The organism is bacterium (genome assembly GCA_028821235.1).
GTDB lineage: Bacteria > Actinomycetota > Acidimicrobiia > Spongiisociales > Spongiisociaceae > Spongiisocius.
In genome coordinates this window covers 1-57,671 of record JAPPGV010000079.1, presented here as the reverse complement: position 1 = coordinate 57,671, position 57,671 = coordinate 1, and the positions used below count along the sequence as shown (strand labels likewise).

General features: G+C 67.2%; 53 protein-coding genes and 1 tRNA gene (1 of these 54 running past the window's edge). 27 read left to right on the top strand and 27 right to left on the bottom strand.

All coding sequences use genetic code 11. From position 1 onward, the window contains the following. Window positions 1–364 carry the 3' portion of a hypothetical protein gene (locus tag OXK16_08860; GenBank protein MDE0376056.1) on the top strand. It extends 302 nt beyond the left edge of the window, so the window shows 364 of its 666 coding nt (coding positions 303–666); its start codon lies off the left edge, out of view; the stop codon is at window positions 362–364. A 188-nt stretch (window positions 365–552) separates the two neighbouring features. On the opposite strand, the gene OXK16_08855 is transcribed toward OXK16_08860, so the two are convergent. Next, entirely contained in the window at window positions 553–2,157 is a 1,605-nt protein-coding gene (locus tag OXK16_08855) for a hydroxyacid dehydrogenase (protein ID MDE0376055.1), read from the bottom strand. A gap of 27 nt (window positions 2,158–2,184) precedes the next feature. Between OXK16_08855 and OXK16_08850 the strand changes: the two genes are divergently transcribed. Both OXK16_08850 and OXK16_08845 read left to right on the top strand, forming a co-directional pair. Continuing rightward, window positions 2,185–2,388, top strand: coding sequence for a ribbon-helix-helix protein, CopG family (locus OXK16_08850; GenBank protein MDE0376054.1), 204 nt, complete (start codon window positions 2,185–2,187; stop codon window positions 2,386–2,388). Next, complete coding sequence (locus tag OXK16_08845; GenBank protein ID MDE0376053.1) at window positions 2,385–2,774, top strand: Fic family protein; 390 nt, start codon at window positions 2,385–2,387, stop codon at window positions 2,772–2,774. Before OXK16_08850 ends, OXK16_08845 begins: the two co-directional genes overlap by 4 nt. Window positions 2,775–2,969: 195 nt before the next feature. Here OXK16_08845 and OXK16_08840 read toward each other — a convergent pair whose 3' ends face one another. The 3 genes from OXK16_08840 to OXK16_08830 form a co-directional block, all read right to left on the bottom strand. Further along, entirely contained in the window at window positions 2,970–4,334 is a 1,365-nt protein-coding gene (locus OXK16_08840; protein ID MDE0376052.1) for a TRAP transporter large permease subunit, read from the bottom strand. After that, the gene (locus tag OXK16_08835) at window positions 4,334–4,924 is read right to left on the bottom strand and encodes a TRAP transporter small permease subunit (protein ID MDE0376051.1); all 591 of its coding nucleotides are present in this window, start codon (window positions 4,922–4,924) and stop codon (window positions 4,334–4,336) included. Before OXK16_08835 ends, OXK16_08840 begins: the two co-directional genes overlap by 1 nt. A gap of 95 nt (window positions 4,925–5,019) precedes the next feature. Beyond that, window positions 5,020–5,994, bottom strand: coding sequence for a sodium:calcium antiporter (locus OXK16_08830; protein MDE0376050.1), 975 nt, complete (start codon window positions 5,992–5,994; stop codon window positions 5,020–5,022). A 92-nt stretch (window positions 5,995–6,086) separates the two neighbouring features. Between OXK16_08830 and OXK16_08825 the strand changes: the two genes are divergently transcribed. After that, on the top strand, window positions 6,087–7,295 hold the full coding sequence (locus tag OXK16_08825; GenBank protein MDE0376049.1) for a thiolase family protein: 1,209 nt from the start codon (window positions 6,087–6,089) through the stop codon (window positions 7,293–7,295). A 241-nt stretch (window positions 7,296–7,536) separates the two neighbouring features. Here OXK16_08825 and OXK16_08820 read toward each other — a convergent pair whose 3' ends face one another. From OXK16_08820 to OXK16_08810, 3 genes are all read right to left on the bottom strand, one after another. Beyond that, entirely contained in the window at window positions 7,537–8,331 is a 795-nt protein-coding gene (locus OXK16_08820) for an LLM class F420-dependent oxidoreductase (GenBank protein MDE0376048.1), read from the bottom strand. Between the two features lie 17 nt (window positions 8,332–8,348). Then, entirely contained in the window at window positions 8,349–8,939 is a 591-nt protein-coding gene (locus OXK16_08815) for a disulfide bond formation protein DsbA (GenBank protein ID MDE0376047.1), read from the bottom strand. A gap of 78 nt (window positions 8,940–9,017) precedes the next feature. Beyond that, a complete protein-coding gene (locus OXK16_08810) occupies window positions 9,018–11,567 on the bottom strand; it encodes a M1 family metallopeptidase (protein MDE0376046.1) in 2,550 nt (849 codons plus the stop codon). A gap of 146 nt (window positions 11,568–11,713) precedes the next feature. Here OXK16_08810 and OXK16_08805 point away from each other — a divergent pair, with 146 nt between their 5' ends. Next, the gene (locus OXK16_08805) at window positions 11,714–12,733 is read left to right on the top strand and encodes a class I mannose-6-phosphate isomerase (GenBank protein ID MDE0376045.1); all 1,020 of its coding nucleotides are present in this window, start codon (window positions 11,714–11,716) and stop codon (window positions 12,731–12,733) included. Between the two features lie 67 nt (window positions 12,734–12,800). On the opposite strand, the gene gnd is transcribed toward OXK16_08805, so the two are convergent. Further along, the gene (gene gnd / locus OXK16_08800; GenBank protein ID MDE0376044.1) at window positions 12,801–14,228 is read right to left on the bottom strand and encodes a decarboxylating NADP(+)-dependent phosphogluconate dehydrogenase; all 1,428 of its coding nucleotides are present in this window, start codon (window positions 14,226–14,228) and stop codon (window positions 12,801–12,803) included. 163 nt (window positions 14,229–14,391) lie between these two features. Between gnd and OXK16_08795 the strand changes: the two genes are divergently transcribed. After that, window positions 14,392–15,129, top strand: a complete 738-nt coding sequence (locus OXK16_08795; GenBank protein MDE0376043.1) for an ROK family protein — start codon at window positions 14,392–14,394, stop codon at window positions 15,127–15,129. An 8-nt stretch (window positions 15,130–15,137) separates the two neighbouring features. On the opposite strand, the gene hflX is transcribed toward OXK16_08795, so the two are convergent. Further along, window positions 15,138–16,445 (bottom strand): GTPase HflX, encoded by a 1,308-nt coding sequence (hflX, locus tag OXK16_08790; protein ID MDE0376042.1) that lies wholly within the window; start codon window positions 16,443–16,445, stop codon window positions 15,138–15,140. 34 nt (window positions 16,446–16,479) lie between these two features. Beyond that, the gene (locus tag OXK16_08785) at window positions 16,480–16,788 is read right to left on the bottom strand and encodes a hypothetical protein (GenBank protein ID MDE0376041.1); all 309 of its coding nucleotides are present in this window, start codon (window positions 16,786–16,788) and stop codon (window positions 16,480–16,482) included. A 108-nt stretch (window positions 16,789–16,896) separates the two neighbouring features. Here OXK16_08785 and OXK16_08780 point away from each other — a divergent pair. Beyond that, window positions 16,897–16,988 (top strand) — tRNA-Sec (locus tag OXK16_08780). A gap of 204 nt (window positions 16,989–17,192) precedes the next feature. Here the strand turns inward: OXK16_08780 and OXK16_08775 are convergent. Continuing rightward, window positions 17,193–18,671, bottom strand: a complete 1,479-nt coding sequence (locus OXK16_08775; protein MDE0376040.1) for a M81 family metallopeptidase — start codon at window positions 18,669–18,671, stop codon at window positions 17,193–17,195. 48 nt (window positions 18,672–18,719) lie between these two features. Continuing rightward, window positions 18,720–19,811, bottom strand: coding sequence for a Zn-dependent alcohol dehydrogenase (locus OXK16_08770; protein ID MDE0376039.1), 1,092 nt, complete (start codon window positions 19,809–19,811; stop codon window positions 18,720–18,722). Window positions 19,812–20,142: 331 nt separating this feature from the next. Between OXK16_08770 and OXK16_08765 the strand changes: the two genes are divergently transcribed. The 8 genes from OXK16_08765 (at window position 20,143) to OXK16_08730 (ending at window position 28,383) form a co-directional block, all read left to right on the top strand. Then, window positions 20,143–20,556 (top strand): cupin domain-containing protein, encoded by a 414-nt coding sequence (locus OXK16_08765; GenBank protein ID MDE0376038.1) that lies wholly within the window; start codon window positions 20,143–20,145, stop codon window positions 20,554–20,556. Between the two features lie 17 nt (window positions 20,557–20,573). Then, the gene (locus OXK16_08760; GenBank protein MDE0376037.1) at window positions 20,574–21,434 is read left to right on the top strand and encodes an MBL fold metallo-hydrolase; all 861 of its coding nucleotides are present in this window, start codon (window positions 20,574–20,576) and stop codon (window positions 21,432–21,434) included. A gap of 291 nt (window positions 21,435–21,725) precedes the next feature. Then, window positions 21,726–23,360 carry an ABC transporter substrate-binding protein gene (locus tag OXK16_08755; GenBank protein ID MDE0376036.1) on the top strand — a complete coding sequence of 545 codons (1,635 nt, stop codon included), beginning with the start codon at window positions 21,726–21,728 and terminating at the stop codon, window positions 23,358–23,360. Between the two features lie 170 nt (window positions 23,361–23,530). Beyond that, a complete protein-coding gene (locus OXK16_08750) occupies window positions 23,531–24,496 on the top strand; it encodes an ABC transporter permease (GenBank protein ID MDE0376035.1) in 966 nt (321 codons plus the stop codon). A 52-nt stretch (window positions 24,497–24,548) separates the two neighbouring features. Further along, window positions 24,549–25,364: an ABC transporter permease gene (locus OXK16_08745; GenBank protein MDE0376034.1), complete on the top strand. Its 816-nt coding sequence runs from the start codon at window positions 24,549–24,551 to the stop codon at window positions 25,362–25,364. After that, window positions 25,364–26,362 (top strand): ABC transporter ATP-binding protein, encoded by a 999-nt coding sequence (locus OXK16_08740; protein MDE0376033.1) that lies wholly within the window; start codon window positions 25,364–25,366, stop codon window positions 26,360–26,362. Before OXK16_08745 ends, OXK16_08740 begins: the two co-directional genes overlap by 1 nt. Further along, window positions 26,349–27,125, top strand: coding sequence for an ATP-binding cassette domain-containing protein (locus OXK16_08735; GenBank protein MDE0376032.1), 777 nt, complete (start codon window positions 26,349–26,351; stop codon window positions 27,123–27,125). Before OXK16_08740 ends, OXK16_08735 begins: the two co-directional genes overlap by 14 nt. Then, window positions 27,118–28,383 (top strand): amino acid deaminase, encoded by a 1,266-nt coding sequence (locus OXK16_08730; protein ID MDE0376031.1) that lies wholly within the window; start codon window positions 27,118–27,120, stop codon window positions 28,381–28,383. Before OXK16_08735 ends, OXK16_08730 begins: the two co-directional genes overlap by 8 nt. A 34-nt stretch (window positions 28,384–28,417) precedes the next feature. Here OXK16_08730 and OXK16_08725 read toward each other — a convergent pair whose 3' ends face one another. Together OXK16_08725 and OXK16_08720 are read right to left on the bottom strand one after the other, a co-directional pair. After that, window positions 28,418–29,905 (bottom strand): M81 family metallopeptidase, encoded by a 1,488-nt coding sequence (locus OXK16_08725; protein ID MDE0376030.1) that lies wholly within the window; start codon window positions 29,903–29,905, stop codon window positions 28,418–28,420. Window positions 29,906–30,010: 105 nt separating this feature from the next. Next, window positions 30,011–31,591: a D-aminoacylase gene (locus tag OXK16_08720; protein MDE0376029.1), complete on the bottom strand. Its 1,581-nt coding sequence runs from the start codon at window positions 31,589–31,591 to the stop codon at window positions 30,011–30,013. A gap of 109 nt (window positions 31,592–31,700) precedes the next feature. Between OXK16_08720 and OXK16_08715 the strand changes: the two genes are divergently transcribed. From OXK16_08715 to OXK16_08695, 5 genes are all read left to right on the top strand, one after another. Beyond that, a complete protein-coding gene (locus OXK16_08715) occupies window positions 31,701–32,480 on the top strand; it encodes an SDR family oxidoreductase (GenBank protein MDE0376028.1) in 780 nt (259 codons plus the stop codon). Window positions 32,481–32,517: 37 nt separating this feature from the next. Continuing rightward, window positions 32,518–33,441: an SMP-30/gluconolactonase/LRE family protein gene (locus OXK16_08710; GenBank protein ID MDE0376027.1), complete on the top strand. Its 924-nt coding sequence runs from the start codon at window positions 32,518–32,520 to the stop codon at window positions 33,439–33,441. After that, window positions 33,438–34,178 (top strand): SDR family NAD(P)-dependent oxidoreductase, encoded by a 741-nt coding sequence (locus tag OXK16_08705; protein ID MDE0376026.1) that lies wholly within the window; start codon window positions 33,438–33,440, stop codon window positions 34,176–34,178. Before OXK16_08710 ends, OXK16_08705 begins: the two co-directional genes overlap by 4 nt. A 109-nt stretch (window positions 34,179–34,287) precedes the next feature. Continuing rightward, complete coding sequence (locus OXK16_08700; protein MDE0376025.1) at window positions 34,288–34,680, top strand: Rid family hydrolase; 393 nt, start codon at window positions 34,288–34,290, stop codon at window positions 34,678–34,680. Between the two features lie 27 nt (window positions 34,681–34,707). Next, on the top strand, window positions 34,708–35,481 hold the full coding sequence (locus OXK16_08695; protein MDE0376024.1) for an SDR family NAD(P)-dependent oxidoreductase: 774 nt from the start codon (window positions 34,708–34,710) through the stop codon (window positions 35,479–35,481). 180 nt (window positions 35,482–35,661) lie between these two features. Here the strand turns inward: OXK16_08695 and OXK16_08690 are convergent, their stop codons facing one another. After that, window positions 35,662–36,192, bottom strand: coding sequence for a hypothetical protein (locus OXK16_08690; protein MDE0376023.1), 531 nt, complete (start codon window positions 36,190–36,192; stop codon window positions 35,662–35,664). 291 nt (window positions 36,193–36,483) lie between these two features. Between OXK16_08690 and OXK16_08685 the strand changes: the two genes are divergently transcribed. Together OXK16_08685 and OXK16_08680 are read left to right on the top strand one after the other, a co-directional pair. Next, entirely contained in the window at window positions 36,484–36,840 is a 357-nt protein-coding gene (locus OXK16_08685; protein MDE0376022.1) for a hypothetical protein, read from the top strand. Further along, on the top strand, window positions 36,840–37,445 hold the full coding sequence (locus tag OXK16_08680) for a helix-turn-helix transcriptional regulator (GenBank protein ID MDE0376021.1): 606 nt from the start codon (window positions 36,840–36,842) through the stop codon (window positions 37,443–37,445). The genes OXK16_08685 and OXK16_08680 overlap by 1 nt, the downstream gene beginning before the upstream one ends. Before the next feature lie 826 nt (window positions 37,446–38,271). Here OXK16_08680 and OXK16_08675 read toward each other — a convergent pair. Then, window positions 38,272–39,219: a pyridoxal-phosphate dependent enzyme gene (locus OXK16_08675; protein ID MDE0376020.1), complete on the bottom strand. Its 948-nt coding sequence runs from the start codon at window positions 39,217–39,219 to the stop codon at window positions 38,272–38,274. Continuing rightward, window positions 39,216–41,261, bottom strand: coding sequence for a thioredoxin domain-containing protein (locus tag OXK16_08670; GenBank protein ID MDE0376019.1), 2,046 nt, complete (start codon window positions 41,259–41,261; stop codon window positions 39,216–39,218). The genes OXK16_08675 and OXK16_08670 overlap by 4 nt, the downstream gene beginning before the upstream one ends. 428 nt (window positions 41,262–41,689) lie before the next feature. On the opposite strand from OXK16_08670, the gene OXK16_08665 reads away from it, so the two are divergent. After that, the gene (locus OXK16_08665) at window positions 41,690–42,790 is read left to right on the top strand and encodes a sigma-70 family RNA polymerase sigma factor (GenBank protein ID MDE0376018.1); all 1,101 of its coding nucleotides are present in this window, start codon (window positions 41,690–41,692) and stop codon (window positions 42,788–42,790) included. An 85-nt stretch (window positions 42,791–42,875) separates the two neighbouring features. On the opposite strand, the gene OXK16_08660 is transcribed toward OXK16_08665, so the two are convergent. From OXK16_08660 to OXK16_08650, 3 genes are all read right to left on the bottom strand, one after another. Then, complete coding sequence (locus OXK16_08660; GenBank protein MDE0376017.1) at window positions 42,876–43,988, bottom strand: DUF3179 domain-containing protein; 1,113 nt, start codon at window positions 43,986–43,988, stop codon at window positions 42,876–42,878. A gap of 664 nt (window positions 43,989–44,652) precedes the next feature. Beyond that, window positions 44,653–45,516, bottom strand: a complete 864-nt coding sequence (locus OXK16_08655; protein ID MDE0376016.1) for an NUDIX domain-containing protein — start codon at window positions 45,514–45,516, stop codon at window positions 44,653–44,655. 86 nt (window positions 45,517–45,602) lie between these two features. Continuing rightward, complete coding sequence (locus OXK16_08650; GenBank protein MDE0376015.1) at window positions 45,603–46,175, bottom strand: LOG family protein; 573 nt, start codon at window positions 46,173–46,175, stop codon at window positions 45,603–45,605. A gap of 83 nt (window positions 46,176–46,258) precedes the next feature. Between OXK16_08650 and OXK16_08645 the strand changes: the two genes are divergently transcribed. Continuing rightward, window positions 46,259–47,014: a DM13 domain-containing protein gene (locus OXK16_08645; protein ID MDE0376014.1), complete on the top strand. Its 756-nt coding sequence runs from the start codon at window positions 46,259–46,261 to the stop codon at window positions 47,012–47,014. Window positions 47,015–47,603: 589 nt separating this feature from the next. Then, window positions 47,604–48,296: a hypothetical protein gene (locus OXK16_08640; protein ID MDE0376013.1), complete on the top strand. Its 693-nt coding sequence runs from the start codon at window positions 47,604–47,606 to the stop codon at window positions 48,294–48,296. 47 nt (window positions 48,297–48,343) lie between these two features. Here OXK16_08640 and pdhA read toward each other — a convergent pair whose 3' ends face one another. Continuing rightward, on the bottom strand, window positions 48,344–50,413 hold the full coding sequence (gene pdhA, locus OXK16_08635; GenBank protein ID MDE0376012.1) for a pyruvate dehydrogenase (acetyl-transferring) E1 component subunit alpha: 2,070 nt from the start codon (window positions 50,411–50,413) through the stop codon (window positions 48,344–48,346). 191 nt (window positions 50,414–50,604) lie between these two features. Here pdhA and hisC point away from each other — a divergent pair, with 191 nt between their 5' ends. Beyond that, entirely contained in the window at window positions 50,605–51,693 is a 1,089-nt protein-coding gene (gene hisC, locus OXK16_08630) for a histidinol-phosphate transaminase (protein MDE0376011.1), read from the top strand. A 24-nt stretch (window positions 51,694–51,717) separates the two neighbouring features. On the opposite strand, the gene OXK16_08625 is transcribed toward hisC, so the two are convergent. The 6 genes from OXK16_08625 to OXK16_08600 all read right to left on the bottom strand — a co-directional run bounded on the left by OXK16_08625 (window position 51,718) and on the right by OXK16_08600 (window position 56,499). Beyond that, on the bottom strand, window positions 51,718–52,296 hold the full coding sequence (locus OXK16_08625) for a hypothetical protein (protein ID MDE0376010.1): 579 nt from the start codon (window positions 52,294–52,296) through the stop codon (window positions 51,718–51,720). Between the two features lie 31 nt (window positions 52,297–52,327). Then, window positions 52,328–53,389 carry a class I SAM-dependent methyltransferase gene (locus OXK16_08620; protein ID MDE0376009.1) on the bottom strand — a complete coding sequence of 354 codons (1,062 nt, stop codon included), beginning with the start codon at window positions 53,387–53,389 and terminating at the stop codon, window positions 52,328–52,330. Window positions 53,390–53,494: 105 nt separating this feature from the next. Then, a complete protein-coding gene (locus tag OXK16_08615) occupies window positions 53,495–54,091 on the bottom strand; it encodes a YqgE/AlgH family protein (protein MDE0376008.1) in 597 nt (198 codons plus the stop codon). Between the two features lie 133 nt (window positions 54,092–54,224). Continuing rightward, window positions 54,225–55,190 (bottom strand): alpha/beta hydrolase, encoded by a 966-nt coding sequence (locus OXK16_08610; protein ID MDE0376007.1) that lies wholly within the window; start codon window positions 55,188–55,190, stop codon window positions 54,225–54,227. A 169-nt stretch (window positions 55,191–55,359) separates the two neighbouring features. After that, window positions 55,360–56,223: an alpha/beta fold hydrolase gene (locus OXK16_08605; GenBank protein ID MDE0376006.1), complete on the bottom strand. Its 864-nt coding sequence runs from the start codon at window positions 56,221–56,223 to the stop codon at window positions 55,360–55,362. Between the two features lie 141 nt (window positions 56,224–56,364). After that, window positions 56,365–56,499, bottom strand: a complete 135-nt coding sequence (locus OXK16_08600) for a hypothetical protein (protein ID MDE0376005.1) — start codon at window positions 56,497–56,499, stop codon at window positions 56,365–56,367. 281 nt (window positions 56,500–56,780) lie between these two features. Between OXK16_08600 and cas7u the strand changes: the two genes are divergently transcribed. Further along, window positions 56,781–57,671 (top strand): type I-U CRISPR-associated RAMP protein Csb1/Cas7u (cas7u, locus tag OXK16_08595; GenBank protein MDE0376004.1); only part of this gene is annotated, 891 nt, incomplete at its 3' end.

Here is a 57,671-nt window from a genome sequence, read left to right as displayed (position 1 = left end):
TGACCGGGAACAGGCTTCCGGTACGTCTGAACTGTTCACCTCAGAGGGCACCCTGCTGATCTCCTTCGGGGTCTCGTTCGCATTGATCGGGGTGGGACTGTTCGCGCTGGGAACGATGGACGTTCGCTTGTTGGGACCGGACCGGGCGTTGGCCACCGCTCTCGGAGTGGTCCCGGGCATCCTTGGTGCGTGCCTCCTGCTGATCGCACTAGTGGGTGGCGGGGATTTGATCGGCTTGTATCAGTTCGGAAGCGGTGTCCTGCTGCTACAGACCATCTGGGTGTTCTTGATCGGGTTGGCCTTCATTCGGACCAAGCAGCCGGCCGACACGGGTCAAGAGACGGTAGGACAGCCGAGGAGTTGAAGCAGCGACGCGGTGAGGCCGAGCCCTGCCGCCCGGCGCGCCAGAGGACAGAGGGGATCAAACCACCACCACGCAGTGCGCTGTGTCCATCGCCCAGCTATACGCTTTGTATGGTTTGAATCATACAGTTCAGGACGATTCTGGGCTCCAGTTTGATAGCGTAGTGCATTAGTGATGAGGTGGTATCACTAGTCCGCGTACATCAACCGGATGGCATCGGTCAGGTAGGTGCGAGCCTTGTCGGTGAGGCGCTTCCAGCCGTACGTGTCGAGGACGTAGCGCATCAGCTCCTCGTGAGTGGCGCCCGGATGCATGTCGAGCCGGCGCTCCATCAGGGCCACCACCTCGTTGAGCGGCACTTCGTAGAGGTCGCGGTCTCCGATCTCGCGGACCACTACGGGGGCGCTCCCGGGTACCCGGAGAACGCGCTGCGACTCGCTGCCTCCCGGGCTGCCAAGCTCGTCGATCTGTACCTGGTTCTGGTCGAGCAGGCGGTTGACGGCCTGGGTGAGCTTGGACCTGGCCAGCTTGGTGACCCGCGTGGAGCCCGATCCCCGTATGTAGACCTTGTAGGCCCGGTCGGTCGTGACCGGTCCCTCCGTCTCGATGATCCTCCGCAGTCCGGGGACGGACCCGAACGGATGGGTGGCACTGGGGTGGGGAAGCCCGTCCTCCGCCCACTCGGTGTAGGGAAGCAGCGGCTGGGAGGCCGGGTGCGGTCCGCTACGCCGGCGCGCGGCACCGGTCGGGGAAGTTGAGGACGGTACTCCGGAACCACCGCCACTCGAGACCGGGCTGACCGGGGCCTCGCCCCTCAGTACGCGGGCCACGTCCTTCACGACGCTCTCCTGCGTACGGACCTGGGCTTCTGCGGCCCACCCGGCGATGTGCGGCGTGAGTACCACCTGATCGAGCGCCAGCAGCGGGCTGCCGGGAGCGAGCGGCTCCTCCTCGTACACGTCGAGGCCGGCGCCGGCGATCACTCCGTCGCGCAGAGCGGCCACCAGCGCCGCCTCGTCGAGGATGGGACCCCGGGCCGTGTTGATCAGGTAGGCGGTGGGTTGCATGGCGGCGAGCTCGTCCGCGCCGATGAGGTGCCAGGTCTCGTCGGTGAGGGGGACATGGACGGAGACGAAGTCGCTGCCGGCGAGCAACCCGGCCAGGTCGACGGGTGTCACGCCGGCCTCCTCGATAGCGTCCGGGGTCACGTAGGGGTCGCAAGCCTGGACCGCCATCCCGAACCCCAGGGCCCGCTGGGCCAGACGCCGCCCGATGGCGCCGAAGCCGATGATGCCCAGGGACTTGCCCTCCATCTCGACTCCCATGAACCGCCACGGAGGGCTGCGGTCCCCTGCCACGAGGGCCGTATGGGACGCCACCACGTTGCGAGCCAGGCACAGCATCAAGGCCATGGCGTGGTCGGCGACCGCGGCGGCCTGGGCCCCGGCCGCGTTCACGACCTTGACACCGCAGCCCGTGGTCGCCGGGAGGTCCACCTGGTCCATGCCGATGCCGATCCGGCCGATGACCTTGAGGCGCCGGCAACGCTCCAGAACGTCTCTCGTGAGCCGGCCGGGGAACAGCTGGTAGACGATCGCGTCGGCATGGCGCACCGCCGCCAGGAGGTCCTCCGGCGCGGTGACAGGAACCGTCCTAACCGTCCCGACCCCCTCGAGGGCCCGGCGCGAGGCAGGCGTCAACTCCACCCGGTCGAGGAAGACGATGTCATTTTCCATCAGCCGGTGGAGTGTACCGATGGCAGCCTGGTCCGTCGGCAGAGCGAGGAGGACCATGTGGTATCAATCTGGTATCATAATGCCATGGCCATGACCCTTCGCCTGACCGAAGACGAGCACACGGCGCTGCAGGAACGCGCCGCGACTGAGGGGATCTCCATGCAGGAGGCTGCGCGGCGGGCTGTCAGGGACTACGTCCTGAGGGGACAGCATCGAGAACGGGTGTCCGCCGCTGCCCGGCGCGTGATGGAGGCCCACGCCGACGCGCTCAGACGCCTGGGTGAATGAACCGTCCGGTCGTCTATCTCGACCTCGAGGACCTCTTGTACCTGGCCGGGATGCTGCTGGGGAACCCACCGCCCGTTCGTGAGGTGGGCCTGCTCGGCGCCGCGGTAGCGCGGCCCCAAACGACCGTATTCGGCGATGAAGCGTATCCGGACCTCTGGACAAAGGCCGGGGCCCTTCTGCAGTCGATCGTGAAGGGACATCCGCTGGTGGATGGGAACAAACGCCTCGGTTGGCTGGCCACCGCCACGTTCCTGGAGATAAACGGTGTCGCCGTGACAGCGATCCCGAACGACGATGTCTACGAATTCTTGGTGGCCACGGCCTCAGGCTCGGACGATGTCGATCGGTTAGCAGCGGGCCTTCGGCGACTAGTTGCGTCGATCTGAGCCGGCCTCGGGCTTTGCTCGTACCCGGCCCACGGGAGGGTGGATCACACGGGCGAGCGTTCAGGGTTCAGCCTGGATGATGGCAGGGGATCGGGCACGGATCGTATTTGTTCGCTTTATCGGAAGAAACCCGTACCGAACAATTGTGTGGCTCAGGCGTGTTGACTCAACCGAGATCCGGGCGGTAGCCGCCGGTCAGCCGACCACCGATGGCAGCCAGAGGACGGTGGCGGGGAACACCATAACCAGGATGAGCGCCACGCCCTGGAGGGCCATGAAGGGAAGGGCGCCCCGGTGGATGTCGAGCGTCTTGACCTCGGGTGGAGCCACGCTCTGGAGGTAGAACAGGGAGAACCCGACCGGCGGTGAGATGAAGGCCATGTTGAGGTTGATGGCGATCATCACCGTGAACCAGATCATCAGGGAAGGAAGGGTCTCGAAGGGCGTTTCCCCCAGCTCGTGAAGCACCCGGATCGCCGGGACGAAGATCGGCATGACGATGAAGGTGATCTCGATGAACTCCAGGTTGATGCCGAGCAGGAACACCGCGATGTTGGCGATGATGATGAATCCCCAGAAACCGCCCGGCAGGCCGGTGAGTATCTCCTGGGCCAGCCGCTGGCCTCCGAGCTGGTCGAAGACCAGCTGGAAGAAGGTCGAGCAGAACAGGATCATCAGCACCAGACCGGTGATGTGGGCGGTCGAACGGGTGGCGCCTGCCAGAACCGGCATCTTCATGTTCCGGTTCAGGGCGGCCAGGACAACCGCGGCGGTGGCCCCCACCGCGCCGGCCTCGGTCGGCGTGGCGATTCCCGTGAAGATCGACCCGAGCACGGCCAGGATCAGGAGGAGGATGGGCACCACCGCGATCAGCAACTCGCCCACCAGGGCCAGGCCGCGGATAGTGCGCGCCTCCTCGGGAAGGGCCGGCGCCACCCCCTCCTTGGTGTAGGCCTTGAAGATCACCCAGAGGCCGTAGATGGTGGCCAGCATCAACCCGGGGACCATCGCCCCCAGGAACAGGTCGCCCACCGATACACCTACCACCTGGGCCAGCAGGATCAGGACCAGCGAGGGCGGGAGCAACTGGGCCAGGGTGCCCGAGGCGGTGATGAGGCCGGTGGCGAGCCGGTGGTCGTACCCGTAGCGCACCATGGTGGGAAGGGACAGGAGGCCCATGACGATCACGGTGGCCGCCACCACGCCGGTGGCCGCCGCCAGCATGGCTCCGACTATCACCACGGTCAGCCCCAGACCTCCCTTGAGCCGGCCCAGCGCCATCCCGATGGTGGTGAGCATGCGCTCCGCCAGCCCCGATTTCTCGAGGATCGCCCCCATGAACACGAAGAAGGGCACCGCCAGCAGCGTGAAGTTGTCCACCGCCTTGAACCAGCGGCTGAACAGGATGATCAGGCGGTTCAGGTCGAACTCGCCCAAGAGGAGGCCGATGGCCCCGAAGATGACGGCCGTACCGGCGAACGAGAAGGCCACCGGGTAGCCCACCAGCAACAGCACCAGGAAGACGGCGAACATGATCATGGCGATCCATTCCGCGCCCATTACTCGATCCTCAGCGGCGCGTCAGAGCGCCTTTCCCGTATGCCGATCTCCCTGCCGGTCAGGCGAGCCGCAAGCCGGATGAGGGTGGCGATCGTCTGGAGGCCCAGCAACAGGAAAGCCGCCAGGATCATCGCCTTGAGCGGCGCCCGCGGCAGGCCACCCGGATCGGGCGAGACCTCCCAGATGCGCCAGGAGTCCAGTACCGGCTTGTATGACACCCAAACGGCCAGGGTGACGAAAGGCGCCAGGGCGACCAGGTGGCCGACCAGGTCGATCCTGGTCTTCACCCTCTCGGAACGTTCGGCATACCAGAAGTCGACCCGCACGTTCCCGTCGTGACGCAGCAGGTAGGGGAACATGAGGAGGAAGAGGACTCCGTATATGTACCACTGCGCCTCGATCCACGTGTTGTTCACCAACTGGGTCTCGGTATAGCGCCCGACGTAGCGCAGGAAGACATTGAGGAAACCTACCGGGATGAGGATCGCCACCAGCACCCGGGCGATCCATCCGCAACTCTCGGTGAGGGTGTCGGCCACCACTACCACAGTCCGGGCGATCGCGTCCAGAAAGGCACCGATCGCTTGCACGCTAGACCGTCACTCCGGAGGCTGTTGGCCGTTGGTATGCCACTGGGCAGAACCCTACCCGCACCACTGCCGGGGCGCGCCGCGAGGCAGCCGGATCACACCGTGGCGTTGGTGCCGACCACCGCGATGAACAGCCCGAACAACCCCAGCAGGACTACGCCGTGGGAGCGTCCCAGACGGGATCGGGTAGCGGCCATGATCCCCACCGCAACTCCGATCACCATCATCATGACGTGCTCCCAGACTCGTCGCTCCCCGATCGGGCCGGCGCCCACCATCCCGGCCACCCCGACCACCAGGAAGGAGTTGAAGAGGTTGGACCCCAGGAGGTTGCCGATCACCAGTTCGTTGGCCTTCCGCCGGGCGGCGGCCACCGCGGTCACCAGCTCGGGCAGGCTGGTTCCCAGGGCGAAGATGGTGGCGCCCACGAACCCCCCGGCCAGCCCGTAGACATCGGCCACCTGGCTGCCTCCCTCGACAAGGAGCCAGGCCCCCGCCACGATCCCCACTATCGACATGGAGGCGCGTCCGATCTCCGGCGCCGCCTTGTCGCCGGTCCCTTCGATCATCTCGTCGAATACAGAGCCGGGGGACGTGACGGCTACCCGGGCCTTGACGTCGTGCCTGGACCAGGCGAGCAGGCACACCGTGGCGATGGCCATGCCCGACACCAGCAGGACGCCTTCCCACCGGGCCAGCGTGTCATCCCAGGCAGCGGCCATCATCGCCGCCATGGCGACCAGCGTGATAATCCCCTCGCGGCGGATGGTCCGCAACTGCCCGACCACCGGCGAGATGACCGCGCTGACTCCTAGCACCAGCGACAGGTTGGCGGCGTTGGAACCCACCACGTTGCCCACCGACTCGGCCAACTCCCCCCGGACCGCCGCCACCGCGCTCACCACCATCTCCGGGGCGGAGGTGCCGAAGCCGATCACGAGGGCTCCGACCAGCACCGGCGAGACCCCCCAGATGTGGGCCAGACGGGCCGCCGCCACCACGAACGGATCTGCGGACAGCCAGAGCAGGACGATGCCGGCGGCGATTAGAGCTAGACCCAGCCAGAGCACCGGCAGAGCCTACCGAGCCGGGAAGCACCACTACCGTATGGTGACCTGAAGCCTCGCCATCGGAGCGAGCCCGCAGTTCACCGGGAACGATCATGCCGGATGTTTTCATAGTTGACGCCTGCCGGACCCCGATGGGTCGCCTGGGTGGTCAACTGGCTGCAGTCCGGCCCGACGATCTGGCCGCCCACGTGATCCGCTCGCTCTTGGAGCGTAACCCGGGCCTTACCCCCGAGATGGTCGGGGACGTGGTCTGGGGCGCGGCCAACCAGGCCGGAGAGGACAACCGCAACGTTGGCCGGATGGCGGCGCTCCTGGGCGGCCTCGGTATCGAGACGCCCGGCCAGACCGTGAACCGGCTGTGCGGTTCGAGCCTTCAGGCGGTGATTACCGCCTCCCACTCGCTCATGGCGGGATGGGGAGATGTGATGATCGCAGGGGGCTCCGAGTCGATGAGCCGGGCGCCCTTCGTGGTGACCAAGCCGGAGCGGGCCTACGGGGTGGGAGCCCCGCAGATGGTCGACACCGTACTGGGATGGCGGCTGATCAACCGCCGGATGCAGGCCGCCTACCCGCCGCTCAGCCTGGGCGAGACCGCCGAGACGGTGGCCTCGGCCTACGGCGTCACCCGCCACCAACAGGACAGCTTCTCGCTGACCAGCCACCGGAGGGCGGTCGCCGCACAGGAGTCGGGCCTTTTCGACGCCGAGATCGTTCCCATCGAGGCGCCCGCCGGGCCCAAGGGGCGAACTATGGCGCTGATCGAACATGATGAGGGCCCGAGACCGGATACCTCCCTGGAAGCCCTGGCCAGGCTCCGGCCCGTCTTCGTCGAGGGAGGCACGGTCACAGCCGGCAATTCATCCCCGATGAACGACGGGGCCGCCGGCCTGATCCTCGCAACGGCCGCCGGGCTGGAGCGGACCGGGCTGGCCCCGATGGCCCGCCTGGTGTCGTCGGCGGCGGCCGGGGTGCACCCGGACGTGATGGGGATCGGCCCGGTTCCGGCCTCCCGCATGGCGCTGGCGCGAGCCGGCCTTAACGTGTCCGACCTCGACCTGGTGGAACTGAACGAAGCCTTCGCCGCCCAGGCCGTGGCCTGCCGCGATGAGTTGGGCCTGGATCCGGACCGGATCAACGTCAACGGCGGGGCCATAGCCCTGGGCCACCCGCTCGGGTGCTCGGGCGCGCGCATCGTCACGACCCTGGTGCACGAACTGGCCCGCCGCCGGGGGCGCTATGGCCTGGCAACGATGTGCATAGGAGTCGGCCAGGGAATCGCTCTCGTCGTCGAGCGGGCGTAGAAGGGCATTGGACTTACCGTTACCCCTACCCCCAACCGCGGAGAACGCGAAAATCGCCGGAACACACCCCACCCGGCGGGCCCGGCCCCCAGCCACCACCTCCTTCGGTCCGAGCGCGACCCGCCATCCCCGTACTGGGTCGCTCCCGACTGATCCCTGATCCGGTCCCTCCGACGTCGAAAAGCGAGAGCCCGGTGGTGTTTGTGACTGCCGGGCAGTATGCGGCGGGATGCCGGCGGTTTCAACCCCCTTGTCGGGCGGCGTTGCAAGTGTCCCGCCAGTCAAGCCAGTCGGGGACTGCCGACAGGTCGTAGCGGGGGCCGTTGATCGACAGCGTTATCAGGGTGGCCCCGGCCGCCAGGAGTCCGTCGGCGCGGTGGATGTCCCGCGGATCCTCGACCTCGATCGCCCGCTCCACCTCGGCCGGGTCACGTCCTGCCTCGCGGCACCACTTGTCAAGGATTCGGTTCTTGCGGGTGAGCGTCTCGGGACCGCCGAAGCCGTGCCAGATGTCGGCGTAACGACCTGCGAGCCGCAGGGTGTGCTTCTCGCCCATGCCGCCGATCAGCATGGGAATATCCCGCACCGGGGGAGGGTTGAGGAGCCGGAGGCGCTTGGTGATGCGGTACAGACCGGATTCGAAGTCCCGGAGCCGGGTCCCGCCGGTGCCGAACGGGTACTCGTATTCGCTGTAGTCCTTCTCGCACCATCCTGCGCCGAGGCCCAGGACGAGGCGACCCTCGCTGATGTGGTCCACGGTGCGGGCCATGTCGGCCAGCAGGTGGGCATTGCGGTAGGAGTAGCAGGTGACCAGGGCGCCGATCTCGACCCGCTCGGTCACCTCGGCGAACGAGGCGAGCATGGTCCAGCACTCGAAGTGCTTGCCGTCCGGATCCCCGTACAGAGGGAAGAAGTGGTCCCAGTTGAACACCATGTCCACGCCCATCTCCTCGGCCCGGACGGCGGCCGCCCTGATGTCCCGGTAGTCGCCGTGTTGGGGGCGGATCTGCACCGAGATCCTGACGGGATGGCTCATGTCTTCTCTCCGGCTGCCTAGAGGGGTGGAACGCCGGCCGGCCGGTCGCCGAACTCGGGGTTTTCGGTGCGGGTCCGTTTCAGCTCCCAGAAGCCTGGTACGGCAGTGACGGCAACCAGACCGTCCCAGAGCCGCAAAGAGTCGTTGCGGTCCGGCACCCGGGTGATCACGGGGCCGAACATCCCGACCCGGTCACCCCGGGCATCCTCCATGGCGATGATCGGAGTGCCCACGTCATCGCCCACCAGCGCGAGCCCGGCATCCATGCGGCGGCGGATCTCCCCGTCCCACGAGCCGTCACCGAAGGCCCGGGCATGGCCGCGGTCGATGCCGATGGCCGCCAACGCCTCGGCCACGTCGAAGTCGAACAGGTTCTCGTCGTTGTGGATGTGGGTGCCGAACGCCCAGTAGGCGCGGAACACGCCCTCGTTGCCCAACTCGGTTCTCACCGACTCCATCACTCGCAACATGCCGTGCGTCCGGGAGGTCGTCCGGTGCCGGTCGGAGCCCGGTTCCGGAGCGTTCTTGAACATCAGGCTGATCGGTTCCCACTCCACCCGCACGTCCCTGTCCGGAGTTACCTCGTCGACGACCCACCGGGCCGTCACCCAGCACCACGGTCAGAGCGGGTCAACCCAGAATGAAATATCCATAGCCTGTTTCCTCTCCCTGTGTCGGTCCTGACGTTACTCCGGAAGAGCCCCGGCCATCGCGCCCGTCTCGCGCTCCCTCATCTTCACCAGGGCCGACAGGCGCTCCAGCTTCTGCTCCACGGCCTTGGCGGCATGGGGGAGAGGGTTCTCGGCCAGGAAGGCCGCCACGTCGGCGGCCACCTCGGGATGGGATAGGGCCGGGAAGCCGTCCGCCATTCGGGACTGGGTCATCGGCGGGGCGATCTCGAGGATGCCATGCCAGCGATCCTTGAACCTCGACCAGGCATAGCGACCGGTGACCCGGTTGGCCAGCATCCGGGCCAGCACCCAGCTGGTGTCCTGGCTGCGGACGGTGCGGTCCGTGATGAGCTCGAAGGTGCGATCCACGGCGTCCTCGTCATCGAACGAAGCCAGCGCCCGCAGGTGCTTGAGGGACTCCTGGGGGTTGCGCACGGTCCGGTACCGGTCGAGGAACCTCTCGTAGGTGTCGGCGTCCCCGTGCGCCGCGCAGACCGAGATGACGGCCCCCGCCACCTCGGGATCCACCGAAGTGGCGTCGGCAAGCCGCTGCTCGTAGACGCTCCGGGCCTGCTCGACCACCTCGGGGAGGTTGGCCAGCCGGCCCAGTGCGTCGATCACCCGCCCGCGGAGGCGGCGCTCCAGGTCGGTCTCCTCGTCGGCGGGTGCCCATCCCAGCCGATCGGCCAGAGGGGCGAGGAGCCCGGCCACCCACCCTTCGTAGCGGGGCCGGGCGCCGTCAGTGACCAGATGGTGCCCGATGGCGCCGATGGCGCCCAGCAAGGCTCCCCAGACCGCCTGTTCGCGCTCGTCCCCGAAGGCAGAGGCCAGGCTCACGAAACGGGACACTCCGGATCGTCCGGACTCGACGAAGGTCCAGGCGTCGTCCACCAGCACGAACCTCTCCACCGGATCCAGCAGGTGGAGCCGGCCGACGAGCGCTTCCAGCAACGGCTCCTCGTATCGCGACCGGTAGAACCCGTGCCCGCCGGCGTTGGCGATCACCCAATCAACCGGTCCGCCCAGCGGGACCGTGATCCGCGATCCTTCCACCAGGACGCTGGTCTCGAACGGGTGTCCGCCCGCCATCCCTCGTAGCCGGACCGGAACCTTCCACGTGCGGGTATCGGCAGGATCGGGGATCAGCAGGAAGCGGCTCTGCTCCAGGGAGATGCCGCCATCGGTGATCCCGACGGTCAACTGCGGGTAACCGCCCTGGAGTATCCAGGTGTCCATGATCTCGCCCACCGGGCGACCCGAGGACTCGTCCAGGCTCTCCCACAGGTCGCTCGTCTCGGTGTTGCCGTAGGCGTGGCGGCGCAGGTAGTTCTCGACCCCGGCTCGGAACGGCTCCTCGCCCAGGTACTGCTCCATCATCCGGAGCACGGCCGAGCCCTTGCCGTAGGTGATGCCGTCGAACATCCCCTCCGCCTGGGCGGGAGAACGCACCTCGAACTCCACCGGCCTCGTTCCGGCCAGCTCGTCGGTCTTGAACGCCCAGGGACGCTCGGCCGCCGCGAACTCCAGCCAGCGCTTCCACTCGGGACGGAAGGCATCGACGGCCTTCATCTCCATGAACGTGGCGAAGGCCTCGTTGAGCCAGATGCCGTTCCACCACTTCATCGTGACCAGATCCCCGAACCACATGTGGGCCAGTTCGTGCCCGATCACGTCCAGGATCCGCATCTTCTCCGCCGAGGTGGCTATCTCCTCGTCGACCAGTAGGACCGATTCCCGGTAGGTGATGCATCCCAGGTTCTCCATGGCGCCGAAGGCGAAGTCGGGGATTGCCACCATGTCCACCTTGTCGCCCGGGTACGGGATGCCGTAGTAGGTGGCCAGGTAGTCGAGGCAGAACCGGCTGCACTCCAGCGCGTACCCGGTCAGGCGCATCTTGCCCCTGGGCGCCACGATACGGAGCGGCACCCCGTTCACATCGATCAGCGCGGTTGCCTCGAAGGGACCCACCACGAAGGCCACCAGATACGTAGACATCACGATGGTGTCGGCGAAGGTGATCGCCACCCGGCCGTCGCCGAGGGGCGCCCGCTCGACCTCGGCGCCGTTCGAGACCGCCATCAGGTCCTCCGGCACCACCAGGGTGACCCCGAAGGAGGCCTTGAAGTCCGGCTCGTCCCAGCACGGGAAGGCGCGGCGGGCATCGGTGGCCTCGAACTGGGTGGTGGCTATGACCTGTTCGTTTCCCTCCTCATCGTCGAACGTGGACCGGTAGAAGCCCCGGAGCTGATCGTTCAGGATGCCCGTGAACCGGCAGCGGAGCTCCCATCGGCCGGCCGATAGCGGCTCGGAGACCCGGAGGGTGGCCCGCTGCCGTTCGTCGTCGTACTCGACCTCGGCCTCGGCGCGGGCGTCTCCACGGACGAATCGAGCCTGATCGATCTGCAGCTCGGCGGCGTTGAGCACCACATGATCGGTAGCCTCGACCACGTCCAGGGTCACCACCTCGGACCCGGCGAAGGTGGCGGTATCGAGGTCGGGCTCCATCCGCAATCGGTAGTGGCGGGGGACCACTCGGCGGGGCAACCGGTAGGAGGGTTCGGTCATCATGACTCCATGGCTCGGGAATCCGGGAGGGAGATGCCCGAACTCGATACGATCCGATCCATGTACCAGCCCGGCATCGCCGCCATGTTAAGCAGCACCGAGATCGTGCCCGACGCAGCGGCCGCCCCGTTCTCCGGTGGTCGGCGGTGAAGGGGAGTGGTCTGCTCGCTCTCGAGCCCATCCTCGTCCCCAAGCCGTGGGGCGGGCGCCGGCTGGCAGGGCTCGGCAAGCCCCTGCCGCGTCATCTGCCCGCCGGCACCACCTACGGGGAGTCCTGGGAGGTGGCCGACCTGCCCGACGATGCCCTGGTGGCATCCGCCACAGGCCGGACGTTGGTGGCGAGCGGCCCCCATCGCGGCAAGAGCCTACGGCGGCTGATCGCGGAGTCGGGGTCCGAGCTGCTGGGCTCCGCCTCGCCCACCTCCGCAGGCGACTTCCCCCTCCTGCTCAAGCTGCTCGATACCGCCGAACACCTCTCGATCCAGGTCCATCCCGACGAGAAGTACGCCGGCCGGCGCCGTGAATGGTTCTCGAAGACAGAGTCCTGGTACGTGATTGACGCCGAACCCGGGGCCGCCATCTTCAAGGGCTTGCGTACCGGAGTCACGTTGGATGACGTCCGGGCGGCAGCGGGAACGCCCGCTTTGGCCGGGCTCCTGCAGAGAATCTTCGTGAAACGGGGGGACTTCCACCATCTTCCGGCCGGGACGGTGCACGCCCTCGGCGCCGGCGTAACCGTTGCCGAGGTCCAGACCCCGTCGGATACGACCTTCCGCCTCTACGACTGGACGGAGGAGTACCGGCGTCCCGAGCGTCTGCTCCATGTCGAGGACGCCCTCGGGGCGTTGGTCCCCGGGCACCGGCCGGTCCCCTCGACCCCGGCGGCGGACAGTGCCGGGAGCCGCATCCTGGTAACCACGCCTCACTACTGGATCAGGGAACATTGCCTCGCTGCAGGGGACCGAGCGGCGCTCGTCCGGGAGCCGGAGTTGCGGATCCTGATGGTCACCGGCGGATCGGTCTCCGTCGGGAACGGGAAGGCTCCGCTCACCGGGGTCCCCGCCGGAGGCACCACTCTGATCCCTGCCGGAAGTGCGCTCTCAGCGGTGGTCACACCCGAGGAGAGAACCACCCTCCTGGAGATCGGCCTGGTGGCGGCCGGCTAGCGGCGATTCCCCTTTGACGCCCGGCCGGATGGCCGAAGCCGAGCCCTGGACCGATCCGCGTCTCGTGCTACCGGGCGCCCGGCCGCGTCCAGTCGGTGTGGAAGAACTCCCCGCGGGGGCGGTCGACCCGTTCATAGGTATGAGCGCCGAAATAGTCCCGCTGGGCCTGGATGAGGTTGGCCGGAAGTCGCTTCGACCGGTAGGAGTCGTAGAACGCCAGGGCCGAGGCGTATGCCGGAACCGGTAGCCCGACCTGGACGGCTGTGGCGACCACGCGCCGCCACCCGGCTTCGGCCTTGCCCAGCGCGTCGGCGAAGAAGCGGTCCAGGATGAGGTTGGGCAGGTCGGGCCGCCTCCGGTAGGCGGCGGTGATGTCGTCCAGGAAGGCCGCCTTGATGATGCATCCCTCGCGCCAGAGCTGGGCGATCCTTCCGTAGTCGAGATTCCAGCCGTACTCGGAGGCGGCGGCGCCGAGCAGCATGAAGCCCTGGGCGTAGGACACGATCTTCGAGGCGTACAGGGCGTCGTGGATGTCGTCGACGAAGTCGGCGCCCAATCCGTCGGCCTGTTTCACCCCCGAGCCCACCCGTTCCGCCGCCTCGAACCGCTGATCCCGCAGCGAGGACACCACCCGGGCGTACACAGCCTCGGCCACCAGGGTCAACGGGTAGCCGAGGTCGAGCGAGGAAATCACCGCCCACTTACCCGTCCCCTTCTGGCCGGCGGCGTCCAGGATCCGATCGAGCGTGGGCTCGCCGTTCCCGTCCGTGTGGCCGAGGATGTCGGCGGTGATGTTGACCAGGTAGGAGTCGAGCAGGCCCCGCCCCCAGGTCCGGAACACCCCGGCCATCTCCTCGCAGGTCATGCCCAGCACCACTCGCATGAGGTGATACGCCTCGGCGATAACCTGCATGTCCCCGTACTCGATGCCGTTGTGGACCATCTTGGTGTAGTGGCCCGAGCCGTCCGGGCCCACCCAGTCGCAGCACGGTGTCCCGTCCGCCACCTTGGCGGCGATGGCCTGGAGCACGCCCTTCACCTCCGGCCAGGCCGCCTCGTAGCCGCCCGGCATGATGGACGGGCCGTTGCGGGCGCCCTCCTCGCCCCCGGATACGCCCGCACCCACGAACGACAGCCCCCGTTCCCGGAGATCGCTCACCCGCCGTGCCGAGTCCTCGAAGTGGGAGTTGCCGCCGTCGATGACGATGTCCCCCTCATCCAGCAGCGGGACCAATCCCTCGAGGACGGCGTCCACCGCCCGCCCGGCCTTGACCATCACCATCACCCGGCGGGGCCTCGTGAGTCGCCCCACAAACTCCTCCAGGGTCTCGGCCCCGATCACGGCGGCGCCGGCGGCCGGGCCGTTGACGAATTCGGTTGTTCGACTAGTGGTCCGGTTGTAGACGGCCACGGTGTACCCGTGATCGGCCATGTTCAGCACCAGGTTCTGGCCCATGACGGCCAGCCCGATCAATCCGATGTCAGCGGTTCTCACGTCTCCCCTCGGGTAAGCAGGCCCGAATCTACCGACATTTTCCGTATCCGCCCGATCCGATGCCGCCGCCGATCCGGTTCTGGCCTTACCCGCCAGGAAGCGAGATCGAGCGTCCGGTCCGCGACCTGCTGGCCCGCCTCGGCGCTGCCGTACCCTAGGGGGAGTGGGCACTCACCTCGGCATCGACATCGGCGGGAGCGGCATTAAGGGCGCCCCGATCGACGTGCTGTCCGGCGCGCTCACGGCGGATCGGCGCCGTATCCCCACCCCGCAGCCCGCGCTGGTCGAACCGGTGTCGCGGACCCTCCGCGAGATCGTGGGCTCCTTCCCCGGCGTGACCGGTCCGGTCGGATGCGCGTTCCCCGGGATCGTCATCGCGGACCGGATCTATTCGGCCGCCAACCTCGACGCCGGCTGGATCGGAGTCGATGCCGGAGCGCGGTTCTCGGAGGCCTGCGGGCGGCCGGTGGTGATGATCAACGACGCCGACGCGGCGGGCCTGGCGGAGGCCCGGTTCGGCGCGGCGGCCGGGCGGTCGGGGGTGGTCCTGGTGCTCACGCTGGGGACCGGCATCGGCTCGGCCCTGCTGAACGACGGCCGGCTGGTTCCCAACACCGAACTGGGCCACCTCGAGCTGGGCGGTGAGGCCATCGAGAAACGTGCCTCCAACCGGGCGCGCAAGACGCAGGGACTCTCGCTCGATGAGTGGACGGAGCGGCTCAACCAGTACCTGGCCCACCTGGACCGGCTCCTCTCTCCCGATCTGGTGGTGATCGGCGGGGGTATCTCGAAGCGCTTCAAGAAGTTCGGCCCCCGCCTGCGTTCCCGGGCCGAGGTGGTGCCCGCCGCGCTGCGCAACAACGCCGGCATGGTTGGTGCGGCGCTGTGGGCCGCCGGGTAGCGGCTCGCTCAGCCGACCGCGGAGAAGCGCCGGTAGCGTCCGGCCCGGTCGGGAGGCAGCCGGACACTGACCAGGGTGCCCTCCGCCCTATGGTCCTCGGTCAGCACTTCCGCCTCGCGGCGGAGTTCCCCCAGGACGGATCCCTCGGTGTAGGGAATCACCAGGTCGATCTCCAGGAAGCCCCGGGTCAGCACGCCGGCGATCCGGTCCGCCAGCTCCTCGAGGCCGGTGGCCTCCGCAGCCGAGACGAGCACTGCGTCCGGATACAGCTGCTCGAAGCGAGAGATACCGGTCCTGTCGGCTGAGTCGGACTTGTTGAGCACCAGGAGCTCGGGGATCTGGCCGGCCCCGATCGAGCCGAGTACCTCCCTCACCGCCGAGATCTGGCCGGGCGCACCGGGTTCGGCAACGTCCACCACGTGTAGCAGCAGGTCGGACTGGACCGTCTCCTGGAGGGTGGAACGGAATGCCTCGACCAGTTGATGGGGCAGCCTGCGGACGAAGCCCACCGTGTCGGACAGCAACACCTGGCGCCCGGTGGGGAGCTCGAGTCGGCGGGTGGTCGAGTCGAGGGTGGAGAACAGGCGGTCCCGGGTGAGCACTCCGGCTCCGGTGAGGGCGTTCAACAGCGTGGACTTGCCTGCGTTGGTGTATCCGACCAGCGAGACCAGGGGGATGGCCGAACCGGTGCGTGTCTTGCGCTGGGCCTCCCGGACGGTCTGGACGTCCTTCAGGCGCTTTTCCACATAGGTGATGCGCTGCCGGATCCGCCGCCGGTCGGTCTCCAGCTTGGTCTCGCCGGGTCCCCTGGTCCCGATGCCTCCACCGAGCCGGCTCAGTGCGGTCCCCTTCCCGCGTAGCCGGGGCAGGTGGTAGCGGAGGAGGGCCGACTCCACCTGGAGCATGCCCTCCCGGCTGGTCGCGTGCTGAGCGAAGATGTCCAGGATCACGGCTACCCGATCGACCACGTCGCACTCGAAGACCTGCTGGAGGTTGCGCTGCTGGCCAGGTGTCAGGTCGTTGTCGAACACCACCACGTCCACGTCCAGGGCCTGGGCGTCTCGAGCCAGGTCGGCGGCCTGGCCCGGACCGATCAGGGTGGCGGCGTGCGGGGTGCGGCGCCGGACCGGCGCGGTCGCCACCGGGGTCGATCCGGCCGTATCCGTCAGGAGGACCAGCTCCTCGAGTGACCGATCGACGTCGCCGATGCCGGCCCCGTCGAAGTCGACGCTGATGAGGTAGGCCTTCTGCCGGGCGACCTCGAGGTCGGTGACGGTGGCGGTGAGGCGCCGTCCCCGGCGGCCTTCGGAGATCATGCCCGCCTACCCGGAAGATGGCAGGCCGGAAGGGTCACAGATAGGAGTCCTTGCCGGTCGGTGGATCATCCTGCTCCTCGGCGATGATCTGGGAGTTCCTTACGGCGACCGCCAGCCGGTTGTTATCCGGCCACAGGAAGCGCCAGGCCCCGGTCGGCACAGCCCAGAACCGGCGGCCGGTATGGATGTCCACCAGTGCCAGAGCGTCGCTGGTGGACTCGGTCCCGGGCGGAACCAGCAGCCCGGACCGGGTGGTCGACTGCTCCATCAGGTGACCGACCCGCCAACCCGGCATGATCCGGTAACCGTTCGAATCGTGATTGTCGTTCTTCTTGGCAGCCATACCCTCGTGTTCCGGTGTTCCGGTGTTCCGGTCGCATGAGGGTAGCCGCATCCGCAGAAGACCAGACCCTTGGGTCCGACGGTATCGGCAGGGGGTAAGCTCCGCGGTGGAGGCGAACGAGCGCCTGGTGGGCTCCCTGGTCTTCAAAACCAGTGGGGGTACGAGAGTGCCCCGGCGGGTTCGATTCCCGTCCGCCTCCGCAACCCCTGCGTGCTTCCCTGGCGCACATATCGATGACGGTGTTAGCGGGTGTCAATGGTTCCTCTCGGTTGTGACAGCCCTCGCGTCGGGGAGGAGACCCGTCTTCGTGAGACCGGTACGTCGTAGTCCTGGCCGAGGCGGTTGGTAGCAGACACGATCCATCCCGACAGACTTCGCGCACGAAGAGTCGGGGCTGACCAGAACTACCAGGGGTCTTGCAGGTCGCGGTCCCAGGGCCAGAGCGGCCTCTTTATCCGTTTGAAGGGAAGGGCGGTGAGATCGCTGCCCGAGGGACCCGGGACGTCCAGGTCGATGCAGGTCGCGATCTGCTCGTAGTACTCGAGGTAGGCGCCGGCGGACTTGGGTTGCACTATCCGCATCTTCCGGGGGTCGGCGCCCACGCTGAGGTAAGCCTCGTAGTCGACCATGGGTGGGCGATGCGTGGTCACCATGATCGAAATCGATCCCACCTGGAGCAATGCGGTTGGACCCATGTCAACGGGCCGGATTCCGCCGTAGTGGTTTATGTACCGTCCGTCGGTGAGGGTGGCCACGGTGCCGGTCACCTCCACGGGGCTGTAGAAGGCGGGGTTCGCGCTACCTCCGAGGGGGGTGGTCACCCTGGCGCCGACGCCGGCCTGCGCGCAGGCAGCGGCCGCCGCCGGATCGCTGACCATCAGCAGGCATGGAACGTCGACGCCACGATCCAGCAGTGCCTTCAGCAGCAGGTTTCCGTCACCCAGTCCTCCGGCGGTGGTGCTGTCAGAACCCTCCGACAGGGCGAAGACCCCGTCCGACGCGAGCGCCGTGTCGATTGCCTCGTGGACATCGGTCTTCTTCACGAGGTAGTGGTCCCGCAGGCTCCAGGCCTTCAGGGCGATCTCGTCGGCGAGCGACCGGCCCAAATCCGGGTCCCGGTCGGTGACGATGACCACCGTCCAACCCAGTTCCGAGATGTCGAGCCAGGGCTGGGTGCAGAACACGCTGGCGGCCAGCACCCGCGGGTCTCTCTCCGCCTCGTGGAGGGCGGCTATAACCTCCCGGTTGGGGAACCGGCGGTCGTCATGCGTCTCCGCCCCGGTCATCATCCGGACCTTCCGCTGGGAAACCACCGGCTCCACCTCACCACGGATGGTCCGTATGAGAGTGCGCATGGCTACTTCGCCGGTACGCCGCAGGTCCACATGGGGGCAGGTCTGGTATCCCGCCAGGATGTCCGCCGTCTCGCCCATGCGCCGCGTCATATGGGTGTGAAGGTCGAGCGTGGTGGCGATGGGAATGTCCGGCCCGACGATGGCTCGTGCCCGGGCCAGGACCTCACCCTCCGCATCGTCGAGGCTGTGGGTGACCATCGCGCCGTGGAGGCCCAGCATCACCCCGTCGATCCCGTCCCGGTGGAGGCTTATCCCGTCACACACCCGGCCGACCAGGTGCTCGAAAGTAGCGTCGTCCAAGGGTGGACCAGACTGCGCCTTGGTATCCAGCACGGGGACCAACTCGACGCCGAGGTCCTCGGCTGCATCCAGGTAACCGTCGATCTCCCTGTTGCCGGCTCGCCGCAGCACATCGGCCCCGGTCGGTATCCCGAACCTCTCGAAGTCGGCCAGGGTCGTGGCCCCCGGGACGAAGCTGTGGCTTTCCTGGCGGAACAGCGCAACCAGGATCCGCTCGCTACCACCCATGTCGCTACCTCCTGCGTCCCGTAGTAACCCGACCTGCTCCGGTTCCTCCTAGAAGACGATCAGTCCTCGGGCCTGCTCCCCTGCAGCCAGTGCCCTGAAGGCCTCGTCCGCCTCGTCGAGGTCGTATCTCCGGGTGACCAACTCGTCGATGTTGAGCCGGCCGGCCATGGCCAACTCGATCATCTTGGGAAACTCCACCATGGGGTTCCCGCTCCCGTACCGGGATCCCAGGATCTTTCGCTCTCCCTGCATCATCAGGAAGGGATCGACCGCGAAGGTCTCCCCGGTGCCGGGAAGGCCCAGGATGACTTCTATTCCCTGCTTGGCGAGGATGGCCAGACCCTGTTCCATCGCGGTGGTACTGCCCACGGCCACGATGCTGTAGTCGACCCCTTCGCCGGTCAGGTCCGTGATCGCGTCGATCAGATCCTCTGCGCGGGAGTTGATGGTGTGGGTAGCCCCGAAGTGGCGGGCGTATTCGAGCTTGGAGTCGACGACGTCGACGCCGATGATCGGGTAGGCGCCCGTTGCGGCCGCACCCTGCACCGCGTTGAGCCCGACGCCCCCGCAACCGATGACCGCCACGCTCTGTCCGGAGCGGACACCGGCGGTGTTCACCACCGCCCCGAATCCGGTGGTCACCGAGCATCCGATTAGCGCGGCGAGGTCGAGGGGGAAGTCCTTCCGGATGCTCACGGCCGCCTCCTCAGGCACGACTATGTAGGGCCCGTAGGTAGCCGGACCGTAGTGGTACACGTCTTTCCCCTGGTAGTGGAAGCGGGTGCGGCCGTCTCCCATCCTGCCGACCGGTGGGTTGTTCAGGCAGAGGGCCGGGTAACCGAGGCAGCACGGGCGGCAGATGCCGCAGTCGGGCGCCCAGGAGATGATGACGTGATCCCCGGGTGACAACGACCGGCAACCGGGGCCCACCGAATCCACCACGCCGGAGCCCTCGTCGCCGAGAACGATGGGCATGGGTATGCCGACGTGGGAACCGTCGGCTGCATGCAGGCAGCTATGACAAACCCCGCTGGCCACCATCCTCACCCGGACTTCCCCGAAACCCGGATCGTCGAGCTCCAGATCGAGCATCTGCATCGGCTCCCTGGGCTTGACGAGGACAGGGGCGGTTATCAGCATGGGTTACTCTCCTTGAGAGACTCTTCGGCGGGTTGCCATACTTCCACGGCTGCTTCCGCGTTGCTGATGGGGATCCCCTGCCACAGTCCTATCTCGGGAATCCGTAGAGGGTTCCTGGCGGGAATGATAGGAGCGTGCTGAAGAGGACGGGGAGTGGTTGGCCCAGGATACTTCTACCTGGAGTTTCGTTGACTGCTATGGGGCCAACTGGACGTCTTGAGTACCCCCCTCGGCCGTGCCCGCCGGGTACGATTCCGGTCGAGTGGGTGGAAGGGCAACATGAGCAGCCGGGGCTGGACAACCGCCGGATCGGAGCGAATGGGAGGCTGGGATGGGTGAGTATCAAGTACGGGACCTCTCCGCCTTGGCAGACGAGGCGCTCGCGGCTCTGGAAGAAGGCGGTCGTCCCGGATTCCCTCTGATCGAAGGAAGGGTGCTGGCGGTCCAGGTCACACCGGAACGCGGAACGTCGTCCGACATCGCCATCGGTGTGGCGGCCCTGCCAAGCGGGTTCTCCACGCCCGACCACACCCACCGCGCCGAGGAGATCGCCACGGTGCTCAGGGGCAGCGGTTCCATCACCATCGAAGGCACGACCATCGACGTGACGCCCGGGTCGGTGGTAGTGACACCTCCATACGCCCACCATGTGACCACCGCCGGTCCCGATGGGCCGATGGTGGTCTTCTGGATGTACGCGCCCGCCGGCAGCGAGCAGCGCTGGCTGGCGCAGGACAGGGATTGACGGTCGGGAGGGATCTCGTGAGCAGGCTCTATGTCATCGGTGCCGGGACTCCGACACCGACGCCGCAGCGTTTCGGCACGGCCTATGTGGTCGATACCGGGTCTGACCTGGTCATGTTCGATTGCGGTCCGGCCGCCACCCACAAGCTGGTGAAGGCCGGTCTGTGGCCGACCCGCATCGACCATCTCTTCTTCACGCACCATCATTTCGACCACGACGCCGACTACCCCTGTTTCCTGCTTTGCAGGTGGGATCAGAGCATCGGCCGAGAGGGCATGCTCAAGGTACGGGGACCGACGCTCACGGCAAGCCTCACGGAGGGCCTGATCGGCGAGGACGGGGTCTTCGCCCACGATTGGAAGGCCCGGGTCGGGACGCCGGTGAGCCAACGGGTCTTCGTGAACCGTGGGGGTGTCCTGCCGCGCCCGGCTCCCGTGGTGGACGCCGCCGATATCGGCCCCGGTTCCGTGATCGAGGGTCCCGACTGGCTGGTTCGGTCCGCAGAAGCCGTCCACGTGCAGCCGTTCCTCGACTCTCTCGCATACCGGATCGAGACGCCTACGGCCAGCATCGTCGTGACAGGGGATACGGAGCCGTGCGGCTCGGTGATCGACCTCGCCCGGGGGGCGACCGCCCTGGTCAGCATGTGCTGGGACCACCAGGAGACAATGCAGGAGTGCGGTGAGGTTCCGGGCCAGACCGGGACCACGGGTGCGGCGATGATGGCCCGTGAGGCGGAAGTTGAGAAGCTGATCCTGGTCCATCGCGGACCCGGGCTGGAAGGTGCGGAGTCGGAGGCGCGGGCCAGGTCTGACGTTAAGGCCATCTTCGACGGCGAGGTGATCCTGGCCGATGAGTTGGATGTGATCGACATCTGACCGGCAACCTACCGACCCGTGATCTGTCGAATTTCCTGAGCCCTAAGGGGGCCCAACGGATGGGTGTTTGCGCTGGGGATCAGCAAGGACGCATCGGCTGCTTGGAAGAGGCTGCTGAACAGCGACTGTCGGGCCTGATTTGGGCCAATATCAATTGATGGGAGGGTGAAGTCGGCGTAGGGTGATCTAGTTGCTAGTCATCCTGCCGGCCCAACGAGCAGGGTGGCAATCCCCTGCGGAAGGAGGCCAAGGGTGAGACATTGGTACAAGAAGGGCAGACTAGGACTTCTTTTGGTAGCGCTCGCTCTGGTTGCCTTTGCCTGTGGTACCGACGAAGCGGACGAGACGACCACCACGGCTGCGGCCGCCCCAGCCACCCAGGCGACCACGACCACCGCGGCGGAGGCGGCTCCGGAGACTCCGGAGACCACGAGTGCTCCTGACACGACGGCGGCGATGGAGGAGGTCGAGGACCCGCGCGGAACGACCGTAACCTGGTCGTACACGCAGGAGCCACCGAACTGGGACTACCGGGAGACCGGACTGACGGCGGTCACCGCACCGTTGCTGTTGAACGTCTGGGAGACGCTCGTCCTTATGGAGGCGGACGGCTCGCTTTCCCCGCTGCTGGCCGAATCTTGGAACGTCAGCGGCGACGGCCTCACGGTGACCTTCAACCTGCGCGAGGGGGTTGTCTTCCACGACGGATCCGACTTCACCTCCGCGGACGTGGTGTACTCGATGAACGCCAACTCTCAAGCCAGCGTCGACAGGACGGCCAGCCCCTACGGAGCCGTTTCCTCTGCCGAGGCGGTCGACGACTACACGGTCGAGGTCACTCTCGCAGCACCGAGCCTCACATTCGTCAACACCATGGCGGATCGGGCCGGGATCATGGTTCCGGAGAACTTCTTCGAGGACCACGACGCCGCGACAACGGTCCTCGGCACCGGACCTTACGTGTTCGCCGAGTACCGGATCGACCAGGACCTGACCATGACCCGGTTCGAGGACTACTGGGGTGAGAAGCCCTACTTCGAGACCGCGATCCAGCGCTTCATCCCCGATGAGACCGCCGCGATCAACGCCCTTCTGGGCGGTGAGCTCGACATGGTCGCGTCGGTGATCGCCGAGGGCATGGACCGGGTCTTCGCCGTCTCCGGCGAGAACGACGGCATCGAACTGGTTCTCATTCCGGGGACCGAGGTCTCCTACTGGTTGCTGGACACCAACGTTCCGGAGTTCCAGGACATCCGGATACGCCAGGCGATCCAGCACGGTCACAACCGCCAGGCGCACATCGACGCGGCGACGGCCGGGACGGCCACGCCCTCGTGCTCGATGGCGGTTCCTTCGGGCATCGCGTGGGACTCGGACTACTGCCCGTATCCCTACGACCCGGAGCGGGCGGTCGCGCTGCTCGCTGAGGCCGGTTACGGCCCGGGCGAGTTGGTGCTGGACTTCCCGTTCGCCAACGTTGCGTGGCACACCGTGATGGCACAGGTCTTCCAGGCCGAAATGGCCGAGATCGGGGTGACGATCGAGTTGCGTAGCCTGGATCTTGCGACGTGGCTGGACCAGGTCAACACGCAGGGCCAGTACCAGGTGTTCCAGATCACCAGCGGCGCACCGCTGACGAACTATCGCTGCGACCGGAACCGGCAGCCCTTCGGCCGTGGGAACCAGGCGTTCTGCGACGAAGAGATGGACGCGATGATCGACGCCATCGAGGTCATTGCCGATTACGACGAGTATGTCGCGGCACAGCGCGCGCTCCACGATTACGTGGCCGACGAGGGATGGATCTTCGCGACCAAGAAGCCGAACGTTCCGGTGCTGTACCGGTCGGATCTGGCCGGGATCAAGCAGCACCGCCTACCGGACATCCACATTTACGCGGGTGACCTGCATTGGGCTGACTCCTAAAGGATGGCTGAAGCCTGACAAGTGTGGGCCTCGGGGTTACCGAACCACGGTGGGGGTTCGCCATTGGTTTGGCGGACCCCCACTCGGCTTTCTCCCGCCGGCCCGCTGTCCCGCCGGGCGCCGCGGTGTGGTATACCCCTGAGGACACACCCTCCTAGGGGGAGGTTCGCGTGGCGCGCGTGATCACCCGGTCCGTCCTATCACTGGTCCTGGCCGCCTTCGTGGGATCGATGATCGTCTTCGGCCTGCTGCGCTCCATCGGCGGCAATGTCGCGCACGTCATCCTGGGCCAGTACGCTACCCCCGGCGCCTTGGAGGCCCTTCAGGAGGAGTTGGGCCTCAATGCCCCATGGTACGTCCAGTACTTCAGCTGGCTGGGCGGAGTGTTCACGGGAGATCTCGGCACTTCCTACTCGGCGCGTTTCGACATCTTCGACGAGATCCTGCGGCGGCTCGGCCCGACCACGTTGCTGGCCTTCGGCTCACTGCTCATCTCGATCCCGGCTGCCCTGGCGCTCGGGACGTACTCGGCCATCCAGGTCAAGAAGCTCCGCGGCGGGGTCATAGACGTCGCCAGCCAGATCGGCATCGCCATACCGGCGTTCTGGGCGGGACTCATCATGGTCCTGGTCTTCGGCATCCGGCTCGGGTGGTTCCCCACCGGCGGCTACATTTCCCCGTTCGAAGACCTGGTCGAGGCGGTGAAAGGGCTCGTGCTGCCGACGCTGGCCCTCTCCCTGGGGATCACGTCGGTGCTGACCCGCTATGTCCGCTCAGCCATGCTCGACGTGATGGGTGAGGACTTCATCCGCACCGCCATGGCCAAGGGGCGTACCCGGCGCGGCGCGGCCCGCGTCCACGGGGTGCGGAACGCCTCGGTTTCGCTGGTGACCGTCGGCACCCTGCAGCTCGGCGCCCTCATGGCCGGCACGGTGGTGATCGAGAACGTGTTCGTGATCCCCGGCATCGGGCGCCTTCTGGTCACCTCGGTACTCGGCCGCGAGGTGATAGTCGTGCAGTCGCTGATCCTGGTCATCCTGTTGATGATTCTCGTGATGAACTTCCTCATGGACATCGCCTACGTACTCATCGATCCCAGGATTCGCGATAGCCAGGGAGGCAAGGCAATTGCTTGACGAGCGCGCCCGATCCAGACCGCCGTTGTGGCGTCGCGTCCTGCGGTTACCCTTGCCGCTGATCATCGGCGGAACCCTCGTCGGCTCCTTCCTGTTCATCGCCCTCCTCTCGTACGTGTGGACGCCGCATGACCCCCTGAAACTGGTCGTCGCGGACCGCCTGCTGCCGCCGGGGAGCGAGAGATACGTGTTCGGTACCGACAAGTTCGGCCGCGACGTCCTCAGCCAACTCATGGCGGGCGCTCGCAACTCCCTGTACGTCAGCCTGCTGTCCACATTCGTGGCGATCGTGGTGGGCGCCCTGCTCGGGCTCCTGACCGCCGGTGCCGGTCCCTTCTGGCGGAACGTGCTGTCCCGGCTGATCGACGTCGGCGTAGCGCTGCCCGGAATCCTGATAGCCCTGGTGCTGGCGACATCGACCGGGCCCGGCAACCAGGCGGCGATCGTGGCGATCACCTTCTGGTTCATCCCGATCGCGGCCAGGGTGACGATCGGCCCCGCCCGCCAGATCCTGGCGCTCGACTACGTGGAGGCGGCCTACGCCTACGGCCGCACCAAGTGGTACGTGCTCTTGCACCATGTGACGCCCAACATTGCCCCCCTCCTGATCGTGCTGGGCTCGGTCATGTTCGCCGCAGCAATCCTGATCGAGGCGGCCCTGGCCTTCCTCGGCATAGGCGCTCAGCCGCCCACCGCCTCCTGGGGAAGACTGCTACAGGAGTCCCAGCCCCTGCTCGAGGCAGCCCCGACGCTGATGTTCTTCCCCGGCGTGGCAATCGTCCTCACCGTGCTCGGGTTCAACCTCCTCGGGGACGGGCTGCGCACCATCCTCGATCCGCAGCAGGCTTCGCGCTCGGGGCTCATCTGATGCTCGAGATCCGAGACCTCGACGTGGCCATCGGTCGCCACACCATCGTCTCCGTCGAGCGGCTCGATATCCCGGCCGGTACTCGCCTGGGGATCGTGGGCGAGTCCGGGTCGGGGAAGACGATGACGGCCATGAGCATCGTCGGCCTGCAGCCCAGCACCGCCGTCGTGTCGGGATCGGTCCGTTTCAATGACCGGGAACTGGTCGGCTTGAGCGATCGCCGGCTCGCCGAGGTGCGCGGCCGCGACATCGGGGTGATCTTCCAGGATCCCGCCAAGGCGCTCAATCCGATGATGCGGGTCGGTCGCCAGGTGGCCGAGGCGATCCGTCTGCATATGGATCTTCCCCGCGACCGGTTGCGCGCACGCGTTCTCCAACTGCTCACCCAGGTCCATCTACCCGATGCAAGAACCCTGATGCGCCGGTACCCGCACCAGCTGTCGGGAGGTCAGCAACAACGCGTCCTGATAGCGATAGCGATCGCCTGTGACCCGAAGCTGCTTATCGCCGACGAGCCGACCACGGCGCTGGACGTCACGGTCCAGAGCGGCATTCTCTCGCTGCTGCGTGAGCTGAGCGTCGAGCGCAAGATGGGCCTGCTCTTCGTCAGCCACGACCTCGGTGTCATCCAGACGATCAGTGAGGTGATAGGCGTCGTCTACGGTGGCCAGCTGGTCGAACTCGGTCCGGCTCGGACGGTGATCAGGCAGGCGCGGCACCGCTACACCCAGGCGCTGGTGTCCGCCAACCCCGGTATCGCCGATGACGAGCATCTCGGCGAGATCGTGGGCCGGCAGCTCGACGTCATCCCCGGCTCGGTGCCGGCCCTGGACAGGTTCCCGTCCGGCTGCCGGTTCCGGGGTCGGTGCAGCGCGGAGATCGCTTCGTGCGCGCAACCCCCCGAGATATCGGTGGCGGGCGACGGTCACATCTTCAAGTGTTGGAACCCGATCGAGGTCGTGGCCGGCTCGGAGGGAGACCTCGATGCCGCTAGTTGAGGCCCGAGGGCTGCACTTCCGCTACCCGAGCGTGCGGGGACGCGGCGCCCTGCCGTGGACGCTCGAGGATCTCGACCTGTCCATCGAAGCGGGATCGGCCGTGGGCGTGGTCGGTGAGTCGGGGTCGGGAAAATCGACCCTGGTCCGGGTTCTGTGTGGTCTCCTCATCCACCAGGAGGGCGATGTCATCTTCGACGGGCGGGAGCTGGGGGACTGGCTCGCGAACGACCCGCGGGAGCTTCGTAGGCGGAACCAGATCGTGTTCCAAAGTCCCCGGCGATCCCTCGATCCACGCATGAGCATCCGCCGGTCGTTGAGCCAGCCGGTCCGGGCGATCGAGCGCCGCGTGCCCACCGACACCGAGATGATCGGCTGGCTCGAGCGGGTGGGACTCACCGACGAGGTTCTCCCCAGATTCCCGCACCAGCTGTCCGGCGGGCAGCTGCAACGGGTGGGGGTGGCCCGTGCCCTTTCGGTCGAGCCCGACGTCCTCTATGCCGACGAGCCGACCAGCGCCCTCGACGTCTCGGTGCAGGCACAGGTGCTCAACCTGCTCATGGACCTGCGGGAGCAACTCGGCCTGGCCCTGGTGATGGTCTCGCACGACCTGGCGGTCATCAGCAGGGTCTCCGAGCAGGTGATCGTCATGAAGGACGGCATAATCGTGGAGGCCGGGCCCATGACCGACGTGCTCAGCCGCCCCTCCGACCCCTACACCGCCGCGCTCGTCCATTCGGCGCGGGCCGTCAGCCTCCGTGCATGAACTGATCGAGCCTGCCGGCGCGAGCAATCCGGACGCCGCCCGGCCGAAGGGGTTTCCGCTCCGTGCCGGGGGCAGGGCCGGATGGTCGATCTTCGACAGCGATGTCGCCTATCCGATAGCGGTGCTCCTGCGCTCGGCCCTAGACCACAACCGCGGGACCATGCGCTCGTTCTGCCTGCGGAACGGGGTGGACCTGGCTCCGCACGGCAAGACCACGATGTCTGCCGAGCTGTTCCGGATGCAGATCGACGACGGGGTCTGGGCGATCACCGCCGCCACCACCTGGCAGGCCATGGTCATGCGCGAGTGCGGCGTTCCCCGGGTGCTGATAGCCAATGAGGTGGTGTCCCCCGGCGAGATCGAGTGGCTGGCCGCAGCCCGGGACGGCGGCTTCGACGTTATGTGCTATGTCGACTCGCTCGACGGGGTGGCCGTCTTCGACGAGGTCCTGGGGCGGTTGCAACCCGACCGGCGGTTCCCGGTCCTGGTGGAGATGGGAGTCCCCGGAGGGCGGGCGGGCGTGAGGACCATGGATGAGGGCTTGGCCGTGGCGTCCGCCGCGGCCTCCTCCGCGCATCTTGCCCTTACGGGAGTCGCCGGATTCGAAGGCATCCTGGGAGCCCAGGGTGACCGCAGCGCCCTCCAGGTGGTCGACGCGTTCCTCGATCAGATGGTGGATCTGGCCTGCGAGGTAGCCCGGCGCGGGTGGTTCGAGCCCTGTCCCGACCTGATCCTCACCGCCGGCGGCAGCTCCTACTTCGACCGGGTGGTAGCACGGTTGTCCCGGGCCGAACTGGGGCAACCCAACCGGGTGGTGATCCGCAGCGGCTGCTACCTGACCCACGACGACGGCTCGGTGCATCGCACGTCCCCCATGGGAGAGACAGGCAGGACCGGCTATCCCGAGCACCTGATCCCCGCCATCGAGGTGTGGGGGACGGTCCTGTCCCGGCCGGAACCGGCCCGGGCGATCGTGGGAGTGGGCCGCCGCGACATCTCCTTCGACGGGATGCTGCCGGTCGCCAAGAAGGTGCGTACGAAGGACGAGGCGATGGTCGAGGCCGCGCCACCGATGCGGACGGTGGCCCTCAACGACCAGCACGCCTTCATCGACCTGGAGGATGAGACACCGCTTGCCGTGGGCGATCTCGTGGGTTTCGGCATCTCGCATCCGTGCACCACCTTCGACAAGTGGAGGGCGATCCCGATCGTGGGGCGTGACTACCGGGTTGTCTCGGTGGCGCGGACCCTGTTCTGAGTCGGCACCGGTCGCCCGACCTGCGGCCGCAGGGTCAACGCCCGGGGTAACTCGCTTCGGGTTCGTACGGGAACATCGGTCTCCGACGGTGCCGGTAGTCGAGCCGGCCCAGGTCTGCGGTGGTGCATCCCGGGGTGGCCATCCAGATCATGTCCGCCGCGATCGGTTCGAAGGCGGCTCGAGGCGAGTGAACTCCCTTGGCGACGATCACCTGCTGTTCCAGGGGATCTATACCCGCACTGATCAGCTGCTGGAGGCTGGTGTTGCCCATCGGCAGGCTGATGAGCATGAGCAGGTGGCCCTCGGTGGTATGGACAACGGCTCGATCACCCGCGTCGTAGAAACGGAAGCCGCCATGTGTGGCTCCCGGATCCTCGAACTTCCCGCCGTCGAGCAGGCGGACCGTGCCCGTGATCGGTACCGGCTCGCCGTGCAGGCCGTCGGTCTTGCCCCCGACCGAGATGCTGACCGATCCACCGACGCCCGCCTCCTGGCAGGCCCGAACCGCCTCCGGGTCGCACAGGGACTGGAACAGCCCACCGATACCGAGCCGCCGGGCGGCCGCGAGCACATGGGTGGAGTCCCCAGGGCTTCCCCCTCCGACGTTGTCGCCCACGTCGAGCAGCACGATCGGCCGCCGCCCATCGTTCGCAGCCCGGAGCAGGGCGTCCTCGATCGCGACCGCTTTCCCATCGAGTTGTCTCCGCATTCGCCAAGCCTCGCCCGCCACGATCCGCGCCGCCTCCGAGGCGAGGTTCGGATCCCCGTCGGTGACGCAGAGGAAGGCCATTCCCATTTCCTCCACGTCGGCGTAGGGGAATCCTTCGGCAACGTTCATGGCCAGGACCCCCGGGTGTTGCGCCTGTTCATGGGCCAGCGCGACGAGCTCCCGCATCGGGGAGTCGTCGGTGCCCTGCCGCAGGATGTTGACGGCGAGGGGAGGCATCTCCAGGGCCATGACGGGCTGGATCTCCCCCCGGGCGGTCTTCAGGGTGAGGTCGGCCGCGAGCCGGGCACGCCGCCGGGCATCCAGGTGGGGATTGGTCATGTACGTGGTGACCAGCGTGGCGTGCTCGACGATGGCCGGGGAGATGTTGGCATGCATGTCCAGCACCAGGCCGATGGGAACGTCGGGACCGACGAGGGAGCGCACCCGCCTCAGGATCTCCCCGTCTGCGTCGCGGTAACCCTCCGAGACGGCCGCACCGTGCAGGGCGAGCAGTATGGCGTCCCAGGGTCCGTGCCGCTCGAGTTCGGCGACGAGCCGTCCGGCCATGGTCTCGAAGGCCTCGGCCGTGATGGCGCCCATGGGCGTGAGGTCGTAGAAGACCAGCGGTACCAGGTCGATTCCGGGCTCCGAGGCCAGCTCCAGGTATCCGGCCAGGCTCGCCTCCGAGGAGGCGTAGCGGTCGAACAGGCCGGCGCCTTCCACGGGACCGGCCGCAAGCCACCGATCGAGGCTCGCCGGTACGGGAGAGTAGGTGTTGGACTCGTGGCTGAGGCCAAGTACTGCGATCCGCAAGCTCGCTCCTTCGCACGGCGGGGTCTGTCCGGCTTCCGACAATACCGGGCGGACCGGCGACCCGCGACGGCTACGGACGCGGGAGGGGCGTCGGTACGGCCCGCCTCAGTTCCTGCGCAGCACCCGTCCCGGCCGTTCGGTGGAGACGGCGCCATCCTCCAGCAGGACCCTCCCCGCCACCACCACCGTTTCGATTCCGACCGGCGCGGCGGGAACCTGGCCGAAACCGGTGGTGTCCCTCACGGTCTCGGGATCGAAGACGACCAGATCCGCGATCTTCCCCTCCCTGACCGTTCCCCGTCCCTCGAGCCCCAGCCGCCGGGCGGGTTCACCCGACATCTTGCGTACAGCGTCCTCCAGGGTCAGGATCTGCCTTTCCCGCACGTACCTTCCGAGAACCCGCGGGAACGTGCCGAAGAAGCGCGGGTGGGGCCGGGCGCTCGGCTGGTGGAGCGGCACGGCGTTCCCGTCGGAACCCACCACGGCCAGCGGATCGGCCAGGAAGGTCTGGACGTCCTGTTCGGTCCGGTAGAACAGGACCACCTGTGCCAGGTTGCCGTAGCGTTCGCACAGTTCCAGCGTCATCTCGTACGGGTCGGCGCCGGCCTCGGCTGACAGCTCCTCCAGAGACCGGGAGACTCCGAAGCCGTCCGGGCACTCGCTGATCACGAACCGGTCGAACAGCCAGGGTATGCCTCCGAACCAGCCCCGAGTCATGTCGTGGAGCGCCCGCGTTCTGGTGGCCGGATCCGCCAGGCGGGACCGCATGGCCTCCGTTCCTCCCTCCTGAACCCAGGGCGGCAGGTACTGGGTCAGGGAGGACGATGATGCGTCGTAGGGGTAGACATCGAAGAAGATGTCCACGCCGGACTCCCTCGCCTCCGAGAAGAGCTCCAGCACGCGCTCACCCGTGTTCCAGAGTTCCGGGTCGTTGATGGCCAGGTGGCTGAACTCCACCGTCACTCCCGTTAGCCGTCCTATGTCGACGGCCTCGCCGACGGCGCCCCGTTCCCGGTCCTCATGCGGTCTCGAATGGGTGGCGTACAGGGCCTCCCGGCGCGCCAGGACCCGGGCCAGCTCCGCTATCTCGTCGAAAGCGGCGTAGGAACTGGGCACATGCGTCAGCCCCGTACTCATCCCGAAGGCCCCCTGGTCGAGCGCGCACTCGAGGTCACTGACCATCCGGGCCAACTCGTCGCCGGTGGGGGGCCTGCTGTCTATGCCGATCGCCGCCACCCGCAGCGTCCCGTGGCCGGCCAGCGGAGCGACGTTGATCGCCAGTCCCGCCTCTTCAAGGGCCGCGGCGTACCCGTCGAGATCTACCCAGTCCGGCGTGACGGGGCTGGTCACCCGGGCCAGATGATCGGAGTGCAGGTGAAGCCGGGAGGGCTCTATCGGGAACGCCGAGAAGGAGCAGTTGCCGACCACCTCCGTGGTCACTCCCTGGCGGAGCTTGCTCTCCCCGGTCCCGTCGGCCAGCAGGCTCAGGTCCGAGTGGGTGTGGATGTCGATGAAGCCCGGGCACAGGACCTTCCCGGTGACATCGAGCATCCTCAGGGCCTCCGCGTCCGTGGAGATCGACCCCACCGCCTCGATCCGGTCGCCGTTCACGCCGACGTCGGCGCGCTTCGGAGGCGATCCGGTTCCGTCGACGAGGGTCGCGTTACGGAAGAGCAGATCGAACATTGCGTCCCTCAGTTCCGGTAGGCGCAGCAGGATAACCCTGCCAGACCGCCGGAGGAGCGATGGGCTGATTATCGTCGCCGCGTATCGGTGACGGCGCCTGGGAGGTGACTTGCGCGGCGACGCGGACTTCTCGCTGGAGGGCAGGGTGGCGCTCGTGACGGGGGCCACAAGAGGCATCGGCGCCGCGATAGTGCGGCGGTTCGTGGCCTCCGGAGCACGCGTGGCCCTTACCCATCGGGGTTCCGATCGGAACGAGCTCCTCTCGGCCGCGCTGGTGGAGGAGTTGGGCGAGGACCGGGTGCTGCCGATCACCGCCGATGCGGCCGACGACGCCCAGACCGCCGCCGCCGTGCGGTTGATCGAGGCCACGTTCCCCCCGGGTGTGGACACGGTCATCGCCAACGCGGCCGCCACCGACAAGCTGCCCTGGGACGAGATCACGGTTGAAGAGTGGGACCACGTGATGGAGGTCAACCTCCGCGGGGTCTTCGTGCTGGCGCGCCATGCGATCGGAGGCATGCGGCGGCGTTCGTACGGCAAGGTCATCACCATCGGGTCGGTCATGGCCAACACCGGAGACCCGCGTGCGCTCCACTACGTCACATCGAAGAGCGGGCTCATCTCTTTCACCCGCTCGCTGGCGCGGGCGGAGGGTGCCAACGGCATCCGGGTCAACTGCGTCGTCCCCGGCGCGATCGTGGTGGAGCGGGAGCAGGAGGAGGGCGGAGACCCGGCCGCCACCCTCAAGTGGATGCAGCAGGTGCAGTCGCTCCCCTGGCGCGGGATGCCGGACGACATCGCTGCCGCCTGCCAGTTCCTGGCGAGTTCTGCCAGCGACTTCATCACGGGTCAGGTGATAACGGTGGACGGGGGCTGGAGCAACTATTGATCCACACGACCGGTGAAGACACCCTCCGGAAAGGATGATGGCGACGTCACGAGGCCGGCGCGTACTGGCACCGTCCGGAGATGACCTGGGCGAGTCGCCGGTCTGGGATCCACGGACCGGCACGGTCGCCTGGATCGATGCAAGCGGGGCCTCTGTCCTGCACCGGCTGGACTGGCGCACCGGCGCCCACTCCCGGTACCCGCTGGCCACCCGGTGCACAGCCATCGGTCTCGGCCCTGTACCGGACGTCTACGTAGCGGCTCTGGGTGACGGGGTCGGGCTCCTCGACAGCCACGGGTTCCTGCTGGAGAAGGTCGGCCTCAGCGACGGTCCGTCCGCGGCGCTCACCAACGACGGGGCGTGCAGTCCGGACGGTGCCTTCTGGTTCGGGACGACCACGCCCAGCCGGCAGCCGCTCGCGGGAACCCTCTGGCGGTACGACGGGGGGATCACCCCGGTGGCCACCGGGTACACGCTCTCTAACGGCATTGCATGGCAGGAGGATGGGGAGACCTTCTACCACGTGGACACGTTCGAACGGATCGTCCGGCGCAACAAGTGGGATCCGGGTCAGGGGCACTTGGATGAGGAGGTGTTCCTGACCTTTGCTGAAGAGGACGGCCTTCCCGACGGGATAGCCCTCGACATCGAGGGAGGGCTGTGGATCGCCTTCTGGGGGACGGGTTCCGTCCGCAGGTACGATCCCGACGGTCATGTCGATCATGAGATCCGGTTCCCGGTCCCCAACGTCACCGCGGTGGCGTTCGCCGGCGACGACCTCGCCACCCTTGTCGTCACTTCCGCCCGATCCGCCGAAGACGGCGATCCCGTAGATGGATCCGGGCACCTGTACGCTTGTGATGCGCTGGTGTCCGGCCTGGCGCCCATGATCCATCACGCGGGCGCCCGGACGCCTCGATCAGCTAGAGGCCCGGCTCGCCGGGGCGAGGAGGGGGCATGATCGGGGGTTGTGTCGTGGTGACGGGGGCCGCAAGTGGTATCGGCCGGGCGGTTTGCGATCTGCTTCTCGAGCGTTATGAGACGGTGACCCTCGGGGCTGTCGACCTTGACACCGCCGGGCTGTCGGACCTGCAGTCCGATCCCAGGGTCGGGGTCGAGACATGCGACGTGGCCGACCAGCAGCAGGTCCGCCAAGCCGTGTCGCGCTTGGCCGACCGGGGCCCACTTACAGGGCTTGTCCACGCAGCCGGCAACCATCACGCCGCCCCCAGTCTCGAACTCGACCGGCCCGGATGGCGTTCGATCCTCGGTGTGCATCTCGACGGGGCCTTCTTCCTGGCCCAAGCGGTGGCTCAGGCGATGGTGGAGGCCGGCTCAGCCGGGTCGATTGTCAACATCAGCTCGGTGGCGATGGACTTCGCCTGGCCAGGTCGATTGCCCTACGCGGTGGCCAAGGCCGGGGTGGGCGCGCTGACGCGCACGCTGGCGGCCGAGTGGGCGGGACACGGGATCCGGGTCAACGCGGTAGCGCCCGGCTACGTAGACACGCCGATGATCAGGGAGGCTGCTGCGCGGGGGGCCTTCGACGTGGACCAGCGGCTCCAGGGTCATGCCCTGAAGCGTTTCGCCGAACCGGCGGAGATCGCGGAGGTGATCGCGTTCCTGCTCTCGGACCGGGCCTCGTTCATCACCGGAGAGGTCATCCGTGTCGATGGCGGCTTCTCGATCGTGAAGTGACGAAGGGCCGGATGTTCCCCGCACGGAGTTGCCTCAAAGGGAGGTCTGGTCCGCATCCGGGGGTCGATACTGCAAGACTCCGGGAATCATCCGGCGAAGGAAGGTAGCTATGGAGAGAACGTCGGTACCGTCCAACAGGAAGTGGTCGACGGTCGGGTACTCGAGAGCGGTCCGGGTGGGGAACATCATCGAGGTGGCCGGTACGTCGTCGAGCGGTCCGGGAGGGCAGATCCTGCACGCGGGAGACATGTACGCGCAGTCCAAGCGCTGCATGGACATCATCGTCTCCGCGGTGGAGGAGTTGGGCGGGTCGGTGCACGACATCGTCCGGACCCGGGTGTTCCTGACGGACATGAGCCTGTGGGCCGAGGCGGGCCGCGCCCATGGCGAGGCTTTCGCCGATGTGGAACCCAAACCGGCCAGCGCGTTCGTGGGCACCAGCGAACTGCTCCACCCCGACCTGATGGTGGAAATCGAAGCAACCGCGATCCTGGACGGCTGACCGCAACTGAAGGAAGGAGTCACCGAGATGGATGTTCACTCGAATATGTTCGACCTCACCGGCAAGACCGCGCTGGTGACCGGCGGGGGTTACGGTCTCGGCCGCACCCTCGTACACGGGCTAGCCGGGCACGGCGCCACCGTGCTGAGCGTGGCCCGCAGCGGGGATGCGCTCGCCGAGACTTTCTCCACCCTCGGGCCGGAGCACAGGTACATCGTCGGCGATCTGACCGACGACGCCCTGTATGACGAACTCGATCGGATGCCCGAGCACATCGACATCCTCGTCAACAACGCCGGGGGCGACCCGTTCATCAAGCCCTGGCCCGAGCAGACCCCAGAGGAGTGGCGTGGTACCTACGAGGTCAACGTGGTCGCGGCCGTGCGCCTCATCCATCTGCTCAGCCCGAAGATGGCGGAACGGGGCTTCGGCCGGATCATCAACGTCTCGTCGATCTACGGCTCTATTGGCCAGGACGCCCGCAACACGACCCGTCGGGGCGGCGCCGGGGCGTACACGGCTGCCAAGCACGGGCTCATCGGGCTCACCCACTACCTGGCGTGCCAGCTGGGCAGGACCGGGGTCACGGTGAACACCCTCAGCCCGGGAATGATCACCTGGCATCCCGACCCGAGCGCCGAAGCGCGGGAGTTGTGGGAGAAGCTGGCCGACCAGACGCCTGTGGGTCGCAACAGCCTGCCCCACGACTACGTGACCGCGGTCGTGTTCCTCGCCGCCGAGGGATCGGCCTTTGTGAACGGCACCAACCTCGTCGTCGACGGCGGGTGGAGTATCTGGTAGTCCCCAACTGGTAGCCGATGATCGCGGCGGTCGTCCGCCTCCGCATCGGCCGTCGAAGGGACCGACCTGCTCCCTAATCGGGACCAAGGATCCAATCCGGTGGGAGTTCGGGATCGCCCTGACCGAGACGGATCGCCAAGGAGCCAGGGTTGGGCGGGGAGGCGGTTGCCGGGCTTGTCCCTAGGAGATCGCCCAGGGCCCTTCGGTACCGGTAACGGTCCAACCGCCGGGTTCCTCGGCGACGCGGTACGTGAGCCACAGACCGCAGGTGCCTCCGCACCACAGTCCCGCCCCGACGGTTGCTCCTTTGCCGTCGAACTCGACGGGTGCGACGGTGATGATCGCGCTCCCGGGGATGGTGGGCTGTAGAACATCTCGTCGTATGTAGTCGTTCCGGTTGCTGATGAACCTGACCGGTGCGAGGTGTTCGACGGCGGCGCGGATAGCTGCACGTTGGCTGTCGGTGAAGGACTCTCCCGGCTCGCCTTGCCGGGTCGGGTCGCCTGCGTGGGTTTCTACGTGGTCCACTACCAGCACTTCGGTGAATCGATGGTCCGGACCGAATGTGTTGTCGAACTCCACGAGTTGGCGCACCACGGCCACGTGGATCGCAGACTCAGCGGCGGCACGGTCGGGGCCGGAGGGTCGGTCTGTGGTACATGCGGCGACAAGTAGCGAACCGGCCACTACACCGGCGACTGTTCTGAACACCCCGATCCTTACCGGCCTATGGTCGAGGCGTTGACGGTCGCCGGCCGCTAACCCTCTCGCCATCCGTTACCTTCCGGTTGCTCGGGCGGTGCTGCTGGACACCTCTGACCACTGTAGGGGTTGCTGCGACGCTACGGGGACCCGCCGGGCGGTAGCGAGTCGATCCCGGTCCGGGGCGGACGGGTGGTTCCCGTCATCGTTTCAAGGCGCGGTTAGGCACCCTCGTAGCGCTACCGTTGGAACATGGCTGGTGGAAGACCTGCGGAACCACCTGTTCTGCGGGTGAACGGTTTGGTCGATCGTCCCCGGGGCTACGACCTGGAGACCCTCCACGACATGGGAACTCCGGATCAGGGCGCCGCGGGCGTGATGGTGGCCATGCGCCCGTTGATCGAGGCGTCCCGTCCCCGTACCGGCGCCACCCACGTAACGGCCCTCAGTGCCGACGGGGACTATTCGGCCTCCATTCCCCTGCCCGACGCGATGGCGCTCGGCGAGGTTCACGCCGGCGGGGCTGACGGGAAGCCGATGCTGCGGCTCCGGGTCCCGGGTGGCATGACCCTGTGCTGGAACGTCAAGGACTTGGGTCTGCTACGGGTGACCGCCGGGCCTGAGCCCGACAGCCTTCCCGAGATCCTGACCCACTGATGTCTCCGGACGGAGGGCTGGCGTTCGCCCGCCTGTTCGCGAAGCGCCGCGAGGAGATGGATGTCTCCGTGGTGGACATCGCCACCCGAACCGGCCGGCCGATCGAGGTGGTGGTCGGCTGGGAAAAGGGCTCTGCAATCCCTGATAGCGACGAGCTGGTGGATGTGTCCGCAGCGCTGAAGCTGCCGATGCCCCTCCTGGAGGAAGCCCTGCGGCGGGTCGACGAGCACAGGCTGCTGTCGCCGCCACCCGAGCCCGAGGCCGGGCTGGACGAGGACACCCTGTACGACATCGAGATCGTCGAGTTGGAGGAGCCGGATCTCGCGACGCATCCGGGGAGCGAGCCTCTCGAGCTACCCGAGTTGCCCGGGACGAAGCTGATCTCGGCCGCCAGGCAATCGCTCGGGCGCCGGCGCGCCATGGCTCGGGCTCCGGTCGCCAATCCCTCCTACCTGGAGGACAGCGAGGAGACGATCACCTACCGGCTCCGTATGATCTTCGCCGCCGCCGGGGTGGCGGTCGTGGCGCTGGTCCTGCGCTGGGCGCTGGGAGGACTGGGCTCCGCCGTAGCCGACCTCTGGGGCGCCCTGGCGGACGCCCTCTGACTCCGGTTGCCCGTCCCGGGCAATGCCGCCCGGAGGTTGTGACTAGCAGCAAGGCGTCCTTGGATTCCGGGTTTTTTCGCGGACTCGAGGAAGCGGGTTGAACCTGTCACACCCCTGGTATACATTGCCTACCGCCAAGCACCGATACCGGCCGATGCGTTGATAACCGATCGGAACGGCCGGCCCCAGGGAACATCAAAGGCTTATGGAGCGAAGGCCGATTCCCGGCATCCCACCGGGCACGGCCGACCACGCTCCAACAGGATGGGTGGTGGCGGGGGAGGGCCCGGTGCGGAGCACCCGATTTTCGCGACTTTTGGCGCCTGGCGGTTCTTGAGGCAGAGGGCGTCATATATGACGTTCTGAGCCTTAGGTTCATGGCACCGTGCGTGACGTTCTGAGCCTTAGGCTCGCCGGCCGTCACCGGCAGCAGGCGGGCGGAGTCCTCGGGAGAGTCCCGCGGGCAACAAGCTGGCCCACCATCCACCTCTGGAGGACAACTGGGCGCTATATTGGCGCCTACCAGAGAAAGGAGGTGATCCGACTTGTTAGACAGTTCTAGTAGGACCCTGGAGGTGGCCGAGCGCTAGCGGCCACGGGTCGCTTCCGGTGGCCGCCCCAGGGGCGTGACCGCCGGGCAGGTGGCGACTCCAACTCGGACCACCGGCCTTCCCGTCCGCATGCCGGTCCTCATGCGGCATCGAGTGAGGCTAAGGATCTCACGATGAAGAACGGGTAGGCATTCTGGATTCTCGAACGTAGGCCGGGGCCCCATGATCGGGGCCCCGGCCTCTTTCTTGCTCCGGAGCGGCAATTGCCGAGCCGCTCACTCAAGGCCGTGCTCGGCCAGCCACTCCTCGTCCCAGATCTTCGACAGGTAGCCCCGCCCCGAGTCGGGCAGCAGTACCACGACCAGGCGGTCGGTGTCCTCCTCCGCCACCTCGAGGGCCGCGTGTACGGCCATGCCCCCGGAGCCACCGATCAGCACCCCTTCGCACTCGGCCACCCGCCGCGCCATGTCGAACGACTGCTGGTCGTCGACCATGATGTACCGGTCGACGATGTCCTGGTCCAGGGTCTCGGGCCAGAAATCCTCTCCGACGCCCTCAACCCGGTACTGGTGGATGTCCTCCTCGCGGGGCGCCGTGTATATCGATCCTTCCGGATCGGCCCCCACCATTTCCACCGACGGCTTGCGCTCCCGCAAGTACCGTCCCGTTCCCGAGATCGTCCCGCCGGTGCCCACCCCGGCCACGAACACATCGATCTCTCCGCCGGTCTGCTCCCACAGCTCCGGTCCGGTCGTCAGGTAGTGGGCCTCCGGGTTGAAGGGGTTGGAGTACTGGTCGGGACTGAAGGCCCCGTCGATCTCCTCTGTCAGGCGGCGGGCCACGCCGTAGTAGGAGTCCTCGTCCTCCGGCAGCAGGTTGGTAGGGGTGACGATGACCTCCGCCCCGTAGGCCTCGAGCAGGCGGATCTTCTCGGCCGCGACCTTGTCGGGGACCGTGCATATCACCCGGTAACCCCGGACCGCCCCGACCATGGCCAGGCCGGCCCCCGTATTGCCCGAGGTGGGCTCGATGATCGTCCCTCCCGGACCCAGCAATCCTTGCCGCTCGGCCTGGTCGATCATGTTGACCGCGATCCGCTCCTTGACCGACCCGGCCGGGTTCAGGTAGTCGAGCTTGGCCACCAGGTTCCCGGGTGGATGGAGTCGGGCCAGCCGGACCAGGGGCGTCCAGCCGATGGCGTCGAGGGCGTTCCCGTGTATCACGAGGGTCGATCGTAGCCCTTCCCGGCTACCTGGACCTCCAGCTCGGCGTAGGATCCGACCGGCATCCGGCAGGCGCCCCGCTCGCAGACGTAGCCGAGGGTCTCGCCCTCCCGGTAGCGCCCGGCCACCACGGGAACCTCATCGGCAGGACCCGGGGACGGGGCCAGCACCAGATCGGGCCGGTAGGTTCCGGCGAGCCGCCCGGCCCACTCCAGGGCGCGAGGCCCGGTCACGGCCACCTCCCGTATGCCCATCTGGGACGCGGCCAGGGCCGCCAGCAGGTGACCGGCCGCGGAAGGGGCCGCCTCGAGGAGCCGGTCCCCCGCCCGGACGATCTGCTCGAAGCGCTCGTGATACCTGTGGTCCCCGGTGAGATGACCGAGCAGTAGGTAGCACTCCGCCGCCAGCGATGCGCCGGAGGCGCTCGGGTTGTCCTGCTGGTCGGACGGCCTTACCACCAGGTTGGAGGCGTCGGCGGCGCTGGCGAACACCACCCCGGTCGGGCCGCCGAAGTGCTCCTCCAGCAGGTCGACCAGCTCCCGGGCGGCCACGAACCATTCGACCTCTCCAGTGGCCTGGTAGAGCTCCAGCAGCCCGAGGGCGTACGACGCGTGGTCTTCCAGGAATCCCGGGATCGGCGCTAGACCGTTGCTCCAGACCCGCGCCAGGCGCCCGTCGGGGCGGCGCATCTCGCCTAGGACGAACCGGGCGTTCGCCCGCGCCGCCTCCAGGTAGGCCTCTGTCCCCAGCACCGCGCCCGCCACCGCCAGCGCCCGGAGCGCGAAGCCGTTCCACACGGTGATGATCTTGTGGTCCAGGCCGGGCCGGACCCTCGTGCTCCGGCGAGCCAGGAGGCTCTCCTTGGCCCGCCCGATCGCGCCCTCGACCTCCTCGACCGGGGCGCCGAACCGTGTCGCCACTTCCTGGACGGTGGCGGCCTCGTAGAGGATGTTGGCGCCCTCGAAGTTCCCGCCCGGGGATACCCCGAAGTAGGCGGCGGCCACGGGCCCGTCGTCCGGGCCGACCACTTCGTGGAACTCCTCGTGATCAAATACGTAGAACTTGCCCTCCACGCCTTCGGAGTCGGCATCCTCCGCCGCGAAGAACCCGCCCCCGGGATGGGCGAGATCCCTCAACATGTACCCCAGGGTGTCGACCGCCACCTCCCGGTAGAACGGGTTACCGGTGATCTGCCACGCACGCACGTACAGGCGGGCCAGGTCGGCGTTGTCGTAGAGCATCTTCTCGAAGTGGGGCACCAGCCAGACCCGATCCACGGAGTAGCGGGCGAACCCGCCGCCCAGGTGATCCCGGATGCCGCCCCGCGCCATGCGGGTCAGCGTGGTGGTGAGCATCGGCTTGGCCTTGGTCGCCGTGGCGAGGCCGCTGATCCTGGCCAGGAACTCCAGGATCGGCGCCTGGGGGAACTTGGGGGCGCCGCCGAAGCCGCCGTGTTGCAAGTCGAACTGCCGGGAGAGGGTCTCGTAGGCGGCGCTCACCCGGGCTCGGCCGGGCAGGTCCTCGGCGGGTGGGAGGGTGAGCCCGATCGCCCCGGTCAGCTGGTCCGCCTGTTCCCGCACGTCTTTCCGTCTGTTCCGCCAGGCGTGCTCGATCGCCTCCAGCACGCGGCGGAAGCTGGGCATGCCGTGGCGGTCCACATCGGGGAAGTACGTCCCGGCGAAGAACGGGCGGCCGCCGGGCGTCAGGAACACGGTCATGGGCCAGCCGCCCCGGCCGGTCATGGTGTGGACCGCGTCCATGTAGATAGAGTCCACGTCGGGTCGTTCCTCGCGGTCAACCTTGACCGATACGAAATGCCGGTTCATGAAATCGGCCGTTGCATGGTCGTGGAAGGACTCCCGCTCCATGACATGGCACCAATGGCAGGTCGAGTATCCGACCGAGAGCAGGATCGGGCGGTCCGCGGTCTTGGCGGCCTCGAAGGCCTCCTCTCCCCATGGGTGCCAGTCGACCGGGTTGTCCCGGTGCTGGATCAGGTAAGGGGACAACCCCTCGAGCGGCAGGTCTCTCAGCAGCGCCATGGCAGGTCACGGTGTCGGCGCATGAAATCCCCCTGGGGTCGTCAGCACCATGTTACGTAGGTGCGTGTGCTTGCCGTCCGGGGCGGCTCCGGGCGTTGAAAAGGCATCGCTAATCGAAAAGGCGGAAGAAACGCGGCCGGAAAGGCGTTGTGGAGTATGTCGGCGTACGGGCATCGTTTGCCGCGAGAGCCCGACCGACCAGCGTCCTCGTTACCTCGCCGGTGCGCGTAGCATGAACGTGTTCGGTGTTGAGGGACCGGCGGGGGTCGGCTTCACGCGCTGGACACGCGGCAGGCAGGAGTTGAGTAGTCTCGGTAAGACCGGCCCCGGGGCCGGTCTTACCGCAAGGAGTTAATCGCCGGAACGGCCGGCGGGCGATGAGTGGAGGGAACCGCATGGCTGTCGCAAACCCGACCCGGCAGAAACCGGTGGCACCCGCAGGCTCGGTAGCCAAGCGGGAGCGGGACAGAAACAGCAACAAGCTGACCGACGAGAAGGGTCGGCTCACAACCGACCTCGTGAGCCAGTACCTGGCCGCCATAGGCGAGTACGAGTTGCTCAACGCCGAGAAGGAGGTCGAGCTGGCCCAGGCCATCGAGGAGGGGCTGAAGGCCGGCGCAGCGCTGGAGGACGGTGATCTCGACGAGAGGGAGGACAGGCTAAGGGCCAGGGAGCGCCGGCTCCGTAACCGGGAGATGAAGCTTCCGGAGGAGGAGCGGCACAAGCTCGAGAAGTCCTGGAGCAGGCTCAGGGACGACCGGAAGAAGCTCCAGAAGGATCGGCTCAGGCTCAAGCGCAAGCGGGACCGCGGTCGCCGGGCCAAGGACGAGTTCCTCACCGCCAACCTCCGGCTGGTGGTCGCCAACGCCCGGAGGTATGCCAACACCTCCGGGATCGACTTCCTCGATCTGATCCAGGAGGGCAACCTGGGTCTGATCCGGGCAGTCGAGAAGTTCGACTGGCGCAAGGGATTCAAGTTCTCAACCTATGCCACCTGGTGGATCCGCCAGGCGATCACCCGTGCCATCGCAGACAAGTCCCGTACGGTGCGCATCCCCGTCCACCTCCACGATACGCTGGCGGCGGTCCGGGCTGCGCAGGCCAGCCTCAAGGCGGAGTTGGGTCGCGATCCGAAGCCGGCCGAGATCGCCGAGGAGGCCGGCGTCACCCTCGACAAGGTGGAGTTGGCCCTGAGCGTCTCGGATGCCGCCTCGCTCGAGAAGCCGGTCGGAGAGGACGGCGCCCAGCTCGGTGACTTCATCGAGGACCAGGATGCCGATGATCCGGTGCAGGTCACCGTGGAGCTGGACGTGTCCGACTGCCTGCGCCGCTCGATCGACCGGCTTCCTTACCGGGAGGGCCGGATACTCTCGCTCAGGTACGGGTTCCTGGACGGCGTGCCCAGGACGCTGGAGGAGATCGGGGAGGAGTTCAACCTCACCAGGGAACGGATCCGTCAGCTGGAGAAGCTGGCCCTCTGCCGGCTCCGCCACCCGTCGTTCGGGATCCGCGAGCAGGACCTCATATAGCCACCACTCACCTAACCGTCACCTCCGGCGTTCCTCCCTCGGCGCCGCGCCCTCGGCGCCGACACCATATGGGTGACTTCAGGACCTAGCCCGCACCCGGTGATCCTTCGTAGACGTCCCCTCCCGGGAAGAAGGCTCCCCACGCGAACCAGAAGTCGTTCCGGTGGACGGCGATCTCCAGCCGGGTTCCTGCCAGAGGTCCGCTGACCGCCTCGCCCAGCAGGGTCCATGTCGACGAGGTTTCCTGGTCCCGGAACACCTCGCCTTCCTTGACGAATGTCAGCGGGCGCCCATCCACCTGGCGCAGGTAGGCGATGCCCGTCCCGATCGCCCGACCCTCGCGCACCACCCCGCTGTCGAGCGCATCGGCGGTGTCGCCACCCCAGAACACCGTTACCGGAACCCCTCCTACGGAGTCATTGACCGCCCCGACCTCAGCGATCAGTGGGAATGGATAGGCCGTGGCGGCGCCGCCGATGGTCACCCCCACCACCCGTTCCAAGGCTCCATAGCGGGGGTCGACCTCTCCGGTGAAGAAGGGATAGGGCGCCGCCCGGCTCGAGTATCCCTCGTAGGGATTGAAACCGTACGGTATGCCGAATCCAGTGTCCCGGGACAGGGACTGTCCGTCCGGATAGGCGGCGGCGAAGTCCCCGAACGACACGATGGCGCTCGGGATGTGGGTGAGGACCGTGCCCGCCGCGGCGCCCACGATCGCTTCGCCGGTGATCTGCTGCCACAGCGAGACGGTCCCGTCGTCCCACATGACCAGGTCGGAGTTGCGCAGGAGTCCCGACACCCCGAAGCGAAGCTCCTCCCCGTCCACCCGGCGGTCGAAGGCCAGCGCGGTGTTGCATAGCGGGCAGTAGGTGACCGCGACCGGGATGCCCCCGATCCGGTCGTTCACGATCTCATGTCGGTGGAGGATGCTGAGCGCGTAGAAGCGCGACTCGCCGCCGATTGAGACCAGCATCCCCGGCGCCCGGTTGTCGAGCCATTCGCCGGCCTCATCGAGGGACTCGAAGACTGGGTCATCGATGGGTGGGATGGCATCCCGAGGATCGATCATGCCGATCCCCAGCAGCAGCTCCGACAGGTCGATGGTGCGGTTGGCCCAGTCGGTGGGCCACGGCTCGGTGGCGTACGCCACCACCGGGTCCAGACCCTGCTTCGGGTCGGTTCCGGTCTCCGGATCCACCTCTACCAGGTCCGTTATCTCCTGCTCCGTAACCTCCTGCTCCGTTTCCTCACGCTCCGGTGCCGCGGATGTGGAGGGCGCGGGAGCCTCCGCCGCGCCAGTCGCGGTAGTCGGCTCTGTGGACGCCGGGGCGGTATCAGAACCCTCGATTGCGGCAGGTTCGGCCGTGGTGGCCGGCGGTTCGGCCGGAACGCCGGGTCCATTGTCGGCGGCCCCGCACCCCGCAACCAGCAGCGACCCTGCAACCAGGACTCCGAGCCACGCGATGCGGCTCGTGCGAAGTGTCGGCAGGCGTGCCGATGCCTTCCCAGCCGAGTGACCAGTACCCATCCGATGGCCCAGCATATTCCCCTGCCAGGCTAACCGACCCAGCACGGTGACAACCCCGGGCGATCGTCCTGCCAGGAGGCCGGGCGGGTCTTGCCCGGGAGTGGGCGGGCAGAGTGTGTCACACCCCTGATGTATGGTGTCTATCGCCAAGCACCAATACCGGCCGATAAGGTGAGACCGATCGGAATGGCCGGCCTGAGGGAACATACGAGGCTTATGGAGCGAACAGCCGACACCCGGCAACCAGCCGGGCATGGCCGACCACGCTCGAACAGGATGGGTGGTGGCGGGGGAGGGGCCCGGTGCGGAGCGCCCGGTTTTCGCGAGTTCCGGTCTAGCGGCGTGGGGACAGGTAGTTGGCGCTGACCAACTCACCGTTCGCGAAGTCCAATACCCAGGTCGAGCCCTTCTCGAGGACGAGAGCCTGGTCCGCGCCCATGAGCGCCCGCAGGATCGTTCCCACGATCGGGCGGTGCGAGCAGAGCAGGCTGGTCCCCTCAGGCCGGTTGCCCAGCAGCTCGACTACCTCGGCGGGCCCGGACTCCTCCCAGAGTTCGATCGCCAGTTGGGGGACGCGCTTGCGGGCGGTGGCCACCGGAGTGACCGTCTGGCGGCAACGCGCCGCATAGCTGGTGAGTACGGCGTCGATCGGGAATCCCTCCAGTCCTTGGATCAGGCCGGTCGCCTCGGCGCGGCCCCGTTCCGAGAGAGGCCGGGCGCTGTCGGGGCGCGGCCCCCGGTCTCGCTTGCCGGCATCGGCATGGCGGACCAGCAGGATACGGTCGGCCGGGTCCCGCCAGCCGTCCGTCAGGCCCTCGCCCAGACTGCGCTCGGTGGGGTACGACATGTGATCGGCCAGCGATGCTTCGTGGACCCACCGGACCCGGTCCACCTCGGAGGAGGGTACGAAGTCGACCTCACCGGCCTGCATCGCCCAGTAGTGAACCGCCTTCCGGAGGCTCTCCTGCTTGGTGTAGGAGATGTGACCTAGGTAGCGCCCGATCAGGGGGCGCACTCCGGTCTCTTCCTGAACCTCACGCCTGGCGCACTCCACCAGGCACTCGCCGGACTCCAGCTTGCCCTTGGGAAACGTCCAGTCGTCGTATCCTGGCCGGTGGACCAGGAGAACCTCGATCCCTCCCGGTCCCTCGCGCCACACCACGCCACCGGCTGCCTGTTCGACAGGAGAATCCCTCATTAGGGCAGGTACCGGGGAGCAGGTCGGGTTCATCGAGGTATGCGTCATCTTATCGGGGCCACCGACCGTCTCTGCACGGTCGAGAGCTATGGCGCGCCGTCTCCGAGCCGGCGCCGCAGCGCCTCGACCGCCTCGGCGGGGCTGTCCACCATGGTGACCAGGCCGCCGGTGGTCCGTAGCTCTCCGGTCAGCCGATCGACGATCTCGCTCCAGGCGCTCCCGAAGGCGAGGATCGGCATCGGTTCTGCACTGCGCGCGGCGGCCAGGTAGGCGTCGTTCCAAGCGATCATCAACTCGGTGAGGGTTCCGATACTTCCCGGCATCACGATGTAGGCGCTGGCAAGCTCGGACATGGTCCTGATCCGGTCGAGCAGCCCGGCGGCCTGTATCTCCTCGGTCAGGAACCCGTTCCCGCCCGGCCGGTGCGGGAAGAGCACCGGGGCGGTCACGCCGACGACCCGTCCGCCCGCGATCGCCGCGCCCTTCGACACAGCCTCCATCAGCCCCGAGTAGCCGCCGTTGGTGACCCCGAACCCGGCCTCTACCAGCCGGCGGCCCAGCTCGACTCCCTCCTCGTAGACACCGTCACCGGGGAGAGCCCGCGAGGAGCCGTAGACTGCGACAATCCTGTCTCCCATAGGAGGGTCAGGGTACAGCACCTCCGATGGCGATCCTCGTTGGGGGAACAAACTGAGCGGGCCCGGCGTTGTCATCTATGGAGAGGCAAACAGGGGAGGCCGGCTTGAGCAGCAACCGCACTCCGTTCTACAAGCGACGTTCCATCCAGGTGGCGGCGGTCATCGTCGCCCTACCGGCAATCGGCCTGGCCTGGTGGCTAGGATCGCCGCTCTTCATCGACCGGGTGGTGGACGAACCCTTCCCCCTCGCCGCCATGGCGGTCGTCCCAGACGACATGACCGCCGAGGAGGTCGAGGCGATCATGCTCGATGCCGCATCGACAGATACACCGGCCGACGAAGACATGCCCGAGATGCCCACGACAACGACGCCAGCGGTGGCGAGCACCACCTCGACGGCTACGACCGCGGCTCCGGATGGCGATGCGCCGGCGACCACGGCGGCGACAGCTGACGAGCCGCCCACGACCCTGCCGCCCGAGCCGACCACGACCCTGCCGCCCGCGCCCACCGGCCCGGTGGCCTTGCTCTCGGGGAACCTGGTGGATGCCGACTCGTTCCACAAGGGATCCGGCCAGGTCGTCCTGTACGAGCTCGAGGACGGATCGAGGATCATCCGTCTCGAGGACATCGAGGTGACCAACGGTCCCCAACTCCACGTCCTCCTGACTCCGGTCCATGGATTGGCGGGTCGTGACCATCTCCGGGAGGCCGGCTACGTGGATCTGGGCCCCCTCAAGGGGAATATCGGTTCGCAGAACTATGAGGTGCCGGCTGACTACGTGATACCCGAGCAGGTGACCCTGGTGATCTACTGCGTGCCGTTCCACGTGGTGTTCACGACCGCAGAGTTGGCCTGACCCGGGCGCGGCCGCCGGATCCGGCTAGTCGGGTAACGGGTGACGAGGAGATCCTTGGACGCCATTGCCCACCGGTCCTGACCCGATTTCTCGCGTTCTCCCCGGGATGGCCCGGATCTGTCACAACCCCGGTATACCTTGCTTGACGCTAGTCACCTACGCCGGTGAACAGCTACCGACCGATCGGTTTGCCGGCCAAGGGGTCAGACGAGCTTCGAGGAGCGAAGGCCGATCGCCCGGCAGCCGGCCGGGCATGGCCGACCACGCTCCAGGCAGGACAGGTGGTGGCGGGGGAGGGCCCTGGGCCGGAGGCGGGCGCCCGCGATTTTCGCGTTCTGGGGAGGGTGGGGTCGCCTCTGACCGCTAGCTAAGGGTGAAGGGCCGTTCGGTGGGCAACGGTCGGGCACCTACTCGTCGTTCCCAACCATGTGGGGTTTGCAGGTTGGTCCGAAAGCCAGGAGCCGGCCCGTGTGCTCCCTCCGCCGCGGCTCGCCGGCCCCGAAACCCCGGAGGGCGAGACGGGTGGCCGCTACCATCCGGCGCACGAGAGGGGTTCTCCTTCAGTGCGTTCGGGGGAAAGGGGTGAACCATGAGAACCGATTCCATGAGAACCGATGCGATCCACAGGCTGGAGGCCTGGGCGCTCATGGTGGGGCCGGCCATGGCCCTGGTCTTCTTCCTGGTCGAGCCGGGCGGGCTGCTCGTCGAGCCGGCGGATTCGATGGACTCCGTCGGCAGGATTACCGCGCTGGCCGCGAATCCCTTCCTGGCGCATCTGTCCGCGCTCTTCGTACCGCTCGGCCTGCTCCTCCTGCTCTACGGGTTGTCCGGAGTGAGCCGGGTGACCACGGGGCCTGATTACGCCGCCGCCGGAACGAGGTTCGGTCTGCTGAGCGCAACCGTGGGCGGTGTCGGATGGATACTCGCCACCGGGCTCGACCACCTGCTCGCGCAGACCAGGGTGTCGTCAGCGGAGGCTCTAGCAGCCGCCATACCGACCTACCGGACCGGGCTGGGCATCACGTTGGTATCCGGTGTTGCCGTATCGCTGGGCCTGCTGGCCTTCAGCCTGAGCCTGGCGGCCAGGGAACGTAGCGGCCTCCACAGGACGGCCGCACTGGTGATCGCCGTGGTGTCCGCCATCTCCGTTGCAGCGCTGATCATCGGTTACACCACCCCGAGCGAGGCCATGATCGCGATCGGACGCGCCTGCTACTTCCCGTGGGTGATCTGGTTCATCATGCTCGGTTCGAGATTCCTCAAGGCGGGGCGCCCGGCATAGACACCTGACGTGGGCGCCGCCCGACCCGGAGGCCGAGCCGCACCCGGCTAGCCGAGGGTCTCCCGCACGGCCGAGACCACCCGTCGCGGGGTGATGATGGCGTGCGCCTCCACCCCGAACTGGGGCCAGGGGGCATCGAAGCCGGCCACCCGCGCTATCGGGGCCTCGAGATCGTACAGAGCCTCCTCCGCCACCGTGGCCGCCACCTCGGCGGCCATTCCAGCGGTTCGGGGAGGCTCCTGAACCAGTACGAGGCGCCCGGTCCTGGCCACCGAGTCGAGCACGGTGTCGCGGTCCCAGGGCTTCAGGGTGCGCAGGTCGATCACCTCGCACGACACCCCCTCGCGTTCCAACTGGCCGGCGGCGGACATCGCCACGCGGACCATTCCCCCGTAGGTGACCACCGTCACGTCGTCGCCGGCTCTGCGGATCCGCGCCCGCCCGATCGGGAGGGTGTAGTAGCCGGTGGGGACGTCCTCGCGTCCGGCCCGGTACAGCACCTTGGGCTCAAGGAAGAGCACCGGATCCGGACTCTCCGCCGCCGCGGCCAGCAGGCCCTTGGCGTCCACGGCCGTGGACGGGACCACCACCGTCAGGCCCGGAGTGTGGACGAAGTAGGCCTCCGGGCTGTCGCCGTGGAACTCGTGGGGAGCGATACCGCCGCCGTTGGGCCAGCGCACCACGATGGGGAGCGAAACGTTGCTCCTGGTGCGGAAACGGAACCGGGCCATGTGGCTGACGATCTGGTCGAAGGCCGGGTAGACAAACCCGTCGAACTGGATCTCGACCAGAGGACGCGCCCCGCCGATGGCCATTCCCACCGCTGTCCCGGCGATGCCGGTCTCGCACAACGGGGAGTCGATGACCCGGCCGGCGCCGAATCGGTCCAGGAGGCCGGCGGTGATGCGGAACACGCCTCCGGTCCGGCCCACGTCCTCGCCCATGATGATGGCCTCCGGATGGCGGTCCATGACCTCCGCCATAGCGGCGTTGATCGCCTCCGCCATGTTCCAGTGGGCGGTGGCGCCCTCGAGCACGGGATCGTGCCCTATCCGCCACCGCTCGTCTGGTTCCAGCCGGGAAGGGCCGGAGTCCTCACGTCTCAGAGCCGTCTCGTACTGGTGGGACAGCGCCTCGGGCACTTTGGCGTAGACGTGCCGCACCGCTTCCTCCCGGGGTGGCGGCTCCCGCCCTTCTATCTCCGCCAGGGCCAGGTCCATCTCGCTCGCCTCGTCCGTCACCTGCTCGTCGATATCGTCCGACCACAGGTCCAGGCTGTCGAGGTAGCGGCGCATGCGGTCGAGCGGGTCACGGACCCGCCAGGCCTCCACCTCGCTCTCGCTCCGGTACAGGCTCGGGTCGTCGGCGGTGGCATGAGGGCCGAACCGGTACGTGATGGCCTCGATGAGGGTGGGTCCCTCCCCGCGGCGGGCCCGGTCCACGGCCTCCTTGGTGGCCGAGTAGACGGCCAGCACGTCCATCCCGTCGACCTTGACGCCGGGCATTCCGTAACCGATCGCCTTGTCGGCCAGATCGGTAGCGGCGGTCTGGCGCCGGGTCGGCATCGAGATCGCCCAGCCGTTGTTGGAGCACAGGAACACGGTCGGCGCCTTCCAGACCCCTGCGAAGTTCATCGCGGAGTGGAAGTCGCTCTCGGAGGTGGCCCCGTCGCCGAAGTAGACCATCGTGATCAGGTTCTCCCCGGCCAGGCGGGCGGCGTGGGCATGCCCGACAGCGTGGGGCAGTTGGGTGGCGATCGGGATCGTGTGGATGTTCATGCGGTACCGGTGCACATCCCAGTCACGGTTGGGAAGGCCCCGGTAGTACGACAGCATGACCGACCACGGCATCCCTCTGACCAGTTGGGTGGCGTGTTCCCGGTAGCTGGGGTAGACCCAGTCGTCAGGTTCGAGCGCGTAGGCCGAACCCACCTGGGCAGCCTCCTGTCCCTCTCCCGGCGGGAAGGTGCCGAGACGGCCCTGGCGCTGCAACCTCATGGCCCGCCGGTCGAAGCGCCGTCCCAGCGCCATGAACCGGTACATCTCCAAGAGGTCCTTGCCGTCCAGATCGGGCGGCTCGCCGACCAGCTTCCCCGCCGGATCCAGGATCTGCAACACCGAACTGTTCCTTCCGCTTGCTGGCGGCATTTTAGGGAGGCAAGGCCCCCCGCCCGCTATCCGCCGAGTCTACGGCCGGGCTCCAAAGCGCTCGACTTGTTTATGACCATCGGGGCGAGCGAAAAGTTTCCCGCAGGGCGCGGTTCGGAGACCCTGGCTCGGTCACCGTCTGTCTCACTATGCTCCCGTCAGTGGTCCGCATACGAGCCGCCATCGATGACCTCGTTCCATACGACGGCGGCCCCGGCTTCGAGGAGTTCGCCCACCGTTTCGGCGCCAGAGGGATTGCCATGCTGGCCGGCAACGAGTACCCGACTCCTCCCTTTCCCGAGGTTCTGGACGCCATCTCGGCGGCCGCCGCAGGCATCCACCGGTACCCGGATGCGGGCACGGTCCGCCTGAGAGAGGCTCTGGCCGAGACCCTGGGCATCACCCCGGACTGCGTGTGGCCCGGCGCCGGTAGCTCGGAGAACCTCACCACGACGGCCCGGGCTGTGGGAGGCCCGGGGACCAGCATCGTCTACCCGTGGCCCTCGTTCGCCATGTACCCCATCAACGCGGTGTACGCCGACGCGGAGAGCATCCGGGTGCCGCTCGACGAAGCCCTACGGATCGACCTCGGGGCGTTGTACGGGGCGATCCGGGACGACACCACGCTCGTGATCATATGCAACCCGAACAACCCGACGGGGAGCTACGTGACCCGCGCGGAGATCCACGAGTTCGCCGATCGGGTTCCCGAGTCGGTCCTGGTGCTGGTGGACGAGGCCTACGGGGAGTTCGTGGTAGCCGAGGAGGAGTCCAGCATCGTCCCCCTCGCCGTAGAACGTCCCAACGTGGTGGTGGCCCGCACCTTCTCCAAGATCTACGGGCTGGCGGGCCTCCGCGTCGGTTACATGGTTGGCCAGGCCCCCACCCTCCGGTCTCTCCGCAAGGCCCAGAGCCCGTTCGTGGTCGGTTCCCTGGCCGAGGTGGCCGCCACCACGGCCCTGCGTTTCCCCGAGCGGGTGAGGGAACGGTTCGATCTCAACCGCCGGGGAGTCGACTACCTTGAGGGCGCCCTGTCCGACCGGGGCATCCGTTACGTTCCCACGCAGGCCAACTTCATCTGGTTGCGCCTCGGCCCCGGTACGCCGGGGATAGTCCAGGAACTCCTGGAGATGGGCACGCTCATCCGTAAGGGAACCGAGGACTGGACCCGGGTGTCCATAGGCACCGAGTCCGAGAACCGTCGTTTCATCGAGGACCTGGATCTGATGCTGCGGCGACGCCGCTCCTGACCTCCAGCCCGGTCCCGGTAGGTCTTAGAGGCCGGGGGGTTCCAGTCCCTCCAGCCATGACTCCGACTGTTCCAGGAGCCACATGCTCAGGCCGTGCGCGCATTCGAGGACGTCGCACACGTTGATCTCCCGGCGGAACATGTCCCGAAGGCGGAAGTCCAGCCGGCCCACCAGCGATAGGCTCCGCCTGGCCGGGTCGGTCACCGACATGTACGTGTCGGTGGCGGACACCTCCACCGGCAAGGTCGTGCCCGAGACCCCGGCCAACTCGGTGGCGAGGATGAGCAGATCGGGGGGGTTGGGCAGCGGCGGCAAGGCCCACTTGAAGAACAGGGGCAGCTCCAGCTGGCGTTCCTGCTCCTCGTCCATCTCGAGATGCTGCGCCATCAGGTCCTCGAAGGCCAGGATCACCCGGGGCTCCACCTCCAGCACCATCAGCATCTCGAGCGGTCCCTCGCAGGCCTCCTCAGGATGCAGGTCCACCTCCCAGGCCTGGCCCAGCGAGAAGGACTCGATGAAGTGGCGCTCGGCGTGCACGTGGAACCCGTGGTCTACCGCATGAGCCTTCATGTCGGTGATGAAGCCGGCGATGTCTACTGCCATGGGCGGCGCTTCCCCTCGCGGGCGAGTGGGGTCAAGGACGGACCTCGTAGTAGTTGTGGATGGGATCGTCTTCGAGGCGGAACATGCGGAAAGAGGTGAAGCCGGCACTCCTCACGATGCGCTCCGCTTCGGCAGGGTGGAATCCTAGGGTGCCGAGCCCGGCGGCGCCCTCCTGGGAGGCGGCCGAGAGCAGGCACCCCGACAGGCTGTAGCCGTACTGCATGGCCAGCATGGGGTTCCTCAGGTTGTCCTCGAAGGTCTCGTAGCAATACGTGTCCTTGATCAGCCACACCCCGTCGTCCTTCAGGGATCGCCGGACCGCGGCTGCGATGCGATCCGGGAAGGGCGCGTCATGCATGCAGTCGAGGGCCAGCGCCAGGTCGTAGCGGCCCTCACCCGCCAGGTTCTCGCCGCCGGTCTCGTGGATGGTGGCGTTGGGCAGGTGGCGGATGCGTTGCCTGGCCCGGGAGCAGGCGATACCGGAGGGTTCGTAGCCATCCACGGTGCAGGCCGGGAATCGTTCGGCCAGGGTTCGGAGGGCGATGCCCCCTCCGCTCCCCACTTCGGCCACCCGGCACCCGGCCTCCAGCTTCCCTACCAGGCCGTCCACGGAGGGCAGGACCCGCTCCAGCAGGAAGGGACCCACCCCGACCCTGTTCATGCGGTCCACCTGGCGGGCCACCGGCTCCCCCATCCGGTGGTAGGTGATGCCGATGCCGGTGCGGAAGGCGTTGACCATCTCGTCGATGCGCTCGGGATGGAACCCTCCGATGAAGGCACCGGCCGCGAAGGACATGGCGTCTTCATCGACCATCACCTGCTCGCCCTCTGGGCTGAGCGAGAACCCGTTCTCCGGGGTGCGGTCGATCAGCCCGGCCGCGGCCTGGCCGAGGAGCCACTCGCGGACCCAGCGCTCCGACAGGTCGGTACGCTCGGCCAACTCACCGGAGGTCATCTCCTGGCCTCCGGCCATAGCCCGGTAGAGGCCGAGCCGATCCCCGAGGTGGACCATGAGGCTGACAACCTCGCCCTGCTTGTAATGCCAGATCCTGAGGGCGTATTCCTTGAGGAGATCCGGGTCGGTCGAACGCACTGTCGGGTTACCCTAGTTGGCCTCGGGGCCGTTCCCACCGTGCCCACGGACAGAGGGACAATCCAATCTAAGGCAATCTAACGCAGACAACTAGGAACTAGTCAGCTAGTTGAGCCGAGGGTTCTCCGGGTAGGTCGAGAAGAAGGCGTACCGGCCTCCTGCCCGCCTCAGCACCTCTTCCCACAGATTCTCCGGTTGTGAGGTGAAGACGTCCTCGGGCTCGCCATCGACCACGAACCACCCCCTGGCCTCCAGTTCCGACTCGAGCTGACCGGGACCCCACCCGCTGTAACCGGAGAAGACCCGGGCCTCCAGACCGGAGTCCACGTCAGGCTCGGCCTCCAGATCGACCACCCGGACGCCCACCACTTCCGGCCAGCCCTCCAGCGGCTGCGCCCCGGTACCCCTGGCCAGACCCAGACCGCCGCCTTCCCCGACCGGACCGCCCACGAACACGACACGTGGATTCGCCGCCGCCGACCACCACCCGGGTAGGTGATCCAGCAGGTCGGCCTCCGTGGGCCGGTTCAATACCAACCCGACCGCGCCCTCAGGGGTGTGCTCGATCATCAGCACGACCGTCCGGTTGAAGTTGGGATCGACCATCCCGGGCATGGCCACCAGCAACCGCCCCGCCATCGAGGTGAACTCTTCCTCCGCGCCCTCGGGCAGGTCCCCGGCGATGCTTTCAGAACCCGTCATGTCCCCCCGATCTTGCCACATCCTCGCCACCTGTACCTCCGCCGGCCAGCCCCTACCACACCCCTGCGGTTAGATACTCCCGGTACGCGGGGATGCGTGGCCTTCTGACCATGACGGGCCTGCTCGCCCCGAGTCACCCGCTCCCGTGCAGGGCGACGCGCAGCGCGTCCGCCTCGATGGCCTTCCAGCGCATGCTTACTTCCGCTGTCGGGAGGAAGTACTGGCTGCCATGGACCGCACCGGGGAGGATGTGCAGCTCGGTCGGCACCCCGGCTGCCGCCAACCGTCGCGTGTATTCGATGGACTCGTCCACGAACAGGTCGAGGTCTCCGACGATGATGAAGGCCGGCGCCAGTCCGGCCAGGTCCTCGGCTCGGGCGGGGGAAGCGTAGGGAGACACGTCATCGCTTCCAGCCGGCTTGCCCAGCAGGGAGCTCCAGCCGATGATGTTCGCTGCCCGGTTCCACACCTTCGGATGGTGGACCCAATGACTGGAGCGGGTGATGTTGCGGTCGTCCAGCATCGGGCAGATCAACTGCTGGAAGATGATGTCGACACCTCTGTCTCTCGCCACCAGGGCCAGGGCCGCCGCCAGGCCACCCCCGGCGGAAGCGCCGCCGACGGCTATCCGACCGGCGTCGACTCCGAGGCTTTCCGCATTGGAGACCAACCACTTCAGGCCGGCGAAGCAGTCCTCGATCGGCGCAGGATGCGGATGCTCGGGAGCCAGGCGGTACTCGACAGACGCCACCACGCACCCCATATCGACCGCCCATCCCTTGCAGTCAGCATCGTTAATGGCGACATCACCCATCACCATGCCCCCACCGTGGATCCAGTAGAGAGCCGGCGCACCCGCGTCCAGACCTGACGGTGTGTAGACCCGAACCATCACATCCGGATCCCCGTCCGCTCCAGGAGCCCAATGGTCCTCTACCTCAACCCCCGGGACATCGGGAGCCTGGGCGGCCATGGCGGCCATGAAGCCGGCGGCCATCTCCCGGGCCGTAGGGAGATCTGAGAGATCCAGCAAGGCCTCGGGAATCATCTCGAGAACGGCCTTGTGTGCCTCATCGAGGCGATCGTCGAACTCCACCATGGTCATCTCCTTCGCTAACCGAGTCCGGTTCTTCCGGACCTCAGTTCGACGGTACCACCCGACGTTCGCCGCGCGACCTTGAGGCCGAACTTTTGATGGGGTGACCGCTCTCTTCTAAGGGGGGCTTCCGATCTCGCCACGGCAACTCCGCCGCCTCCGTGCCGGAGGATCAGTCCTCCAGCCGCTCGTCGAGATAGGCGATCAGGGCTGCCTCGTAGCGAGTTGGGTAGTCGTCCCAGGAGTCGCCATGGGCGCAGCCTTCGTAGACGGTCAGTCGCGGCGGGTACCGGAGCCCGGTCCGGATCCGTTCCAGGTGGGCGATCGGGATGCGGTCATCGATGTCGCAGTGGGCAAGCCCGATGGCATAGGAGTAGCTCGCAGCGTCTCCAGCCGGGTAGACCCCTCCGATGTCGATGCCCTTGGAGAGGCGCGCCATCAGGATCACGCCCGGCCGCAGGACGGAAGCCAACCAGGAGGGTGCCGAGGTGCGCCGCGCCACCTCCTGGACGACCAGATCGGACAGCGAGGCGAAGGACGAATCGGCGAAGACACCGGCCACGGCAGGTTCGCGCCATCCCGACATCAGGGCGATCGCGCCGCCGTAGGAATTGCCATGCAGGAAGATCGCGCCGGCCTCCGCCCCGCGTTCGCGGATCAGGTAGTCGACCGCGCCCAGCAGGTCGTCCTGCTCGTGGACTCCGGCGCCCATCTGGGCTTGGTCGGATTCGCCGTGGCCGCGCAGGTCGAAGGCGAGCACCGAGTAGCCGCTCTCGATCAGAGCCGGCGCCATGGCGAGCATGGAGCTGCGGTTGCTGTCGATGCCGTGCACGCGGATCACCGTGGCGCGGGCGTCGGGGGCCGGTAGCCACCACCCTCGGAGGACGATCGTGGGCCAACCGCGCGGCGTGAACTCGACCTCCTCGTAATGCAGGGCGAAGTCCTCGGGGCGTTCCTCGAGCGGGTTGGCCTCAGCGTCGAGCGCGCTGTCAGCGATGTAGAAGGACACAGCCGCATAGATCAGCGTAAGGATCACAACCGGGATAGCAAGCCGTCTGACCCGCCTCGGGCGGCTGGTTCGGGCGCTCACCCATGACCGGAAGGTGTTCAAGGACCGGATCGTCGTACGATAGCTGCTACCGGCAGTCCCGCCCCGCCTCCAGCAGGAAGGGAGCCGTCAGGTGACGTCGGCGGCCCCCACGCGCAGATGACCCTCGATCCGCGCAACTCGCTGCTCCAACTGTCCCAGACGCTCGCCCACCCTGTCGCGCCGGCTCATCACCACCGTGAACAGGTTCAGCGAGATAACCACTACCCAACCAACAGCTGTAATCGCTACCGCATCCATGAACAACTTCCCTTCTCGTCCCCCATCACCATGCGTGCGCCAACGCCGAGATTTGCATTGTAGTGACACCCGCAAACGAACGTGCAGGGTTCTCCACCTCTGACCGTTCTGCGAGCCGGCATCACCTCGCTCCTCGAATCCATGAAGTTTTTTTCGCGTTCCGGTCGACAATGCCGGGCATTGTCACACATGTTTTCTATAACTGATGGATAGGCGCGCGATACCGAACACAGAGGAGGACACATATGGCAGAACTTACGTTCGAGCGGCTCCGTGACGCAGTGGCTGGTGAGGCGGTGGCACTGCGATCAAGGATCACCCTTCAGCCAGCCGGCGGGCCGGGTGACAAGGTATTCCCGCCCACCTACGCGGTGAATAGTGGATTGAAGTACGCAACCGAAGAGCGCCGGATCGGCGACACGGTGTCCCAGACCGTGCTCTTGGACTCGGTAGCCTCGCAGGCCAACCGAGCCGAACTGGCACTGCTCGAGGGCTGGGACATGGGAGAACTCAGCTTCCCGGTTCCTTATGTGGACTTCACGGTCGAGGAGGAGGTGGCCGACCTCGGACAGTTGACCGCGCTCGAAGCGCCCCACCGACTCGCCGACGCCATTTTCCGGGATAGCCTGCTTGAGGACACCTTGTTCCGACTACACGACGTCGGGCGTGCCATCACCAACGCACACCCACGGAATGCCACAGACCTGTACCGCTACTCGCCTACGGGCCTCCTCTTCGGAATGTGGGACTCCACAGGTCCCAAGGGTGGCCTGGGTTCTAAGTTCCAACGAGCCTACGTGTCAGAGATCGTCGGTCTCGATGCCCAGTTCGGCAGAAAGGTATCGAGCCGGCTCGACCCGCTCCAGATCGAGCGGGAGGCAGCGCAGCGACAAATCTTCGTTCACGAAGATGCTGAGCAGGTCTGGACTCTCGAAGAGTCAGACTCCGACAAGAAGAACAATAAGGCAGTGATCAAGGGGAGTGGTAGACCCGCCGAGATCAACCACGGCAACATCGCGCCTTCGATCGACGCGGATGCTGGTGGTGTCACGATCTCTAAGGCCATCCAAACTACTGTGGTCTTGATGGCGATCAGCGAAATTCCCCAGAGTTGGTCAGCGAATTTCCCCACCCTG

Coding starts and splice junctions, on each gene's coding strand:
- OXK16_08855 (MDE0376055.1), bottom strand. CDS start 2,157: ATGGTCCTCCTCGCTCTGCCGACGGACCAGGCTGCCATCGGTACACTC.
- OXK16_08850 (MDE0376054.1), top strand. CDS start 2,185: ATGGCCATGACCCTTCGCCTGACCGAAGACGAGCACACGGCGCTGCAG.
- OXK16_08845 (MDE0376053.1), top strand. CDS start 2,385: ATGAACCGTCCGGTCGTCTATCTCGACCTCGAGGACCTCTTGTACCTG.
- OXK16_08840 (MDE0376052.1), bottom strand. CDS start 4,334: ATGGGCGCGGAATGGATCGCCATGATCATGTTCGCCGTCTTCCTGGTG.
- OXK16_08825 (MDE0376049.1), top strand. CDS start 6,087: ATGCCGGATGTTTTCATAGTTGACGCCTGCCGGACCCCGATGGGTCGC.
- OXK16_08820 (MDE0376048.1), bottom strand. CDS start 8,331: ATGAGCCATCCCGTCAGGATCTCGGTGCAGATCCGCCCCCAACACGGC.
- OXK16_08810 (MDE0376046.1), bottom strand. CDS start 11,567: ATGACCGAACCCTCCTACCGGTTGCCCCGCCGAGTGGTCCCCCGCCAC.
- hflX (MDE0376042.1), bottom strand. CDS start 16,445: ATGATCTCCGAAGGCCGCCGGGGACGGCGCCTCACCGCCACCGTCACC.
- OXK16_08785 (MDE0376041.1), bottom strand. CDS start 16,788: ATGGCTGCCAAGAAGAACGACAATCACGATTCGAACGGTTACCGGATC.
- OXK16_08775 (MDE0376040.1), bottom strand. CDS start 18,671: ATGGGTGGTAGCGAGCGGATCCTGGTTGCGCTGTTCCGCCAGGAAAGC.
- OXK16_08770 (MDE0376039.1), bottom strand. CDS start 19,811: ATGCTGATAACCGCCCCTGTCCTCGTCAAGCCCAGGGAGCCGATGCAG.
- OXK16_08765 (MDE0376038.1), top strand. CDS start 20,143: ATGGGTGAGTATCAAGTACGGGACCTCTCCGCCTTGGCAGACGAGGCG.
- OXK16_08740 (MDE0376033.1), top strand. CDS start 25,364: ATGCTCGAGATCCGAGACCTCGACGTGGCCATCGGTCGCCACACCATC.
- OXK16_08735 (MDE0376032.1), top strand. CDS start 26,349: ATGCCGCTAGTTGAGGCCCGAGGGCTGCACTTCCGCTACCCGAGCGTG.
- OXK16_08720 (MDE0376029.1), bottom strand. CDS start 31,591: ATGTTCGATCTGCTCTTCCGTAACGCGACCCTCGTCGACGGAACCGGA.
- OXK16_08710 (MDE0376027.1), top strand. CDS start 32,518: ATGGCGACGTCACGAGGCCGGCGCGTACTGGCACCGTCCGGAGATGAC.
- OXK16_08705 (MDE0376026.1), top strand. CDS start 33,438: ATGATCGGGGGTTGTGTCGTGGTGACGGGGGCCGCAAGTGGTATCGGC.
- OXK16_08700 (MDE0376025.1), top strand. CDS start 34,288: ATGGAGAGAACGTCGGTACCGTCCAACAGGAAGTGGTCGACGGTCGGG.
- OXK16_08695 (MDE0376024.1), top strand. CDS start 34,708: ATGGATGTTCACTCGAATATGTTCGACCTCACCGGCAAGACCGCGCTG.
- OXK16_08680 (MDE0376021.1), top strand. CDS start 36,840: ATGTCTCCGGACGGAGGGCTGGCGTTCGCCCGCCTGTTCGCGAAGCGC.
- OXK16_08670 (MDE0376019.1), bottom strand. CDS start 41,261: ATGGCGCTGCTGAGAGACCTGCCGCTCGAGGGGTTGTCCCCTTACCTG.
- OXK16_08655 (MDE0376016.1), bottom strand. CDS start 45,516: ATGAGGGATTCTCCTGTCGAACAGGCAGCCGGTGGCGTGGTGTGGCGC.
- OXK16_08640 (MDE0376013.1), top strand. CDS start 47,604: ATGAGAACCGATTCCATGAGAACCGATGCGATCCACAGGCTGGAGGCC.
- OXK16_08625 (MDE0376010.1), bottom strand. CDS start 52,296: ATGGCAGTAGACATCGCCGGCTTCATCACCGACATGAAGGCTCATGCG.
- OXK16_08615 (MDE0376008.1), bottom strand. CDS start 54,091: ATGACGGGTTCTGAAAGCATCGCCGGGGACCTGCCCGAGGGCGCGGAG.
- OXK16_08610 (MDE0376007.1), bottom strand. CDS start 55,190: ATGGTGGAGTTCGACGATCGCCTCGATGAGGCACACAAGGCCGTTCTC.